This is a genomic window from Streptomyces sp. NPDC020597, from assembly GCF_044335095.1.
In the GTDB taxonomy this organism is placed as follows: domain Bacteria; phylum Actinomycetota; class Actinomycetes; order Streptomycetales; family Streptomycetaceae; genus Streptomyces.
Window position 1 is genome coordinate 446,894 of record NZ_JBIRUL010000004.1, and the last position, 45,788, is coordinate 492,681.

30 protein-coding genes, 6 tRNA genes and 1 riboswitch are annotated in these 45,788 nt (G+C 72.5%); of the genes, 19 read left to right on the plus strand and 17 right to left on the minus strand.

The window, feature by feature from the left end:
- Positions 1–439: 439 nt before the first annotated feature.
- From ACH4ZA_RS10680 to ACH4ZA_RS10710, 7 genes are all read right to left on the minus strand, one after another.
- Positions 440–670 carry a DUF6274 family protein gene (locus ACH4ZA_RS10680; protein ID WP_319281328.1) on the minus strand — a complete coding sequence of 77 codons (231 nt, stop codon included), beginning with the start codon at positions 668–670 and terminating at the stop codon, positions 440–442.
- Between the two features lie 210 nt (positions 671–880).
- Positions 881–955, minus strand: a tRNA-Asp gene (locus ACH4ZA_RS10685).
- 95 nt (positions 956–1,050) lie between these two features.
- Positions 1,051–5,061, minus strand: coding sequence for an ATP-dependent RNA helicase HrpA (gene hrpA, locus ACH4ZA_RS10690; RefSeq protein WP_398428858.1), 4,011 nt, complete (start codon positions 5,059–5,061; stop codon positions 1,051–1,053).
- 109 nt (positions 5,062–5,170) lie between these two features.
- Positions 5,171–5,247: transfer RNA gene (locus ACH4ZA_RS10695), tRNA-Phe, on the minus strand.
- A 23-nt stretch (positions 5,248–5,270) separates the two neighbouring features.
- Positions 5,271–5,345 (minus strand) — tRNA-Asp (locus ACH4ZA_RS10700).
- Positions 5,346–5,383: 38 nt separating this feature from the next.
- Positions 5,384–5,456, minus strand: a tRNA-Glu gene (locus ACH4ZA_RS10705).
- A gap of 80 nt (positions 5,457–5,536) precedes the next feature.
- Positions 5,537–7,144 carry a metallophosphoesterase gene (locus tag ACH4ZA_RS10710; protein ID WP_398428859.1) on the minus strand — a complete coding sequence of 536 codons (1,608 nt, stop codon included), beginning with the start codon at positions 7,142–7,144 and terminating at the stop codon, positions 5,537–5,539.
- An 83-nt stretch (positions 7,145–7,227) separates the two neighbouring features.
- On the opposite strand from ACH4ZA_RS10710, the gene ACH4ZA_RS10715 reads away from it, so the two are divergent.
- The 7 genes from ACH4ZA_RS10715 (at position 7,228) to ACH4ZA_RS10745 (ending at position 16,438) form a co-directional block, all read left to right on the plus strand.
- On the plus strand, positions 7,228–7,578 hold the full coding sequence (locus ACH4ZA_RS10715; RefSeq protein WP_180292518.1) for a metallopeptidase family protein: 351 nt from the start codon (positions 7,228–7,230) through the stop codon (positions 7,576–7,578).
- Positions 7,579–7,675: 97 nt separating this feature from the next.
- Positions 7,676–8,215, plus strand: coding sequence for a hypothetical protein (locus tag ACH4ZA_RS10720; protein ID WP_398428860.1), 540 nt, complete (start codon positions 7,676–7,678; stop codon positions 8,213–8,215).
- Positions 8,216–8,538: 323 nt separating this feature from the next.
- Entirely contained in the window at positions 8,539–10,797 is a 2,259-nt protein-coding gene (locus ACH4ZA_RS10725) for a DEAD/DEAH box helicase (protein ID WP_398428861.1), read from the plus strand.
- 233 nt (positions 10,798–11,030) lie between these two features.
- The gene (locus ACH4ZA_RS10730; RefSeq protein WP_398428862.1) at positions 11,031–14,117 is read left to right on the plus strand and encodes an FG-GAP repeat domain-containing protein; all 3,087 of its coding nucleotides are present in this window, start codon (positions 11,031–11,033) and stop codon (positions 14,115–14,117) included.
- Between the two features lie 48 nt (positions 14,118–14,165).
- Positions 14,166–15,719, plus strand: coding sequence for an amino acid permease (locus ACH4ZA_RS10735; protein WP_319281748.1), 1,554 nt, complete (start codon positions 14,166–14,168; stop codon positions 15,717–15,719).
- Positions 15,720–15,819: 100 nt separating this feature from the next.
- Positions 15,820–15,892: transfer RNA gene (locus ACH4ZA_RS10740), tRNA-Lys, on the plus strand.
- Between the two features lie 96 nt (positions 15,893–15,988).
- Positions 15,989–16,438, plus strand: a complete 450-nt coding sequence (locus ACH4ZA_RS10745) for an HIT family protein (protein WP_398428865.1) — start codon at positions 15,989–15,991, stop codon at positions 16,436–16,438.
- Between the two features lie 45 nt (positions 16,439–16,483).
- Here the strand turns inward: ACH4ZA_RS10745 and ACH4ZA_RS10750 are convergent, their stop codons facing one another.
- Complete coding sequence (locus tag ACH4ZA_RS10750) at positions 16,484–16,780, minus strand: GntR family transcriptional regulator (protein ID WP_398428866.1); 297 nt, start codon at positions 16,778–16,780, stop codon at positions 16,484–16,486.
- A 159-nt stretch (positions 16,781–16,939) separates the two neighbouring features.
- On the opposite strand from ACH4ZA_RS10750, the gene ACH4ZA_RS10755 reads away from it, so the two are divergent.
- On the plus strand, positions 16,940–17,287 hold the full coding sequence (locus ACH4ZA_RS10755) for a hypothetical protein (protein WP_398428867.1): 348 nt from the start codon (positions 16,940–16,942) through the stop codon (positions 17,285–17,287).
- Complete coding sequence (locus tag ACH4ZA_RS10760; protein ID WP_398428868.1) at positions 17,284–17,604, plus strand: hypothetical protein; 321 nt, start codon at positions 17,284–17,286, stop codon at positions 17,602–17,604. The genes ACH4ZA_RS10755 and ACH4ZA_RS10760 overlap by 4 nt, the downstream gene beginning before the upstream one ends.
- Here the strand turns inward: ACH4ZA_RS10760 and ribA are convergent.
- Positions 17,591–18,232: a GTP cyclohydrolase II gene (gene ribA / locus ACH4ZA_RS10765; protein WP_398428869.1), complete on the minus strand. Its 642-nt coding sequence runs from the start codon at positions 18,230–18,232 to the stop codon at positions 17,591–17,593. The two genes, ACH4ZA_RS10760 and ribA, sit on opposite strands and share 14 nt — an antisense overlap.
- A 133-nt stretch (positions 18,233–18,365) precedes the next feature.
- Positions 18,366–18,917 carry a MarR family winged helix-turn-helix transcriptional regulator gene (locus tag ACH4ZA_RS10770; protein WP_398428870.1) on the minus strand — a complete coding sequence of 184 codons (552 nt, stop codon included), beginning with the start codon at positions 18,915–18,917 and terminating at the stop codon, positions 18,366–18,368.
- A gap of 80 nt (positions 18,918–18,997) precedes the next feature.
- Between ACH4ZA_RS10770 and ACH4ZA_RS10775 the strand changes: the two genes are divergently transcribed.
- The 4 genes from ACH4ZA_RS10775 to ACH4ZA_RS10790 all read left to right on the plus strand — a co-directional run bounded on the left by ACH4ZA_RS10775 (position 18,998) and on the right by ACH4ZA_RS10790 (position 22,946).
- Positions 18,998–20,125: a dihydrofolate reductase family protein gene (locus tag ACH4ZA_RS10775; protein WP_398428871.1), complete on the plus strand. Its 1,128-nt coding sequence runs from the start codon at positions 18,998–19,000 to the stop codon at positions 20,123–20,125.
- 71 nt (positions 20,126–20,196) lie between these two features.
- Positions 20,197–20,270, plus strand: a tRNA-Met gene (locus ACH4ZA_RS10780).
- A gap of 346 nt (positions 20,271–20,616) precedes the next feature.
- A riboswitch (cyclic di-AMP (ydaO/yuaA leader) is annotated at positions 20,617–20,785 on the plus strand.
- Between the two features lie 7 nt (positions 20,786–20,792).
- Positions 20,793–21,839 (plus strand): M23 family metallopeptidase, encoded by a 1,047-nt coding sequence (locus ACH4ZA_RS10785; protein WP_319280912.1) that lies wholly within the window; start codon positions 20,793–20,795, stop codon positions 21,837–21,839.
- A gap of 162 nt (positions 21,840–22,001) precedes the next feature.
- Entirely contained in the window at positions 22,002–22,946 is a 945-nt protein-coding gene (locus ACH4ZA_RS10790) for an aldo/keto reductase (RefSeq protein WP_398428872.1), read from the plus strand.
- A 64-nt stretch (positions 22,947–23,010) separates the two neighbouring features.
- On the opposite strand, the gene ACH4ZA_RS10795 is transcribed toward ACH4ZA_RS10790, so the two are convergent.
- From ACH4ZA_RS10795 to ACH4ZA_RS10810, 4 genes are all read right to left on the minus strand, one after another.
- Positions 23,011–24,591, minus strand: coding sequence for a PrsW family intramembrane metalloprotease (locus ACH4ZA_RS10795; RefSeq protein WP_398428895.1), 1,581 nt, complete (start codon positions 24,589–24,591; stop codon positions 23,011–23,013).
- A gap of 55 nt (positions 24,592–24,646) precedes the next feature.
- The gene (trmB, locus tag ACH4ZA_RS10800) at positions 24,647–25,492 is read right to left on the minus strand and encodes a tRNA (guanosine(46)-N7)-methyltransferase TrmB (RefSeq protein ID WP_398428873.1); all 846 of its coding nucleotides are present in this window, start codon (positions 25,490–25,492) and stop codon (positions 24,647–24,649) included.
- A 182-nt stretch (positions 25,493–25,674) separates the two neighbouring features.
- The gene (lhgO, locus tag ACH4ZA_RS10805) at positions 25,675–26,892 is read right to left on the minus strand and encodes an L-2-hydroxyglutarate oxidase (RefSeq protein ID WP_398428896.1); all 1,218 of its coding nucleotides are present in this window, start codon (positions 26,890–26,892) and stop codon (positions 25,675–25,677) included.
- 356 nt (positions 26,893–27,248) lie between these two features.
- Entirely contained in the window at positions 27,249–28,673 is a 1,425-nt protein-coding gene (locus tag ACH4ZA_RS10810) for an MFS transporter (RefSeq protein ID WP_107443239.1), read from the minus strand.
- 704 nt (positions 28,674–29,377) lie between these two features.
- Here ACH4ZA_RS10810 and ACH4ZA_RS10815 point away from each other — a divergent pair.
- Positions 29,378–31,501, plus strand: coding sequence for an asparagine synthase-related protein (locus ACH4ZA_RS10815; protein WP_398428874.1), 2,124 nt, complete (start codon positions 29,378–29,380; stop codon positions 31,499–31,501).
- 237 nt (positions 31,502–31,738) lie between these two features.
- The gene (locus tag ACH4ZA_RS10820; RefSeq protein WP_398428875.1) at positions 31,739–35,596 is read left to right on the plus strand and encodes an AfsR/SARP family transcriptional regulator; all 3,858 of its coding nucleotides are present in this window, start codon (positions 31,739–31,741) and stop codon (positions 35,594–35,596) included.
- Here ACH4ZA_RS10820 and ACH4ZA_RS10825 read toward each other — a convergent pair.
- Positions 35,583–37,484: a sigma-70 family RNA polymerase sigma factor gene (locus ACH4ZA_RS10825; RefSeq protein ID WP_398428877.1), complete on the minus strand. Its 1,902-nt coding sequence runs from the start codon at positions 37,482–37,484 to the stop codon at positions 35,583–35,585. The two genes, ACH4ZA_RS10820 and ACH4ZA_RS10825, sit on opposite strands and share 14 nt — an antisense overlap.
- A gap of 273 nt (positions 37,485–37,757) precedes the next feature.
- On the minus strand, positions 37,758–38,531 hold the full coding sequence (locus ACH4ZA_RS10830; RefSeq protein ID WP_319282366.1) for a helix-turn-helix domain-containing protein: 774 nt from the start codon (positions 38,529–38,531) through the stop codon (positions 37,758–37,760).
- A gap of 380 nt (positions 38,532–38,911) precedes the next feature.
- Here ACH4ZA_RS10830 and ACH4ZA_RS10835 point away from each other — a divergent pair, with 380 nt between their 5' ends.
- From ACH4ZA_RS10835 to ACH4ZA_RS10845, 3 genes are all read left to right on the plus strand, one after another.
- Positions 38,912–40,291, plus strand: coding sequence for an NAD(P)/FAD-dependent oxidoreductase (locus ACH4ZA_RS10835; protein WP_319282369.1), 1,380 nt, complete (start codon positions 38,912–38,914; stop codon positions 40,289–40,291).
- Positions 40,292–40,659: 368 nt separating this feature from the next.
- On the plus strand, positions 40,660–42,309 hold the full coding sequence (locus ACH4ZA_RS10840) for a SpoIIE family protein phosphatase (protein ID WP_398428878.1): 1,650 nt from the start codon (positions 40,660–40,662) through the stop codon (positions 42,307–42,309).
- A 105-nt stretch (positions 42,310–42,414) separates the two neighbouring features.
- Positions 42,415–43,212, plus strand: coding sequence for a methyltransferase domain-containing protein (locus ACH4ZA_RS10845; protein ID WP_319282375.1), 798 nt, complete (start codon positions 42,415–42,417; stop codon positions 43,210–43,212).
- Positions 43,213–43,302: 90 nt separating this feature from the next.
- Here ACH4ZA_RS10845 and ACH4ZA_RS10850 read toward each other — a convergent pair whose 3' ends face one another.
- A complete protein-coding gene (locus tag ACH4ZA_RS10850; RefSeq protein WP_398428880.1) occupies positions 43,303–44,592 on the minus strand; it encodes an MFS transporter in 1,290 nt (429 codons plus the stop codon).
- A gap of 119 nt (positions 44,593–44,711) precedes the next feature.
- Here ACH4ZA_RS10850 and ACH4ZA_RS10855 point away from each other — a divergent pair, with 119 nt between their 5' ends.
- Entirely contained in the window at positions 44,712–45,278 is a 567-nt protein-coding gene (locus ACH4ZA_RS10855) for a MarR family winged helix-turn-helix transcriptional regulator (protein ID WP_398428881.1), read from the plus strand.
- Positions 45,279–45,788 lie beyond the last annotated feature (510 nt).

Below are 45,788 nucleotides of genomic sequence, written 5' to 3' on the forward strand. Positions count from 1 at the left end.
CGTCAGGTTCCCCCACCTGAGCGCACGCCCGAAACCTGGCATCAAGCGACGTGGGTCCTGCCCCAACAGGCCCCTCATCCCTAGGGAAACGTCGTCGATCGCGCCGGACTCCGCCGAGTCCGGCGCGATCTTTTTTGTGCGCTCGAGTGCACTGTGCCTCACTCCCGGGGTGGTATCAGGTGGCTCTGTGGGCGACCTTGTCGGAGTCTGGGGAGGCTCTGGGAGGGTTCCGGGGGGCATCCTCCGCAGTGGTGCAATTGCACATATTAAATTGACCAGTTGTATGAGACCGGTAAGAACCCGGGTTTTCAAAACTCATGCAGTGACACCCGTCACATACCAAAGGTCTTGTTACCGGTGAGTCACGTGCGCTAGTAGACGATTGAACTTCACTGTGCCACAGGAGCCCGGCTGTGGGTACGGTCCGCGGGTCATGGGGTCATGCCGGGCGGGAATCGGCGGCGCCGGTCGCGTCCGTGTCACGGGGAGCGGGGCTCTCGCCCTCGGCGGCCCGCTCGGGGCCCTGGGAGCCCCGGGACGGGCCGTCCATCGCCAGTTTCAGCAAGCGGTGGCAGATCGGGCAGTGGCGGGTCAGATGGCGGTAGGACGACGCGGCCGACAGATGCGCGCGGAGCAGGGCCCGCGTTTCGTGCCTGACCGGTGCCGCCATGCCCCACCTCCATGCGGGCGCCGCGGGAACGGGCCCTGAGTTCTGGGGTACCGGCCGAATGTGACGCCGTCAAGGGCGTCGTCGGGCGTGAGGCGGCGCGGCGGAGCGGCCGGCGGCCGGCGGGTGGCGGCGGGCGCACGGCGGCCGGTGCGGGTCGTCACACGAGAGAGGCCCGCCCCCTTGCGGGGAGCGGGCCTCTCTCGTTCACTGCGGTCCTGACGGGATTTGAACCCGCGGCCTCCACCTTGACAGGGTGGCGAGCACTCCAAACTGCTCCACAGGACCTTGCTTTTGCGGCACTTGATGCTGCGCTGTGCTGCGAGAAGGACTGTACAGGAGGGTGAGCCCGGTGGTCGAACTCACTCTCCGTACAGGGTCTGTCACGGCGCCGCCGCGTCGATCGCCTTCACGATCCGCTTGTCGGAGACCGGGTACGCCGTGCCCAGCGCGTGGGCGAAATAGCTGACCCGGAGCTCCTCGATCATCCAGCGGATGTCCAGGACCTGCTGGGGAACCGGCCGGCCCGCGGGCAGCTGCTCCAGCAGCCACGCGTACTCGTCCTGCATCTCGTGGACCTTCTCCATGCGTGCGGTGTCCCGCTGCACGCCGGTCGGCATCTGCTGCAGCCTGCGGTCCGCGGCCACCAGGTAGCGCATGAGGTCGGGCAGCCGGCGCAGCCCCGCCCAGGTCACGAAGCCGGGCTTCACGAGGGCGTCCAACTGCTTGCGCACGTCCGTCAGGTTCGCGAGCAGCACGGGGCTGCGCACGCCCTTGAGGCGCCGCTCGCAGGCCTGCCAGGCCGCGAGGACCTGCTGCACCTGGGCGACCGCCCGCACGGTCGTGTCGACGATCTCCGCGCGCACCTTCTCGTACAGCTTGCGGTACGACTCCTCGTCCCAGACCGGGCCGCCGAAGTCCGCGATGAGCCGGTCAGCCGCCGCCATCGCGCAGTCGTCGAACAGCGCCTGGACGGAACCGTGCGGATTCGCGGACAGCGCCAGCTTTTGAACGTTCGTCAACTTCTCGGATGCGAACTTTGCAGGGTTGACCGGGATGCTCCGAAGGATCAGCCGGCGGGTGCCCTGCCACATCGCCTCCGCCTGTTCCGCCTCCGTGTCGAAGAGGCGCACGGAGACGGTGTTCGCCGTCGGCCCGTCGTCGACGAGCGCCGGGTACGCCTTCACCGGCTGGCCGGCGCGGCGGGTCTCGAAGACGCGGGTGAGGTTGCCGATCGTCCAGTCCGTCAGGCCCGAGCGCTCCAGGGACTCGCCGCCCTGCCGTTCGGCGGTGGCCGCGGCCGCCTGGGAGATGGCCTGCCTGGCCTTCGGCTTCAGCCGGAGCTTCAGCGACTCCAGGTCCTTGTCCTCGGCCAGCTTGCGGCGCCGCTCGTCGACGATCCGGAACGTGATCTTCAGATGGTCGGGGAGCCGCGACCAGTCGAAGTCGTCGGCCTCGAAGGGGACGCCGACCATCCGTCTGAGCTCCCGGGCCATGGCGGTCGTCAGGGGCTCCTGCAGGGGCACCGCCTGGTCCAGGAAACGCCTGGCGAAGTTCGGCGCAGGCACGTAGTTGCGCCGGACGGGCTTGGGGAGGGAACGGATCAGCTCCGTGACGACCTCCTCCCGCAGCCCGGGGATCTGCCAGTCGAAGCCCTCGTCCGTGACCTGGTTGAGGACCTGGAGGGGGATGTGGACGGTCACGCCGTCCGCGTCCGCGCCCGGCTCGAACTGGTACGTGACGCGGAACTTCAGGGGGCCCTGCCGCCAGGAGTCCGGGTAGTCGGCCTTGGTGACCGCCTCCGCCGACTCCCGGATGAGCATCTCCCGCTCGAAGTCGAGAAGGTCGGGCTGCTGGTGCCGCTCGTGCTTCCACCAAGAGTCGAAGTGCGCCCCCGACACGACGTGTTCCGGCACCCGCTGGTCGTAGAAGTCGAACAGCGTCTCGTCGTCGACCACGATGTCCCGGCGCCGCGCGCGGTGCTCCAGCTCCTCGACCTCGCTGAGGAGCCGGCGGTTGTCCGAGAAGAACTTGTGGTGCGTGCGCCAGTCGCCCTCGACCAGCGCGTTGCGGATGAACAGGTCGCGGGAGGTCTCCGGGTCGATCCGGCCGTAGTTGACCTTGCGCTGGGCGATGATCGGGACGCCGTACAGCGTGACCTTCTCGTCGGCCATCACGGCCGCCTGGTCCTTCTCCCAGCGCGGCTCGCTGTACGTGCGCTTCAGGAGGTGCCCGGCGAGCGGCTCGACCCACTCCGGCTCGATCCTGGCGTTGACGCGGGCCCACAGCCGGCTCGTCTCCACCAGCTCGGCGGACATCACGAACCGGGGCTGCTTCTTGAACAGCGCCGAACCCGGGAAGATCGCGAACTTGGCGCTCCGCGCGCCCAGGTACTCGTTCTTGGCGGTGTTTCTCCCGCCCTCCCCGCCGGTGGTCTTCACGTCCTTCATGCCGATGTGCGACAGCAGCCCGGCGAGGAGGGAGACGTGGACGCTCTGCTCGGGCGCGTCCTCCTCGTTCAGGTGGATGCCCATCTGCTTGGCGACCGTGCGCAGCTGCGTGTAGATGTCCTGCCACTCACGGATGCGCAGGAAGTTCAGGTACTCCTGCTTGCACATGCGCCGGAAGGAGGACGAGCCCCGCTCCTTCTGCTGCTCGCGGACGTACCGCCACAGGTTGAGGTAGGCGAGGAAGTCGCTCGTCTCGTCCCGGAAGCGGGCGTGCTGCTGGTCGGCCTGCGTCTGCTTGTCGGCCGGCCGCTCGCGCGGGTCCTGGATCGACAGCGCGGCGGCTATCACCATGACCTCGCGCGCACAGCCGTTCCGGTCGGCCTCGAGGACCATGCGGGCCAGACGCGGGTCGACCGGCAGCTGGGCCAGTTTGCGGCCGGTCTGGGTGAGCCGCTTGCGGGGGTCCTTCTCGGCCGGGTCCAGTGCGTTCAGCTCCTGGAGCAGCTGGACGCCGTCGCGGATGTTGCGGTGGTCCGGCGGGTCGATGAACGGGAACTTCTCGATGTCGCCGAGGCCGGCCGCGGTCATCTGCAGGATGACGCTCGCCAGGTTGGTGCGCAGGATCTCCGCGTCCGTGAACTCGGGCCGGGCGAGGAAGTCGTCCTCGTCGTAGAGCCGGATGCAGATGCCGTCGCTGGTGCGGCCGCAGCGGCCCTTGCGCTGGTTGGCGCTGGCCTGCGAGATCGGCTCGATGGGCAGCCGCTGGACCTTGGTGCGGTGGCTGTAGCGGCTGATCCGGGCGAAGCCGGGGTCGATGACGTACTTGATGCCGGGGACGGTCAGGGACGTCTCGGCCACGTTCGTCGCCAGGACGATCCTGCGGCCCGTGTGCTGCTGGAAGACCCGGTGCTGCTCGGCGTGCGAGAGCCGGGCGTAGAGCGGCAGGACCTCGGTGAACCTGAACTTCTTCTTCTCCAGCGCGTCCGCCGTGTCGCGGATCTCCCGCTCGCCGGAGAGGAAGACGAGGATGTCGCCCTTCCCCTCGGCCTGGAGCTCCTCGACCGCGTCGCAGATGGCGGTGATCTGGTCGCGGTCGGCGTCCTCGGAGTCCTCTTCGAGGAGCGGCCGGTAGCGGACCTCCACCGGATACGTCCGCCCGCTGACCTCCACGATCGGGGCGTCGCCGAAGTGGCGCGAGAAGCGCTCCGGGTCGATCGTCGCGGAGGTGATGACGACCTTGAGGTCCGGCCGCCGCGGCAGCAGCTGGGCGAGGTAGCCCAGCAGGAAGTCGATGTTGAGGGACCGCTCGTGGGCCTCGTCGATGATGATCGTGTCGTAGGCGCGCAGCTCGCGGTCGGTCTGGATCTCCGCGAGCAGGATGCCGTCCGTCATCAGCTTCACGAAGGTGGCGTCCGGGTTCACCTGGTCGGTGAACCGCACCTTCCAGCCGACGGCCTCGCCGAGCGGGGTCCGCAGCTCCTCCGCGACACGCTCGGCCACGGTGCGGGCGGCGATACGTCGGGGCTGGGTGTGCCCGATCATGCCGCGGACGCCGCGCCCGAGCTCGAGACAGATTTTGGGGATCTGGGTGGTCTTGCCGGAGCCGGTCTCACCGGCGACGATGACCACCTGGTGATCACGGATGGCGGCCGCGATCTCGTCCTTCTTCTGGCTGACCGGAAGCTGTTCGGGGTAGGACACGGCCGGCACGTGGCCGCGCCGCAGGGCCGCCCGCTCCTCGAAGCGCGCGACCTCCGCCGCGATCTCGGCGAGGACGGCGGCACGGGCCTCCGGCTTGCGGATCCGGCGCGCGCCGTCGAGCCTGCGCCCGAGGCGGTGCGCGTCGCGCAGGGACAGCTCGGCCAGACGGGAGGCGAGGCCGCCGAAGCCGTCGGCGGCGGGAGTGCCCGGAGAGGAGGCGCCGGGGGCGGGGTGCGTAGACATACGCGGTCCAGGATCTCATCCCGGCCGAAGAAGGGGCGAGCGCTTTTGGGCGCGCCCGCCCGGCGCAGCACGACGAAACCCCCTCCGGGGCCCGGAGAGGGTTTCGTTCTGGTGGCTGGGGCCGGGGTCGAACCGGCGACCTATCGCTTTTCAGGCGATCGCTCGTACCAACTGAGCTACCCAGCCACGAGGTTTCAGGGAAACCTCAGCGGTCCTGACGGGATTTGAACCCGCGGCCTCCACCTTGACAGGGTGGCGAGCACTCCAAACTGCTCCACAGGACCAAGCTGTTGTGTACGACAGTGTCGCACACGGTGTTGCGTGCCCCCAACGGGATTCGAACCCGTGCTACCGCCTTGAAAGGGCGGCGTCCTAGGCCGCTAGACGATGAGGGCTATCGGCCCGCCTGGGCGCTTCTCAGCGCGTCGGGGACGTCATGAGCATATGGGATGCCGGGGGGTATCGCCAAAACGGTTTACGGGGTCTTTCGCGAGGCGGTCGCGGAGGGGGCGGCGGACGGGTTCGGAGAAGGGGCGGAGGGGCTCGGGGACGGGGTGGGGGAGGGGGCGGAGGGAGAGGTGGGGGACGGGGCGGAGCCCGGCTGGTTCTCCTTCGGGAGGTGGCGGCTGACCTCGGCCGTCGTCAGGCCCAGACCGCCGAGCTTGATCTCGTCCCAGGCCTGGAGGCGGCGGGTGCCGCGGTCGAAGTAGAGGATCGACGCCTCGATGGGGTCGGGGTACTTGCCCTCCACGGCGCGCAGGCCGCTGCCGCCGGTCGACCCCTCGACGCGCAGCCGGGTGCCTTTCTTCATGACCTCCATCCCCTCGTGGTGGAGGTGACCGGACAGGACGAGGGGCACCTCGCCGTCGGTGCCACGGGCGGCGGAGGGCTCGTGGACGACGGCCACGTCGACGGGGGCGCCGGCCGCCCGCTGCGTGCGCAGGGCCCCGGCCAGCCGCGCGCCCGCCGCCTCCTCCGACTGGGCGGCGCCCGGCGCGGCGGAGCGGTCGGGGGTGAACTGCGGGTCCCCGATGCCGGCGAAACGCAGGCCGGCGACGCTGACCGCGCGGCCGCCGTCGAGGACGTGCACGTTCTTCATGCGCTGCAGATAGCGCTGGGTGACGAGGGAGTCGTGGTTGCCCCTGACCCACACGTACGGCGCGCCGAGGGTGGCGATGGGGTCCAGGAAACCGTTCTCGGCCGCGCTGCCGTGGTCCATGGTGTCGCCGGAGTCGACGATGACGTCGACCTTGTACTGCTCCACCAGCGACGAGATGATCTTCCAGCTCGCGGGGTTGAGATGGATGTCGGAGACGTGCAGCACACGCACGGTGGTCGGGTCCGGCGAGTAGGCGGGCAGCGTCGAGGTCACGTCGTAGAGCTTGGTGACGTTGGTGACCAGGCGGGCGAGTTCCTGCTGGTAGACGTCGAACTCGGTGACGATGCTGCGCGCGTTGCCGACGAGCGACGGCGCGGAGGAGAGCAGACCCGAGAAGCGGGGCTCCAGCACCGACTTGGGGTTCCAGGTGGCGTAGGCGGTGGCGCCCGAGGCGGCCAGCAGGGCGAGGGCCAGGCCGCCGGCGGCGAGGGCGCGACGCGGCCGGCGGTAGACCGCGAGGCCGAGCGCGGCGGCGCCGGAGACGACGGCGACGCAGGAGCGCAGCGCCAGGTCCATGGTGCCGTGCTGGACGTCCCGGGCGACCTCGTCCTGGAGGCCGGAGAGGCGTTCGGGGTGGTCGACCAGGGCCTGGGAGCGGACGGGGTCGAGCTGGTCGACGTTCACGTCGAGGCGCACCGGCGCGAGGTGGCTGTCCAGGCTGAGCGCGCCCAGGGGCGAGACGTTGATCTTCGTCCCGCCGGTGAAGGAGGGGCGCAGGGTCATCGTGGTGTCCATGGGGCCGACGGGGACGCGGACGTTCCCGACGACCAGCAGCCCGAGCCAGGCGCCGACGAGGACGACGGCGGTCAGGCCGAAGGCGCGCAGCCAGGGCCGTGGGGCGGCGGCGAGTTCGGGGACGGTGTCCCTGCGCCGGGCGGGCTTGAGGCGCCGCAGGGCTGCGGCGGGGAGGCGGACGCGGACCATTGGTGGCGTATGCCCCGGTCCGGGCGCGGATATGCGGGCCGTTCGCACGCTCCCCCGGAGACGGTGTGCCCGACAATGGGCCTGTGCTGGAGATGACGCGCGAGGAGTTCGAGGAACTGGTGGCCGAGGCGCTGGACCGGATTCCGCCGGAACTGACGCGGCTGATGGACAACGTCGCGGTGTTCGTCGAGGACGAGCCGCCGGCGGACGATCCCGAGCTCCTCGGGCTGTACGAGGGGACGCCGCTGACCGATCGCGGCGAGTGGTACGCCGGGGTCCTGCCGGACCGGATCACGATCTACCGGGGTCCGACGCTGCGGATGTGCGAGTCCCGGGCGGACGTGGTCGCGGAGACCGAGGTGACGGTGGTGCACGAGATCGCCCACCACTTCGGCATCGACGACGCCCGGCTGCACGCCCTCGGGTACGGCTGAGCCGTCCGGCGCAGGGGCGCGCGGCCCGGGCGTGTCCTCTTGCGGGCGGCGGGAGTTGGACACCGTGACTTCTTACGCCTGCCCCGGAGGTGGCCCCGTGCGCCCCTTGTACCTTCCCGTCCGTCTGGCTGTGACGGTCATGGCCGTCGCCGCGGCCGCCGGCTGTATGAGCGTGGGGGAAGACGACGGCGGCCGGGCGAAGCCCTCGCACTCGGCCGGCCCGCGGGGCGGTGAGGCGGGCGGCGGCGACTCGCGGGGCGCGGGCGGCGGGTTCGGCGTGGGCGCGGCGGGCGGCGACGGCAGGCACGGGCACGGGAAGGGCGCCGGGGGGCGGGCGACCGCTCCGGCGTCCGCGGGAGCCTCGCCGTCGGCGGGCGGGAGCGCCGCGGCCCCGCCCGGGGCGGTCCGGCCCGGAGGCACCGCGGGGCCGGGGGCGGCGACGCCGAGCGGCGTGCAGCCGCCCGCGCCCACCCGGTCGCCGGACCCGGTGCCGCCCGTGCCGACGCCGGAGCCGCCGTCCCCCACGCCGGAGCCGACGGTCGCCGAGCCTTCGGCGTCGGCGCACGAGGACGGCGGCGGGACGGCGCCCCAGCTGCTGGACCGGGAGCCGGCGCCGGAGGCCGGTGCGCCGGTCTGACGCGGCGACCGGCACGGGCTCATCCGCTCGCGTGCTCCGTGTGCTTCGCGGGGCTCCCGGTCTCGGTCCGGGTGCGGCCCCGCTGATGTCGGTCCGGCTCGGCCGGGCGTCTGAGCTGCGACGATGACCTCGGTTTGCCTTCCGCAGCCGGGGTGCGTATGGTAGTAGATCGTTTGATCCCATTTGCCCGGCGCCACTGCAGAGCGCGCCGTGTGGCGCGTACTCTCCCTTGCCGTGGCTGACCGCATAGAGGCGGTCCTTGCAATGCGAACACGGAGTTGACGGGCGCGTGCCGAAGAGACTCCGGAAGGTTTCGCATTCGCATGTCCATTTCCAGTACTGATCACGCCGTCATGCCCGAGAACGACGGCGCGACGATCGACGAAGCGGCGATCGAGGTCACCGAGGCCGCCGAGGCCTCCGTCGAGACCCCCGAGATCACCTTCGCCGACCTCGGTCTCCCCGAGGGCGTCGTGCGCAAGCTCGCGCAGAACGGCGTGACCACCCCCTTCCCGATCCAGGCCGCGACCATCCCGGACGCCCTGGCCGGCAAGGACATCCTCGGCCGTGGCCGCACCGGCTCCGGCAAGACCCTCTCCTTCGGTCTGCCGCTGCTGGCGTCGCTGTCCGGCGGCCACACCGACAAGAAGAAGCCCCGCGGCATCATCCTCACGCCGACGCGTGAGCTCGCGATGCAGGTCGCGGACGCGCTTCAGCCGTACGGCGACGTGCTCGGCCTGAAGATGAAGGTCGTCTGCGGCGGTACGTCGATGAGCAACCAGATGTACGCCCTGGAGCGCGGTGTCGACGTCCTCGTCGCCACCCCGGGCCGTCTGCGTGACCTCATCAACCGCGGTGCCTGCTCGCTCGAGAACGTCCAGGTCGCCGTCCTCGACGAGGCCGACCAGATGTCCGACCTGGGCTTCCTGCCCGAGGTCACCGAGCTGCTCGACCAGATCCCCGGCGGCGGCCAGCGCATGCTGTTCTCGGCCACGATGGAGAACGAGATCTCCACGCTGGTCAAGCGCTACCTGAGCAACCCGGTCACGCACGAGGTCGACAGCGCCCAGGGCAACGTCACGACCATGTCGCACCACATCCTGATCGTGAAGCCCAAGGACAAGGCGCCGGTCACCTCCGCGATCGCCTCCCGCAAGGGCCGCACGATCATCTTCGTCCGCACCCAGCTCGGCGCCGACCGTATCGCCGAGCAGCTGCGCGACGCCGGTGTGAAGGCGGACGCGCTGCACGGCGGCATGACCCAGGGCGCGCGCACCCGCACGCTGGCCGACTTCAAGGACGGTTACGTCAACGCGCTCGTCGCGACCGACGTCGCCGCCCGCGGCATCCACGTCGACGGCATCGACCTGGTCCTGAACGTGGACCCGGCCGGCGACCACAAGGACTACCTGCACCGCGCGGGCCGCACGGCGCGCGCCGGCCGCACCGGCACGGTCGTCTCGCTCTCCCTGCCGCACCAGCGCCGTCAGATCTTCCGTCTGATGGAGGACGCGGGCGTCGACGCCGGGCGTCACATCATCCAGGGCGGCGCCGCCTTCGACCCGGCGGTCGCCGAGATCACCGGCGCCCGCTCGATGACGGAGGTCCAGGCCGAGTCCGCGGGCAACGCGGCGCAGCAGGCCGAGCGCGAGGTCTCCGAGCTCACCAAGGAGCTGGAGCGCGCGCAGCGCCGGGCGACCGAGCTGCGCGAGGAGGCCGACCGCCTGGTGGCCCGTGTCGCGCGTGAGCGTGGCGAGGACCCGGAGGCGGCCGTCGTGGCGGCGGCCGAGGCGGTCGTGGAGCAGGACGCCGCGGTGGAGACGCCGGCCGAGGCCGTGGTGGCCGCGGTCGCCGAGCAGCCCGCCGAGCGTCCCGCGTACGAGCAGCCGCGTCAGCGCCGTGACGAGCGCGGCAACTACGAGCGCCGTGACGACCGTCGGGACGACCGTGGCGGCCGTTCCTTCGAGCGTCGCGACCACGACCGCGGCGGCTTCAACCGCGGCGACCGCGGTGGCTTCAACCGCGACGACCGTGGCGGCCGTTCCTTCGAGCGCCGTGACGACCGTCGGGACGACCGCGGTGGCCGTTCCTTCGAGCGCCGTGACGACCGCGGCGGCTTCAACCGCGACCGTGACCGTGACAACTACCGCGGTGACCGCGGCGACCGTGGCGGCTTCAACCGTGACGACCGTGGCGGCCGTTCCTTCGAGCGCCGTGACGACCGTCCCTCGGGCGGTTTCCGTCGCGACGACCGTCGTGACGAGCGTCCCTCCGGCGGCTTCCGCCGTGACGACCGTCCCTCGGGCGGCTTCAACCGCGACCGTCGTGACGAGCGTCCCTCCGGCGGCTTCCGTCGCGACGACCGTCCCTCGGGCGGCGGCTTCAACCGCGACCGCCAGGGCGACCGTCCGTCCACGCACCGTGGCAGCGACCGTCCGTTCAACCGCGACCGCCAGGGCGACCGCCCGGGCTTCCGCTCCGGTGGCCACGAGCGTCCGTACGGCCGTCGTGACGACCACCGCGGCACCGCGCCCGGCGCCGGCCGCCGCGACGACAAGCCGCGCTGGAAGCGCAACGGCTGACGCACCCGCTGACGCCGGCCCACCCGCGTGAACGCCGTGGCCCCCACCGACCGACCGGTGGGGGCCACGGCGTTTTCGCATGTCCGCGTGACGGAAACCTCCGCACCCGACGTCGTGAACTGGTTATAGGATCAGCCGACTTGTGAGACGGATGTGAAGGCCGGGGGGCCGGGGACCGTGGACGCCGGAAGGCGTCCGGTCCCACCCGTCTCCGTTCCCGGGGAGGGACCCTCTTGCTTCGTCATGGCTCCGTACGCCTGCGTCTCGTCGCCGCCTCCGCGGTCCTGGCGGCAGGACTGACCCCGCTGCTCCCGTCGACGGCGGTCGCGGACACCCCGCAGGAGACGGTGGTGCCGGCGGCGCTGCGCGGCACGTACACCTCGGGCGCCGTCTACGGCGGTTCGTCCTACTCCGGGCGGGACGGGGCGGGCGCCAAGGGCGTGTTCCACAGTCTGGAGGGCTCCGGACTGGTCTGGACGAGCTACGCGGACGGCACGTCCGTCAAGGTGGTCCCTCCAGCGGGCTCCTCCTCCTACGCCACCACGGGCGGAGACGTCCTCGCCTACCACTTCGCCGACGGCCGGGTCGACCTGTGGAACGCGGCCGACGGCACCACCCGCACGATCCGGACGCCCGAGGGGCTGACACTGCTCACCGCCTACGCCGATCTCGCGGTCGCCTACCGGACGGTGAAGGACGAGAACGGGACGACGGTCCAGCGGGACATGCACCTGCTGATCCCGGAACCGGACGGCGGTACGCGCGACGTGCTGGTGACCGGAGCGCCCGACGGATACATCCTCGGACAGCCCAAGGGCGGGGACGGGGACGGGCTGTTCTTCCACGCCGGAAGGGCCGGCGGGCCGTACGTGACGGTCGCGGTCGACCGGCGGACGGGCCGGGTCCAGGGCTGGACCCCGCCGCGCTCCAAGGTCTACGGCCAAGCGCAGGTCACCGCCGGCCATGTGGTCCTCTTCGACCTCGGTGACCCCGTCGTCCAGGTGTTCTCACGCTCCGATCTGTCCGCGGCCCCCGTCGAGGTCACCCTCGACAGCGCCGCCAGGAATCCGGCGCAGGATCTCGCCGTGGTCGGTGACTGGCTCGTGACCCGGCCCGGCGCCTCGGTGGTCGCCCAGCCCATCGCGGGCGGCGCCCCGAAGACCCTGCTGCCCTCGTCGAACGCCCACATCTCCGCCGTGTCCGACGGCAGTGTCGTCGCCGTCGGCCGTACCGCGGCCGCCCAGGACGACTGGGGTGTCCAGCGTATCCAGCCAGGCCCCGACGGCAGCCCGGCCGTCACCCTGGTGAAGGCGCTCCCGAAGCCTCCGTACCGGATCCAGGGGCTCTCCTTGGACCAGGGCGAGCTCGTCGTCGCCGACCCCAGCCATGCCGGAGTCCGCGACACCTACGGGCGGACCGTCGCCGCGACCGGGACGCCGACGTTCGGCACGCGCTCGTCGTACGACGGCACGGACACGCTGCTGGACTCCTGCCCGGTGACGGACGTCGGCTGCTCCCGGCTGTTCGGCACGGCCGGCGGGCAGACCGCCTGGCTGGACCGGTACGCGGAGCAGTACGACCGCATCCGGCTCAACGGGCCGAAGGCGGGTGACTTCCGGGAAATCACCGTTCCCGCCGGCGGGCGGATCACCGACGCCTCCGGGGCTTACGTGCTCTACACGACGTCCGCACAGCAGTACGTCCACAGCGTTGAAGGCGGTAGCCCGGTCGTCACCCGTGCGCCGGGCCCCGCCGCTCTCTCCGGCGACATCCTGTGGACGGCCGGCGCCGCCCCCGGCACGCTCACCGCCTATGACCTGTCGGCGAGGAAGACCGTCGAGACGGTCACCACAGGCGCGGGCTGCGCGCCCGCGGAAATCCAGGCGCTGGGCCGGTGGTTGTACTGGAACTGCGGTGACAGGGCCGGGGTGTACGACCGGACCGCCGAGAAGTCGGTGGCCGTTCCGGCCGACGAGGCCGCGCTCGGTGACGGGTACGTCGTCACGCACGACAAGCAGGCCGGGAAGCTGGTGCTCACGGTGGTCGCCGACGGCACGGCCGTGAGCCGGGTGATCGGCGACCTGCCCGACACGGGCGTCTCGCAGCGGAACGTGCGCTGGACGGTCGACGAGTCCGGCGCGAACGCGGCCTATGTGGACGGCAAGGAGCAGGTGCACCTCGTGCCTTCGGGGGTGCAACAGCAGCCGCTGCGGTTGCTGGAGACCCAGCGGACCGCCGACGCGATCTCGGCGGACGCGAGCAACGGCGCACTGATCACGCTGAACGAAACCATGCTGTCGAAGCCCGTGGCGAGCTGGCAGTTCACGGTCCGGAGCAAGGCGAGCGGCAAGGTCGTCGTCAGTCGCGGCGGAGGGCCGGTGCGTGGCACGCTGCCCCGGGTGGAGTGGGACGGGACCACCGGCGGCACGTACGCCCCGAACGGGCTGTACGACTGGACGCTCTCGTTCACGCCGGCCGACGGTGTCGGACCTGTGCTCACGGTGAAGAACACGGTCCGGCTGGAGAACGGCGGCGCGATCCACCACGACTACCTGGGCAGCCGGAACCGGTCGCCTGACGGGGTCGGCGATCTGCTCAGCGTGGACTCCGAGGGCCGGCTGAACTTCCATCGGGGCACGGGCGGCGGCCCCTTCTCCGCAGGAGTCGGAGGCTGGGGCTGGGAGGGGACGGTCACTCCGGTTCCCATGGGCGACCTGAACGGGGACCGCTGCAACGACATGTGGCTGCGGAGGAGCAACGGGGACCTGTATGTGTTCAGGCTGCCCTGCGGTCTCACGTCCTCGGGGTTGACCTCGTACACGCGACTCGGGCCCGGCTGGAAGTCGTTCGACGTCCTGACCTCGCCCGGCGACGTGAGCGGGGACGGCCTTCCCGACCTGGTCGCGCGCAACGCCACGACCGGCGCGGTGTACCTCTACAAGGGAACCGCCGCGGGGCGGCTCGCGAGCGCCGTGAAGCTGTACGCGAACTGGAAGGCGTACAAGAAGGTCGTCGCGGCCGGTGACCTGAACGGGGACGGCGTCGGCGACCTGCTGACCCAGGACAGGGCGAACAACCTGTACCGGTTCTACGGGACCGGCCGGGGGACCTTCGGCTCGGGGGTGAAGGTGTTCGCGGGCTGGGGTTCCGCGTACAACGCGCTCGTCGGCGCCGGCGACATCACCGGCGACGGCAAGGCGGACCTGGTCGCGCGGGACACGGCCGGCGGGCTGTACCGGATTCCCGGCGACGGCAGGGGCTCCTTCACCACCCGCGTGAAGATCGGCACCGGCTGGCAGGGCTACAAGGGCATTTTCTAGCCAAGTTGTGACGTGTGTCACGCCGCCGGTGTGGGAATTGCTGGGGGCATGACAGATGAAGGCGCAGTGGGCGGCGGCTCCTCCGAGAACCTCTCGGACGAAGAGCGGCTGGCCCAGCTCGGCTACACCCAGGTTCTCGCCCGCCGCATGTCGGCGTTCTCCAACTACGCGGTCTCCTTCACGATCATCTCGGTCCTGTCGGGCTGCCTGACGCTGTACCTGTTCGGCATGAACACCGGCGGCCCGGCGGTGATCACCTGGGGCTGGGTGGCCGTCGGCCTCATGACGCTGTTCGTGGGCCTGTCCATGGCCGAGATCTGCTCGGCGTACCCGACGTCGGCCGGTCTCTACTTCTGGGCGCACCGGCTGGCGCCTCCGCGCTCGGCCGCGGCCTGGGCCTGGTTCACGGGCTGGTTCAACGTGCTCGGGCAGGTCGCGGTGACCGCCGGCATCGACTTCGGCGCCGCGTCCTTCCTCGGCGCCTACCTCAACCTCCAGTTCGACTTCGAGGTGACGCCCGGCCGGACGGTCCTGCTCTTCGCCGCGATCCTGTTGCTGCACGGCCTGCTGAACACCTTCGGGGTCCGCATCGTCGCCATCCTCAACAGCGTGAGCGTGTGGTGGCACGTGCTCGGCGTCGGCGTCATCGTGGGCGCGCTGGCCTTCGTCCCCGACAAGCACCAGTCGACGTCCTTCGTGTTCGGCGAGTTCGTCAACAACACGGGCTGGGGCAGCGGCGTGTACGTCGTCCTGCTCGGCCTGCTCATGGCCCAGTACACCTTCACCGGTTACGACGCCTCCGCCCACATGACGGAGGAGACGCACGACGCGTCGACGGCCGGACCCAAGGGCATCGTGCAGTCCATCTGGACCTCGTGGATCGCCGGCTTCGTCCTGCTGCTCGGCTTCACGTACGCCATCCAGTCCTACGACGCCGCCCTCGCCTCGCCGACCGGCGCACCGCCCGCGCAGATCCTCCTCGACGCGCTCGGCGCGACCGCCGGCAAGCTGCTGCTGCTCGTCGTCATCGGCGCCCAGCTGTTCTGCGGGATGGCGTCGGTGACCGCCAACAGCCGCATGATCTACGCCTTCTCGCGCGACGGGGCGCTGCCCTTCTCCCACGTCTGGCACACGGTCAGCCCGCGCACCCGCACGCCCGTCGCGGCGGTCTGGCTGGCGGCGGGCGGCGCGCTCGTGCTGGGCCTGCCCTACCTGATCAACGTGACCGCGTACGCGGCCGTGACCTCGATCGCCGTCATCGGCCTCTACATCGCGTACGTCATCCCGACGCTGCTGCGCGTCCGCAAGGGCGACGCCTTCGCGCGCGGCCCGTGGCACCTGGGCCGCTGGTCGAAGGCGATCGGCGTGGTGTCGGTGGCCTGGGTGGTCGTCATCACCGTGCTGTTCATGCTGCCCCAGGTCTCCCCGGTCACCTGGGAGACGTTCAACTACGCCCCGATCGCCGTCCTCGTCGTCCTGGGCTTCGCGGGCGGGTGGTGGCAGCTCTCGGCGCGCAACTGGTTCCTCAACCCCGAGCACGAGAAGACCCTCGCCAGAGAGGCGGCACGGGCGGGCACGCCCGGCAAACTGCCCAACCCGTGACGGATCCCTACCGCTCCCCGTCCTGCGACGCGGCCGTGTCCCCGATACCCGATCGGAGACACGGCCGCCTCCCGCTATGCTCGGGGAGGCAACATCACCGGGGCCCTTAGCTCAATTGGCAGAGCAGTGGACTTTTAATCCATTGGTTGTGGGTTCGAGTCCCACAGGGCCTACCGGTGCGGGGGAGGGGGCAATCCCCTCTGACCTGCCGAGCGGCGCCCGGATCGGCTTAGGCCGGCCCGGGCGCCGCTGTTCTACGATCTCGGTTCATGACGACTCCCGACTGCTTCACCTGCAGCAAGGAAGAGCAGTTCGACGACCTTCCGCCACGCGAGTGCGTCGTGCACGACCAGCACTGGCGGGTGGCCCACTCCTTCAACACGGCGGTTCCCGGCTGGCTGGTGCTGCTTCCCCGACGCCACGTCGCCGCAGTGCACGACCTCACCGACGCCGAGGCGTCCACCCTGGGGACGTGGCAGGTCAAGCTCTCCCGGGCCCTTCGGGAGGTGACGGGTTGCGCGAAGACCTACGTCGTCCAGTTCGCCGAGGCCGAAGGCTTCGCGCACGTGCACTTCCACATCGTGCCGCGCATGGCCGACCTGCGGCCGGAGCACCGGGGGCCAGGCGTCTTCGAGCTGCTCCGGCGGCCCGAGGCGCAGTGGGTGACGGCCGACCAGGCAGACCGGACGGCCCGTCTTCTCCGGGCCGCACTTCAGTGACGGCCGACCGCGTGTGCCGGCCAGACCCGGCAGCCGCCTCGGTCGTCAGGCGTCCGGGTCGCTCTCCCGTGGTGCGTCGCCGGACGGCTGCTCGACGACGAAGGACCCCTTGCCGCGCACGGTGACGATCAGCCCGCGCTCCCGGAGTTCCTGTGCGGACCGCCGTGCGGTGAGTCGCGCCACGCCGTACTCCTCGGCGAGGTGGTTCTCCGAGGGGATCGGCCTGTCCGGAGCCAGCTCGCCGGTGGCGATCTTCTTGGCGATGACGTCGGCCAGCTGTACGTAGAGAGGCCGCGCGCTCATCGGGTCCAGGGTGGCGTCCGACTCTTCTGTATCGCTCATTTGTCCAACGTAGAGCGGCAGTGATGTGCACGATCGTGTGGATCCCTCTGTACTTGTATGTAGAGGGATGCAGAGCGGTGTAGCTTCCAGGATGGAAAGACCCCGGCGAGGTGAGCAGACCTCCCGGGGCGTGGCCAACGCTTAAGTAGGAGCGTCGACATGCACGACCTTATCCGTCGCACCCTCGAGTGGGTGCGTCTTCTCCTCGCGCCCGGCACCGGGAAACGGCGTCGCACCCACCGTCAACGGCCCCGGCTCTGCCTGCACTTCACCGCCGTACGGCACGACCCCGTACCCGTGGAGCCGCGCCTCCCCCTCCACCGTTCCCCGTACGGGCTCGTCGGCTCACTCGACGGCGCGGAGTCCGTTCTCGTGCGCCCCTTCCTCGCCGCGCACGATCGGGAGGCCGCGCTCCGGCAGCGTCGTCGGCCTGCCCTCGTCCTGGCCGCCGACTTCGGGATCGACCTGGACGGGCACCTCATCGGCGCGCGGGAGGTGGCCGCGTGACGAAGCCGGCCTTCTCCTCGTCCCCCCGGCTCCTGCCCTGGCCGTCCCCCGAAGGGAAACCCTGCTACCTGGTGACCGACGACCAGGGCAGCCGTCTCTCTCGTCTCGCCGACGAGCTGGAGGCCCAGCAGCTCGCCCTGGCCGTCGACGTGCTCGGACTCGCCCGCCCGCTGCTGGACGATCCCGCGTCGCCGTACACCGAGGTGCGTTACGCGGGACTTCGGCTCGCCGAGTGCCTGAGGGACGCCCTGCGCGTCGCCGAGTCCCGGGGCATGCGCCTGCCCGCGCCGGACGCCGGAGGCGTCAGACCGCGCTGAGGCCGGTGAGGGAGGCCAGCGGCAGCGTGTGCTGGGTCTGCAGGACCTTCGCTCGCAGGTAGCGGACGTTGTGCGGGGTGGTGAAGACGCCGGTCGGCACACGGTCCTGGACGTCGATGCCCAGACCCCGCAACTGCTCTGCCTTGTCGGGGTTGTTGGACAGCAGATCCAGGGACGTGATGCCGAGGGCGCGCAGCATCTGGGCGGCCGCCGTGTAGTCCCGGTCGTCCTCGGGCAGGCCGAGCGCGGCGTTCGCCTCGTAGGTGTCGAGGCCCTGGTCCTGGAGGGCGTACGCGTCGAGCTTGTTGTAGAGGCCGATGCCGCGGCCCTCCTGGCGGAGGTAGAGCAGGACACCGCCCGTCGCCGCTATCCGCTCGACCGCCTCGCGCAGCTGGGGGCCGCAGTCGCAGCGGGCGGAGCCGAACGCGTCGCCGGTCAGGCACTCGGAGTGCAGCCGGACCAGCGGGACCGAGCCCGCGGCCGGCTCGCCGAGGACGATGGCGACGTGCTCCTGGCCGTCGACGAGGCCGTGGAAGGTGACCAGTTCGGCGTCCACGGAGTAGCCGTCGTGGAAGCGGAGCGGAACCCGGACGCGGGCGCGCTGGGTGGCGGCGGGGGTGTCGGGCATGAGGGGCTCCCGGGTCCGGAGGGCGTTGACAGGGTGACACTGGGCCGGGTGTTGCTTCAGATTTGAAGCAACACCGACGAAACGAGACCCTACCCCATGCTTTAAATTTGAAGCAACGGGTTTGTGGTGTGGCTCACGAGACCCCGGAGGCCCCCGGGGTCCCCGGCGTTCCGGAGCAGGGCGACGAACGCCGCCGCCACGGGAGCTCCTCGGGTCCGGCCTCGCCGCCCGCGTCCTCCTGGAAACCCCGGACGACCTGCGTGAAGATCCCCTCGAGCTGTCCCACCTGCTCGGGGGTGAGCCGGTCGAACAGGCCGGCGCGGACCGTCTCGACATGGCCGGGTGCGAGGTTCTGCAGGATCGCCATGCCCTCGTCCGTCAGGACCGCGACGGTGCCGCGCTTGTCCCAGCGGCACTCCTCGCGCCGCACCAGCCCGTCCTTCTCCAGCCGGGACACCGCATAGGTCAGCCTGCTACGGGTGATCTTCAGCTGCTCCGCGAGCTCGGTCATCCGCAGTCGGCGCTCCGGGATCTCCGAGAGGTTGGCGAGGATGGAGTAGTACAGGTGGGGCATGCCGGCCTCCTGCTGGAGCTGCCGGTCGATCGCGTCCTCCAGCAGGAGGTAGCCGGCAACGTAGGCGCGCCAGGCGCGCTGCTCCTCGGGGGTGAGCCAGCGAGTCGTCATGCACCCAGTGTAGGTTGTTTCAAACTTGAACCAAGACGTCCACGCAAGACCGCCGTCGGACCGAGCCCGGGAGCACGCCGATGCCGTACCCGTACGTCCTGCTGTCCGCCGCCGTCTCCCTCGACGGCTACCTGGACGACACCACGCCCGAACGCCTGCTGCTCTCCAGCCCCGCCGACTTCGACCGCGTCGACGCGGTACGGGCCTCCGTGGACGCCATCCTCATCGGCGCCGGCACCATCCGCGCCGACAACCCCCGGCTCCTGGTGAACTCCCCCGAGCGGCGCGCCGTCCGGGTCGCCGCCGGCCGGCCCGCCTATCCGCTCAAGGTCACCGTCAGCGGCTCCGGCGACCTCGACCCGGCGGCGAACTTCTGGCACACGGGCGGCGAGAAGGCCGTGTACACGACCGAGAAGGGCGCCGAACGGGCCCGCGCGCTCGGCATCGCCGCACACGTCGTCCCGCTCGGCCCCGAGCTGGACTGGCGCCGCCTCCTCACGCACCTCCACGACGAGCTCGGCGTCCGGCGCCTCATGGTCGAGGGCGGCGGAACCGTCCACACCCAGCTGCTCCAGCAGGGGCTCGCCGACGAACTCCAGCTCGTCCTCGCCCCGCTGTTCGTGGGCGACCCGGACGCGCCCCGCCTCTTCGGGCCGGGCGGCTACCAGGGCGGACGGCTGCGGCTGGTGGAGACGCGGCGCATCGAGGACGTCGTCCTGCACCGCTACGAGCCCACCGCCCCCGGCGCCGGACCGCTCGCCGCCGCGGCCGACCGCCACTGGCTGGCCCTCGCCTGCGAGCTGGCCGCCCAGTGCCCGCCCTCGGACACCGCGTTCAGCGTCGGGGCGGTGATCGTCGCCGCGGACGGCACGGAGCTCGCCCGCGGGCACTCCCGCGAGGCCGGCGACCCGGTCGTGCACGCCGAGGAGGCGGCGCTCGCCAAACTCGACCCGGCCGACCCCGGGCTGGCCGCCGCCACCGTCTACACGAGCCTGGAGCCGTGCGCCCGCCGCTCCTCCCGTCCCGCCCCGTGCGCCCGCCTCATCCTGGACGCCGGTGTGCGCCGGGTCGTCACGGCGTGGCGCGAGCCGGACACCTTCGTGGCGGCGGCGGACGGGACCGGCCTGCTGGCGGCCGCGGGCGTCGACGTCCTCGTGCTGCCGGAGCACGAGGAGCGGGCGAAGGCCCCGAACCGGCACCTGCTGTGAGGCCGGGGCCGGGCCGCGACAAACCCTGGTGCTCGGCGTCCGCCGGATGACGTACACTTGAGACACAACGACGCGGGGTGGAGCAGCTCGGTAGCTCGCTGGGCTCATAACCCAGAGGTCGCAGGTTCAAATCCTGTCCCCGCTACTGAAGGCCGAGGGCCGGAATCTGAAAGGGTTCCGGCCCTCGGTGCTTTTGCCCCGGACCACTCCGCGCCGCCCAGTGCCACCCAGCGCCACTCCGGGGGCGCATCGTGACCCTTCGTGACCGCCCGGCCGCCCTGTGCGCCGGGGCCGGGGCGCCGTCGCTACGCGTGTGACGGGTGATGCGCGGCGGACGAGGGGCAACTCGCCCGTTTTTCACCGCTGCTGGCCCGAAAGTCCAGGCCAGAAATGTTATTGATCAAGCAGAAGAGCTTGGAAACGCACCCCCGGGTCTATTAACGTTCGATAACGCAGCGCGGCCGTCCCAGCCGGCACCAGAGCCGGCTCCGCGCGCGCACGCGCCGAATCCCGTAAGGGAACCGGGGAACCACCACCTTGGGGTGAATCACGCGGAAGCCTCCGTGAACTCGCAGAGTCCACGGCCGGTATACGCGCGTAGGAGACCTTCCGACTCCGAACCCGTCAGCTAACCCGGTAGGCGACGGAAGGAAAGGAGTGCGCCCGCGTGGCGTCCAACCCGCCTGCCCCCGAGGCCCCGTACGCGCCGGCCCGACCCTCCACCGAGACCTTCGGCTACGGCGGCCACCGCACCGACGAGGGCCCCTGGGAGGAGTGGAACCCCACCGCGGAGTCCATTCGCCCGGTACGCGGCAAGCACCGCGTCGCCAAGCAGCGCGGCGGCGGATTCGCCCGCAGCTCCACCGTCCTCGGCGTCGGCGTCATAGCCGCCGTCAGCGCCGGCGGGATGGCCAGCGCCAACACCGGCAAGGCCCCGGTCTCCATCTCCATGCCGGACCTGCCCGGCGTGGGCTCGCTGATCTCCGAGGACGAGCCCGCCCCGGAAACCGCGTCCGCCCTGGCGAGCTTCGGCTCCGAGGCCGCCGTCGACAACGACACCGACGCTGACGCCGGCACCGCCCAGAGCGTCGCCGACGCCGGCGAGGCCCTGCGCAGCCGGATCATGGCCCAGGCCGAGTCGCAGAAGACCCAGGTCGAGGTCAAGGCAGCCGCCGCGGCCGCCAAGGCGAAGGCCGACGCCGTCGTCAAGGCCGAGAAGGAGGCGGAGGCCAAGGCCGCCGCCGCGAAGAAGAAGGCCGCCGAGGAGGCCGCCGCCAAGGTCGAGGCCGCGCGCCTGGCCGAGCTGGCCAAGCAGTACACGCTGCCCACCTCCTCGTACACCATCACCTCGACGTTCGGTCAGGCCGGCTCCCTGTGGTCCTCCGGGTACCACACCGGACTCGACTTCGCCGCGCCCACCGGCACGCTCATCAAGGCCGTCCACTCCGGCACCGTCACCGAGGCCGGATGGGCCGGCGCTTACGGCTACCGCACCATCCTCACCCTGGACGACGGCACCGAGATCTGGTTCTGCCACCAGTCGTCGATCAACGTCAGCGTCGGCCAGAAGGTCGCCACCGGTGACGTGATCGGCCGCGTGGGCGCCACCGGGAACGTCACCGGGGCGCACCTGCACCTCGAGGTCCACCCGAACGGCAACGCCGACGGCATCGACCCGGCGGCCTGGCTGCGCAGCAAGGGCCTCAACCCCTGAGCCCTCCCTCGAGGACGCCTGAGTCGTCTCTCGAGGAGCTTTCAGGACCATCGAGCAACGGCAGCCCTGACGGCCACCCCCGACGTCAGGGCTGCCGCTTGTTCACATGTTCTTCGTGCCCCGCGCGGAATGGCGTGCCCGCCGCGTCCGTTGAGACGAAGCATGACTTCTCTGCGCACCATCGGCTCCTCCGACCTCGAGGTCTTCCCGCTCGCCCTCGGCGGCAACGTCTTCGGCTGGACCGCGGACGAGGCGGCCTCCTTCGCCGTCCTCGACGCCTACTCGGCCGCGGGCGGCAACTTCGTCGACACCGCCGACTCCTACTCGGCGTGGGTCGACGGCAACAGCGGCGGTGAGTCCGAGACCATCGTCGGCAGGTGGCTGAAGGCCCGGGGCAACCGGGACGACGTCGTGATCGCCACCAAGGTCAGCCAGCACCCCGACTTCCCCGGTCTGTCCGCCGACAACATCAAGGCCGCCGCCGACGCCTCGCTCCGCCGCCTGGACACCGATCACATCGACCTCTACTACACGCACTTCGACAAGCCCGAAGTGCCCGTGGAGGAGATCGTCGGCGCCCTCGACGAGCTGGTGAAGGCGGGCAAGGTGCGGCACATCGCCGCCTCCAACATCTCGCCCGAACGCCTCCAGGAGTCCCTGGAGTTCTCCGACCGCGAGGGCCTCGCCCGGTACGTCGCACTGCAGCCGCACTACAACCTGGTCTCCCGCGACACCTACGAGGGGCAACTCCAGGATCTCGCCGCCCGTTTCGGCCTCGCCGCCGTCCCGTACTTCGCGCTGGCCGCTGGTTTCCTCACCGGCAAGTACCGGCCCGGCACGACCGTCGAGAGCGCCCGCGCCGGCGGCGCCGCCAAGCACCTCGACACGACGCGGGGCCGCAGCGTCCTCACCGCGCTGGACCAGATCGCCCGCGCCCACGACACCCAGGTCGCCACCGTCGCCCTGGCCTGGCTCGCCGCGCAGCCGACGGTGGCCGCGCCCATCGCCTCGGCCCGCACGGTCGAGCAGCTCCCGGCGCTGCTCGGGGTGGCGGACCTGGAGCTCACGGAAGCGGAGGTCGCCCGCCTGACGCAGGCGTCGGCGTGACCTGATCGACGCGCGGCTCCACGGCCCTACGGGTGGGGGACGGCCCTACGGGTGGGGGACGACTCTACGGGTGGGGGTCTGCCGCGGGGCGGGGGCCCGGGCCCGGAGGATACCCGTATCCGTGCCCTTGCTCTTGTCCGGTCCCGGTCCCGGTCCCGTACCCGTACCCGTACCCGTATGAGGGTGTGTGGCCGTTCCTGTGGTCGGTTCCGGAGGAGTGCGGCCGGCCGCCGTACGCCGGGCTCTGGCCGTACGCCGGCCCGTGCGCGTATGCCGGGCCCTGGCCGTATCCCTGCACCGGGCCGTACGCCTGACCCGGGGGGCCGTACGCCGGGCCCTGGCCGTACCCGTACGCCCCGTACACCCCGGGCGCCCCGTACGCCGGCCAGGGCGGCGGGGGCATCCGTACCGGAGGGGCCGTCATGCGGGCCGCGTAATCCATCGCGGGACGGGCGACGTCCTTGCGTCGCCACAGCTCGTTCAGCAACTCCCGTTCGCGGACCAGGAAATCGGCGCCGGCCCGTCCCTGCCGGCCGCGGTGGCGCAGGAACGCGAGGGACGTCGCGTACGCCTCGTACTGGGCCACCGCACGGGCCGCCGGCCTGCCGAGGTGACGCCCCGCGTACACCCGGGCCAGCCGCCGGGCCCGCATCGAGCCGAGCGCGAACGGTTCGGCCGGGGCGATCCAGCCGGCGGCCGCGTAGGCGGGCAGCTCCTCGCGCACCGTGCGCAGCTCGCGCTGGCGCGTCCACACCACCAGCCAGGTCAGCAGCCCGAACGCGGGCACCATGATCGCCGCGTACACCGCGAAGAATCCGAGCTCGCCGAACGACGAGGAGCCGTTCCACAGGGCGTGCATGCCCATCGCGAGGAGCAGCCCGGACAGCGGCAGCAGCACGCGCCGCGTGTGCTGACGCTCCCCGGAGAGCGCGGCGACGCCGAAGCCTATGCCGGTCAGGACGGTGAACAGAGGGTGCGCGAACGGGGACATGACGACGCGCACGAAGAAGGTCGCGGCGGTGACGGAGGCGATGCCGCTGTCGCCGGTGAGCTGGTCGGTGCCGAAGGCGGTGCCGAGGTAGAGGATGTTCTCGGTGAAGGCGAAGCCGGTGGCGGTGATCCCGGCTATCACCACGCCGTCGACGATCCCGGTGAAGTCCCGCCGGCGGAAGAGGAAGACGAGCAGGACGGCCGCGGCCTTGGCGGACTCCTCGACGACCGGCGCTATGACGGTCGCGCCCAGGGTGTCCGCGCCGGACGGGTCTGCGGTCGCGGTGGCTATCCATCTGGTCGCGAAACTGTTGGCGATGATGGCGATCAGCGCCGCCGCGCACGCCCCCCAGGCGAAGGCGAAGATCAGGTTCCGCCACGGGCCGGGCTCTACCCGGTCGAGCCACCGGAAGGCGGCGACGAGCAGCGGCACGGGCAGCACGGCGAGCCCGAGCCCCACGAGGAGGCCCTCGGTGCCGGTCTGTTCGCGGACCAGGGCGAGGATGACCAGCCCGGACAGGGCGAGCAGGGTGACCAGCGCCCCGTACCGGACCCACCTGTGCTGCCACCAGTGAGCGTGCCGGAGCACACCGCCCTCGGGCCCGCCGCCGGGGTGCGGCGGTTGCGGCGGAACGGGCGGAAACGGGGAACTGATGGCCACGGCATCGACCCTAACGAGGGAGGGGACTGTGGTGGACGGAATGGTTCGGTCAGTGATCCCCGGGCTGGACGCGATGCTGTACGCGCCGGAAGAGCAGATCGTTCACCACGTGACTCTTGTCCAGCCCCTGGCCCTCGAAACGGGTCAGCGGCCGGAAGTCGGGGCGGGGGGCGTACCCGCCGTCGGCCCGGGTGTTCTCGAAGTCGGGGTGCGCGGTCAGCACCTCGAGCATCTGCTCCGCGTACGGCTCCCAGTCGGTCGCGCAGTGCACGAGCGCGCCCGGCTTCAGCCGTGTCGCGGCCAGGTCGAGGAACTCCGGCTGGATCAGCCGCCGCTTGTGGTGGCGCTTCTTGGGCCAGGGGTCGGGGAAGTAGACGCGCAGCCCGGCGAGTGAGTCCGCCGGCAGCATCTCGCGCAACAGGATGATCGCGTCGCCGTTGGCGACCCGGACGTTGGTCAGCGCGTTGCGGTCGGCGAGGCCGAGCAGGTTGCCCTGGCCCGGCGTGTGCACGTCCACCGCGAGGATGCCGGTGCCGGGGTCCGCGGCGGCCATCTGCGCGGTCGCCTCGCCCATGCCGAAACCGATCTCCAGCACGACGGGCCGGTCTGCTGCGCCGAACAGCTCGGCGAGGTCCACCGGACGCCCGTCGATGTCCAGCCCCCACTTGGCCCACAGCCGCTGCAGCGCGTCCGCCTGCCCGGCCGTGACCCTGCTGCGGCGGGGCTGGAAGCTGCGGATCCGCCGCTCGAAGTGCGAACCGGCGGGATCGGCCCGCGGCCCGTCGGGGAACCGCGGCTCCCCCTTGGCCCGGGTATGCCGAACGGGCTCCCCCGGGTGGTGCTCACCACGCGGGGAGGACGGGGGGACATCGGGAACACTCACGGAATCAGACACAGTGGGGTCGATTTTACGGGGCCCGCGCGGGCGCACGGGGCCCGTGTGACCCACCCCGCTCCCCACGCACGTCCGCGCCGGTTCCCGACCGGACACGCCCGGCCGGTCGGGCGCCCAGGACGGCGGTGGCCCGACGGCCGGTGGGGCGCTCCGGCCGCGTTCCGCACGTCGTGCGGCTCCCCTCACGCGTCGGCCAGTGCGCCCAAGGCTCTGCGGGCCACCTCGCGGCCGATCGGCAGGGAGGCCGTCGCCGCCGGTGAGGGCGCGTTCAGGACGTGGACCGTACGGGGGCCCTCCCGGATCAGGAAGTCGTCCACCAGGCCGCCGTCCCGCAGGACCGCCTGCGCGCGGACGCCGGCCGCCGTCGGCACCAGGTCGCTCTCCTCCACCGCCGGGAGCATTCTGCGCACGGCGTCCACGAAGGCGCCCTTCGAGACCGACCGCCGCAGTTCGCCGAGGCCGTACCGCCAGTGCCGGCGGCCCATCCGCCACACGCCGGGCCACGCCGCCGTCGCCGCCGCCTCCCGGGGATTCACGACGCCCCAGCCATAGCCCTCCCGCGCCAGCGCCGGCACGGCGTTGGGACCGACGTGCACCCCTCCGTCGATGCCCCGGGTCAGATGGACGCCGAGGAACGGGAAGGCGGGATCGGGCACGGGGTAGACCAGCCCGCGCACCAGCTCCGGCCGCGCCAGCTCGTAGTACTCGCCGCGGAACGGGACGATCCGCACCTCCGGCTCGTCGCCGGTCAGCCGTGCGATCTCGTCGCAGTACAGCCCGGCGCAGTTCACCAGCACCCGCGCCCGTACGACGTCACCCCGGGCGGTGAGCACGGCCACACCGCGCTCCGGCCGCCGGTCGATCCGCACCACGCGCGCGCCGTACCGGATCTCCGCCCCGGACGCCTCGCCCAGCCGCTGGGCGACGGCGGTGTAGTCGCAGACGCCGGTCGTCCGCACGTGTATGGCGGCGAGCCCCTGCACCTCGGGCTCGTACTCCGCGATCTGGGCGGCGCCCAGCTCCCGCACCGTGATGCCGTTCTCCCGGCCGCGCTGGACGAGACCGTGCAGCCGGGGCAGCTCGGACCGCTCCGTGGCGACGATCAGCTTGCCGGTGACGGCGTGCGCGATTCCGTACTCCGCGCAGAACTTCGTCATCTCCGCGGCGCCGCGCACCGCGTACCGCGCCTTCAGGGTGCCCGGCCGGTAGTAGATCCCGCTGTGGATGACCCCGCTGTTGCGGCCGGTCTGGTGGCGGGCCACCCCCGGCTCCTTCTCCAGCACCGTGACCCGCGTGCCCGGCGCGGCCCGCGTGATCGCATACGCCGTGGCCAGACCCACGATGCCGCCGCCCACCACGAGCACGTCACAGTCGTAAGCGATCTTCGGCACGTGCACCACCTCCCGGCTTCGATAGTGCACTGCGCCACTGACAATCTCTTCAAACCCGACGCGGCACGGCACTCCTCGGCAGAGCGCGAACCGCGCGGCCGGCTCCGACGCGCCCCGTCTTCGCAAAATCGCAGAAAACGATGGAAAGGGTATGCGGAATTGGAATGGCGGCCAAGCCTCGCCGACCGGGCCTCGCCGACCAGGCCTCCACCGACCAAGTCCCACCGATCAAGCCCACCGGCCATGCCCCGCCGGTCGTGCCCCACCGATCAAGCCCACCGGTCGTGCCCCGCCGGTCATGCCCCGCCGGTCAAGCCCACCGGTCATGCCCCGCCGGCCACGGTCCCCCACTCGGCGCGGAGCGCTCACGCGGGGGTCATGAGTAACGGCCGCGCCCTCTCCCGCAGCTCCACCACCCGAGGCTCGTCGCCGTAAGGCTCGAGCCGGTGCAGCAGGTCCTTGACGTACTCCGTGGTGCGGGCGGACGAGATGCGGCCGGCCACCTCCACCGCCCGCACGCCCTGCTCGCAGGCCGCGTCGAGGTTGCCCGACTCCAGTTCGGCGACCGCCGAGACGACGAGCCGCAGTCCGTGCGAGCGCACGAACTCCTCCGTCGGCTGCGACAGCGCCTGCTCGGTGAACCGGCGCACCTGGCGCGGGGCCTTCAGGTCGCGGTAGCACTCGGCGGCGTCGGCGGCGAACCGGTCGTAGGAGTAGAAACCGAGCCAGGACGGATCGTGGTCGCCGTCGCGGGACCGCTCCAGCCAGCCCTCGGACGCCTTCAGCGCCGCGCCGGCGGCATGCGCGTCCCCCGCGCGAGCGTGCGCGCGTGCCTCCACGAGCCGGAAGAAGCTCATGGTGCGGGCCGTGGCCAGCCCCCGGTTGCGCTCCAGGGCCGCCTGCGCGAGGTCGACGCCCTCGTCGCCGAAACCGCGGTAGGTCGCCTGGAGGGACATGGACGCCAGGACGTAACCCCCGAGGGGCACGTCGGCCGCCGCGCGGGCCAGCCGCAGCGCCTGGATGTAGTACCGCTGCGCGGCCTCCTGCTGACCGGTGTCGAAGGCCATCCAGCCCGCCAGCCGGGTCAGTTCGGCGCTCGCGCCGAAGAGCGCCCTGCCGACCTCGTCGGAGTACGAGCCGAGCAGCAGCGGCGCCGCCTCCACCCGCAGGCACTCCGGGACCATCGACGAACGCCAGTCGCCGCCGCCGTACTTGGAGTCCCAGCGTCTGGCGTCCTCGGCGGCCTCCCGCAGCTTCTGCACGTCGCTGTGGCCGACTTTGAGCGGTGCGCCGGAACCTTCCAGCAGGTGGACGTCGCGGGCGACCGAACTGTCGGCCGGGGTTATCAGCCATCGTGAGGCGGGCGTTGCGTACGCGCTTACTGCGAACGATCCGGCCAGCGACTGCCAGATGCCTCCCGAGCCGGCCCGGCGCCCCGCGAGATCCAGGCGGTAGAGGTCGGTCGCCGAGCGCACGGCCTGGCCGACGTCCCTGGGAAAGGCGAGGCCCACCTCGGGAGCGGGATCCGCGTCCGCCAGGCCGATCTCGTGGAGCGGCACCGGACGGCCGAGCTTCTGCCCGATGGCGGCCGCGATGAGGTGCGGTGCGGCGCCCTGCGGCACCATGCCCTTCGACACCCAGCGCGCCACGGACGTCTTGTCGTAGCGAAGAGTCAACCCGCGTTGGGCGCCAAGGTCGTTGACGCGCCGTGCGAGTCCTGCGTTGCTGATTCCCGCGAGGGCGAGAACGGCGCCGAGTTTTTCGTTCGGCCCGCGTTGCTCCCTGGACATTGCGCCACCCCTCGACACAGACGGCTGCCGCGCTGGCATAACCATGCGGCATTCGTAAACCCAGCGTAGTTCGCCGCATCCCAAGCGTTAAGGGGCATTCTTCCGGTTGGCGGGATTGTGGTCCGTACGGAAGTGCGGGGGCAGGTACGGACCGTCGCGGCGTGCTCCCGCCCGTGTGGCCGTGCGCCCGGCCGTGCGCTCTTCTCCGGCCATCGGGGGAGCGGTTCCATGGGTCGTGCGTGGGTCGGCCCGCTGTACTGGATCCAGTGGGCTGGGGGACACCGCCGCCTTCATCCCCGCGGGCGGCGGAGCGGTCCGGGAGGCGTCTTCCGTCTCCCGGGCCGGCGCGGGTTTGCAAGGGCACGCGCGTGCACAGAGCGTTGCGGGAGCCTGCGCCGAACGGCTTCAACGCCGGGCGCACCCGCCGGATTTGGCCGAAAATCGACCCCGTGTTCCGTGCGGGGCAATGCCTCTCACCACGGAAATCGAGGGCGCGCAGGGCGTTCTGGGGGAGCGTACCGGGGGCGCATTCACGTCGCAGACACCGGGGTGCACACCACGGCACCCGTCGGCGCCGACGTCTTCACACTGGCGCATTCCGCGGATCGCGAGCGGCGTCGCCCCCGTCCGTGGCGCGTTCTTCGTGGCAGCATGTGAACCGTTCTTACGGTGCACTCGGTTGTCCACAGCCTGTGGAGGCGTCGATGCGGTGGTTGGTGGGATGGAGCAGCACCGCCGCGGGCGCGTCGGGCGGGCCGGTCGGCTACGACGGCCGGCACGACGCCAACTCGGCGGCCTACGGGGGTCAAGTCGGCTACGAGGGCGAGACGTTGCAACCGGTCGGCTCCCATCTCCTGTGGGGCGACCCCGATCCGCTGTGGGCGGTCGGCGACTGGCGCCCCGACGAGGTGCGGGTGGTGTCGGTCGACGCGCAGAACCGGATCGCCGTGCTCGGCACGTGCGGTGCGACCGACGAGCAGTTGCGCGTCGGGCTGTCCGCCGCGCGCGGAGGGGCACTTCGGCATCTGACGGCCTGGCCGGGCAGCTACACGGCGGTCGTGCGGGTCGGCCGGCGGCTCACCGTCTGCGGAGATCTGGCGGGCGCGCGCCCGGTGTTCCACACCCCCTGGGAAGGCGGCACCGCGTACGCCACCGCCGCGCTGCCGCTGGCCGACCTCGTCGAGGCCAACCTCGACTTCGGCCACCTCGCGGCCCTGCTCGCCGCTCCCGACGTGCCGGCGGCCCTGCACGACTCCACTCCGTACGACGGCGTGCGCCGCGTGCCGCCGGGGCACGCGCTGATCCTGCGCGCCGGGTCCCGCGAGATCGCCGGGTACGAGCCGGTGGCCTCGCTCGCCGTGGCGGCGCCGCCCGCCGACCCCGACAGCGCGGTCGACGCCGTGCGCGACGCGCTCGTCGAAGCGGTACGCGCGCGTCTGTCCGCGCCCCGGCACGTTCCCGACATCGACCCCGGCCCGGTGCCCGGCATGGGCCCCGCCGAACGGCGTGCCGCGCGCGGAATGCCGATGCCCGGCATCGGCGCCGACCTCTCCGGCGGACCGGCCTCCGCCACGCTGGCGCTCCTCGCGGCAGGTCTGCCCGGCATGCCGGGCACGCTGCTCGGTCACGGCACGGGCGCGGGCGAGCGACTGCTGGCCGTCACCTTCAACGACCTGGCCGTCGGCGGAGGCGAGGACGAACTGCAGCGGGCCGGCGCCCTCGCGGCCGGCCCCCGCCTGCACCACGTCGTGGCGGCGGGCGCCGAGGAGACCCTGCCGTACGCCGACATGGACGGCCCGCTGACCGACGAGCCCGGTCCGAGCCTGGTCACGGTCGCCCGGCACCGCGCACGGCTCGCGGCCGGCAGCGCGGACCACTTCACGGGCTACGGCGCCCGCCAGGTCCTGGACGCCCACCCGGCCCGCCTGGCGGACCTGCTGATGGACCGCAAACGTCGGCACCTCGTGCGGCCCGTGGCAGCGCTCACCAAGGCCGACGGGTCCGTGCTCGTCCCCGCGCGCGTGTACGGCGCGGCCCGCCGGCTGGCCCGTACGCCGTACCGCGCGGGCGTCGAGGCGCTCGCCGAACGGCTGCTGCACCGCAGGTTCGGATCCGACGGCTCCGGAGGCGCCCTGGGAGCGTCCCTGGCCGCGCTGACGTGGGGCGGAGCAGGTCCCGCCGCGCGCTGGCTGACCGGCGAGGCGCTCGCTGAAGTATCGGTTCGCCTGCAGAGTGCCGCGCACCGCACCGGCGTGGGACCGGGCCAGCGTCCGGGCGACTACCGCGCGCGTGCCGCCCTCACCCGGCACGCCATGGACCTGCGGGTCCTGGAACAGGCCGCGGAGATCCGCTCCCAGCGACTGCACGCGCCGTTCCTCGACAACCAGGTCGTACGGGCCTGCCGGGCGCTCCCCGAGACCCTGCGCGTGCAGCCGGGGGCGCGGGCTGCGATCCTGCGCTCCGTCCTGAAGGGCGCGGGCGTCACCGACCTGCCGCCCGGCTGGGGCGCGCCCTCGCAGGCCTCCGCCTCCGCCGCCGCCCGGGCGGGCCTGCGCATGGCCATCGACCCTCTCCTCAGCCTCTTCGAGGCCCCGCTCCTCGCGGAAGCGGGGCTGATCGAGGCGCGGGTCGTCCGCAGGGCCCTGCGCGCGGCGGCGGCGGGTGAGCCCCTTCCCCTGGACGGCCTCGCCGACCTGATCTCCCTGGAGATATGGCTCCGCCGCCTGCTCTCCCGCCGGGGCACCTGCTGGACCGGCACACCGGCACGCGCGCGTGCGGTCCCCGCGGGCATCGCACCCCAGAGACGGGCGGTCTCCTCCGGAGGGTGACGGTCGGCGAGCACGGGGGCGACGGGCGGTCTCCCCGAAGGATGCGCGGTCTACTCCGGGGGCGACGGGCGCGTTCTGCCGGCAAAACGATTCTGCCGGGGACGACGCTCGCCGTCGGCACCCGATCGCCGTCGGCGTCCCCTTCGCCGGGCCCGAAGCCGTGAGGTGCGGGCCGGTCGTCGTCCTCGCGTCGTGAAATCGCGTGCCGCACGCCTCGCCCCGGACGACAATGACCCGGTGCGGTACAGAATCCTGGGCGTCACCCAGACCGAGGACGACCAGGGCGTCGCCGTACCCGTGCCCGGGGCCCGCCTCCGCGCCCTCCTCACCGCCCTGGCCCTCCGCCCCGGCCGGCTCACCGCCCCGGAGACCCTCATCGACGAGGTCTGGCCCGAGGCGCCGCCCCAGGACGCGCCCGCCGCCCTCCAGGCCCTGATCGGCCGACTGCGCCGCGCCGTCGGCAGGGACGCCGTGGCCTCCGCTCCGGGCGGATACCGGCTCGCCGCGACCGAGGACGACGTCGACCTCTTCGTCTTCGAGCGACTGGTCCAGCGGGGCGTCGAAGCCCTGCGGCAGGGCGACGCCTCCTTCGCCGCCCGCTCGCTCGACGACGCCCTCGCCCTGTGGCGCGGGCGCGCGCTCGCCGACCTGCCCGACCGCACGCCCGCCGCCCGTCCGGAAGCACTCCACCTGGAGGCGTCCCGCGCCCGCCTCGAAGCGGACCTGCTCCTCGGCCGCGCCCCCGAGGCCGTGCCCCGCCTGACGGAACTGACCGCCGCGCACCCCTACGACGAACCGCTGCACGCGCTCCTCATCCGGGCCCTGCGCGACTCCGGCCGCGCCGCCGACGCCCTCGCCGCCTACGAGACCGCCCGCCGCACTCTCGCCGACGGTCTGGGCGCCGACCCCGGGCCCCGACTGCGCGGCCTGCACGCCGAACTCCTGAACCTCGACGGCCCGGAGCGCGCCCACGGCCCGAAGCCGAGCGGCGGAGCGGAGCCCGGTCGCCATCCGGAGCCCGGTCGCCATCCGGAGCGGGATCGAGGTCCGGAGCCGAGCCATGGGCTGCAGCCTGTTCCCGTCCCGGAGCACGCCGCGTCCGCCCAGTACGCCGCACCTTCGGCGCACGCCGTCTCTTTGGAGCGCGCTCTCCGCCCGGAGCCGGCCTCCCGTCCAGGACCGGCGTCGTCCCCCCGGCCCGCTCGGTCACACCTTCCCGGGCGTCCCGAGGGTGCCCCCGCACCCGGCGCCGGGCGAGGCCGGTCGCATGCGCCCCCTTCCCCGCTCCCGCCCGGACTTCCCGAACGCACCGGCAACCTCCGTCCGCGACTCACCTCCTTCGTGGGCCGGGAACCCGAGATCGCCGCCATCCGTTCCGACGTGCACAGGGCCCGTCTCGTGACGCTCACCGGACCGGGCGGCTCTGGAAAGACCCGTCTCGCCGAAGAGGCCGCCGCCGGGCTTCCGCAGGCGTGGCTGGCCGAGCTGGCGCCGCTCGACCGGCCGGAGGCGGTGCCCGGCGCGGTGGTCAGCGCCCTCGGCCTGCGCGAGACCGTGCTGATGACCACCGAGCTTGCGCCCGCGCAGGACGACCCCGTCGCCCTGCTCGTCGAGTACTGCGCCCCGCGCAGCCAGCTCCTGATCCTCGACAACTGCGAGCACGTCATCGGCGCGGCCGCCGACCTCGCCGAGACCCTCCTCACCCGCTGCCCCGGCCTCACGATCCTCGCCACCAGCCGCGAACCCCTGGGAGTGCCCGGCGAGTCGGTCCGCCCGGTCGAGCCCCTGCTCCCCGACCACGCGCACCGCCTCTTCACCGAGCGCGCGGCCGCCGTGCGTCCGGACGCGGCGACCGCCCTGCGGAACGAGGAGGCGATCGCGGAGATCTGCCGACGGCTGGACGGCCTGCCGCTCGCCATCGAACTGGCCGCCGCCCGCCTGCGGCTGCTCACCCCGCGACAGATCGCCGACCGCCTCGACGACCGCTTCCGGCTGCTGACCTCCGGCAGCCGCACGGTCCTGCCCCGCCAGCAGACCCTGAGGGCGGTCGTCGACTGGTCCTGGGACCTGCTCGACGAACCCGAGCGCGCCCTGCTGCGCGAACTGTCCGTGTTCGCGGGCGGCTGGGACCTGGAGGCCGCCGAGGCCGTGTGCACCGGCCCGGTCGCGGAGCTCGTCGGAGCGCTCGTCGACAAGTCCCTGGTCGTGGCCGCCCCGCACGCCGTGGAGGCCGGCGACGGCATGCGCTACCGGATGCTGGAGACGATCCACGAGTACGCCCTGGAACGCGCGGCCGAGCAGCCGCGCTCCCGCGCCGCGACGGAGCGCCGACACCGCGCGTGGGTGCGGGCGCTGGTCGAGCGTGCCGACCCGTTGCTCCGTTCCGCCGAACAGCTCTTCTGGATCGCCCGTCTGGAGACCGAGCTCGACAACATCCGCGTGGGTCTCGAGCGTTCGCTCACGGCGGGCGACGAGGAGGAGGCCGCCGCGGTCTGCCTGGCCGCGGGCTGGTTCTGGTGGCTGCGCAACTACCGCCACGAGGGCGCGCAGTGGACCGACCGCACCCTGCGCCTCGGCGCCGTCCTGGACTCCCTCCGGCCGCCGCCCCGGGCGGAGGCCCCGGCCGCTCAGGAGGCCCCGGCCGTCGCCCCGGTGCTCCCCGCCGACCTTGCGGCCCGGATGGCCGCCGTCGACCCCGTCGGCATCTTCCTCGCCGAGCCCGAGCCCGAGCCCGAGCCCGAGCCCGAGCCCGGGACTGGACCCCACGCCGAGCCCGGGACCGAGGCCGAGCCCGAGCCCGAGACCGGGAGCGGGAGCGGCGCGGGCACCGGCGCCCAGCCGCGGCCCGCGCAGCGGACGAACCTGCGGATGCTGCACCTGTTCCTGCTGTCCGAATCCGAGCCGACCGACACCTCGAAGGACCCGCGCTACCCGGAGTACCTGGCCCGTCTGCGCGCCCGCTACGAGCCGGGCGGCCCGCAGGCGGCGCGGATGCCCGGCCTCATCTGGCCCGTCACGGCCTTCCAGATGCGGGACACGGTGGACGTCCGCGGAATCCTCGACCGGGCGGTCGACAACTGCCGTCGGCACGGCGGCGACTGGGAGCTCGGCTGCGCCCTGATGTTCCGCACGCACATGGTCGTCGACTCCCCCGGCGGGCTGCACGGCGTCGACGACGACCTGGCGGAGCTGCGCGTGCTGAGCCTGCGCGTCGGCGACCGCTGGATGCGGGCCCAGGTGTGCGGCGCGGCCGCCGAGGCGGAGATGGCGCGCAGCCGTTTTCCGGAGGCGGAGCAGGAGTACCGCGAGGCGCTGCGGCTCGCCTACGAGGTGGGGGCGTACGCCGAGACCCCGTTCCTCATCGCGCGGCTCGCGGAGATCGCCTACCGGTCGGGGGACGCGGACGGCGCCCTGGCCACCCTGGACGAGGCGAACAGCGCGGCCGACCGCTACGGCGTGCCGGACGTCCGTGCGTTCGTCCTGCTGCTGCGCGCCCACATCGCGCTGTACGTGGAGGACGACGCGGCCCACGCGCGCGTGCTCTTGGCCGAGGGGCGGGCGGCGGCAGGCGCGGGCACGCCGCCGCCCCAGTTCGCGGCGGCGCTGAACATGCTCGTCGCGGAGCTCGCGGCCGTCGAGTCCGGGCCTCGGCACGCCCTGCCGATGCTCGCCGACACGCTGCGGCAGGCGATGGCCGACCAGTGCGCCGAGACGGTCACGGCGTCGATCGTGGACGATGCGGCGGTCCTGCTGGCCCGGCTCGGCGACTTCCCGCGCGCGGCGCGGCTCCTCGCGGTCGCCGACCGTCTGCGCGCCCCTCACCCCCGGCCCATGCCGCAGGACGCCCGCGTCGAGCGCGCCGAGGCCGCGATCCGTGAGGCCCTGGGCGCCGAGCGCCGTGCGGCCGAGCGCGCCCGTGCGTCTCACATGACGTCCGACGACGCCCTGCGCGAGATCACCGCGGCCGTCCACGACCACCCGGTCCCACCCGCCGCCCAGCCGGACGAGCCGTCCGCCGACGTGCCCGGCACCCTGCCCGACGACCCGGAGGATGCCGGTGACAGCACCCGGGCCCCGGGGCCTACGAGCAGGTGAAGCGGGACTCCGCCCAGTCCGCGAGGGCCACCGAGCCCAGGGCGTCACGCGGTTCGACGACCAGTCGCACGGTCGTCCGGCCGGTGAGGTCCACATGGACGGGGACGGCCGGGTCTCCGCCCCTGACCAGGCCGGAGGACCAGAGCCGGGTCCCGTCGCCGTAGACGGAGAAGGCGACCCCGCCGAGTCCGAGCGTCAGGTCGTCGAGGCCGGCCAGCGCGTCGTACGCGGTGCACGCGCGGTGGAGGTCGACGGTGACGGAGGAGCCGCCGTGCACGGTCGCCCCGCCCGCGTACCGCCGGTCCGCGACGGACAGTGCGGACCGCTGCCACACCCAACTGCTCCCGCGGAGCCTGATCTCGGGCCCGGTCCCGTCGCCGACGACGTCGTACGGCAGCTCGCCCAGCGGATAGACGGCCGGGGCGGGCGGAGGAGCGGGCGTGGGCGCCCGAGTGGGCGTCGGAGCAGGCGGCGGGGTGGGCGTCGGGGCGGTCGGGGGAACGGGGCTGGGCGTGGGTGAGGGGGCCCGGGAGGCCGGGGCCTCGGAGGCGGACGTCGGCGTCGGGACGGCCGCGGGCACGATCACCGGCGGTCGAGGCCCGGGCCGCCGCACGCGCGTCGGCACGGGCGTCGGCTGCTCGGGCTGCGCGACCGGCGCGGGTGCGGAGGCGGGAGGGCGTGCCTCGGGCTGCCGGGCGGGGGCGTCATGGCCGACGAGGGCGAGGGCCACCGCGGCGGCCGCCACCGCGACCACGCCGGCCGCGACACCGGCCTTCACGGGCGCGCCCAGCCCCTCCGAGGCCAACGCACCGCCACCGGTGCTCCCGGCGCCCGCTCCGCCCGAGGAGCCGCCCGCGGCGGCCGCGCCGGCGGCGCCCGCCGCCCCCGCCCCGGCGCCGCCGAGGAGCGCGAGGGCCTTGGCGTAGCCGGCCGCGCCGAACCAGCCGATGACCGCGACCGGCACCACGGCGGGGATGCTGCCGGCCACTTCCTCGATCTGCAGCGCCGCCAGCCGGCACCGGGAGCACTCCTCCAGGTGCTTGCGCAGTCCCCGTTCGGCGCGGGTGCGCAGCCGCCGACGGGCGTAGGTGCCGAGCTGGTCGGCGTAGGCGGCGCACTCCTCGTCGCTGGTGAGCGTGGCGCTGACGTGGGCCTGGAGGTAGGCCTGCTTGAGGCCCTCCCGGGCACGGCTGGCGAGGACCCGGGTGCCGTTGGCGTCGAGGCCGAAGAGCATGGCGACCTCGCTCGGCGACTCGTCCTCGACCTCGGTGTGCCACAGCACGGCCTGCCAGCGCTCGGGGAGGGAGCGGAAGGCCTGCATGGCCATGGACTGCTCGGCCTCGTGCATCGCGCGGACGTCGGCGCCCGGGTCGAGCGCGTCGTCGTCGGACATCTCCGCGGCGCGGGCGGACCGCGCCGCGAACACCGCGAAGTCGTCCACGAGTTGTTCCCGCTTCGCCGACCGCGTCCAGTGCGCGGCCACCCGCCGTACGGAGGTGAGGAGGTAGGCGCGGACGGCGTACTCGGGCCCGGAGCCGCCGCGCACCGCCTGGAGCATGCGGGCGAACACCTCGGCGGTGAGGTCGTCGGCGGTGTGCGCGTCCCGGCAGCAGGTGCGGGCGTAGCGGCGCACCGCGTCGGCGTGGCGCCGGTAGAGCTCCTCGTAGGCCGTGTCGTCGCCCGAGCGCATCCGGCCGATCAGGTCGGTGTCGGCGGGCGGCAGATCCCGCGGCGGCGGCAGGACGCCGCCGTCGGCCCGCCACTCCCGCTGGGCCGGGACCGTGCCCTCGAAAGCGCGGCCGGGCGGGGGCGCCGCGGGCTCGCCCGCCCGGCCGCTCGCGCGTCCGCCCTGGCTCGGCACCTGTTCGTCCCGACCGTCAACGCTCATCGCGGAAGACTCCCGCCGCCTGCCCCACCCGTCCCGACCACCGGGTCAGAGTGCCATATCGGCTTTCGGTCAGGACCCCGTCGGACGGTGCTTCCACCCGTCCGTGGGGATCTGCCGCAGTCCGTCACCGGACCGCACTCCTTTCGGAGGGCGACGCAACGTCCGTGCCGTGCGCGGGAGTTCGGGTGCACGCCCGCTGTGCCGGGGCCGCCGGCCGTGGTGGACGGGGTGCGGGGGCCGCTCGGGACCCCCGCCCACCGTCACCCGCACGAGTCAGGAAGGCCGCGAGCGCAGACCCTCGAGCAGGATGTCCAGCAGTCGCGCCGAGGCCGCCGCCTGATGCGCCGGATCCGGCAGCGAGGGCGCCGCCGTCGCGATGACCAGCAGCACGTCCGACACGGACACGTCGGCGCGCAGCTCGCCCGCCTCCCGCGCCCGCTCCACGAGCCGGCCCACGACCTCCAGCAGCGCCGTCGCCCCGCTGTCGTCGGCAGGCGCCGTCGTGCCGTCCTCCGGGACGAGCCGCAGCTCACCGGAGCCCGGCTGGGTCCGCTGCTGCGGCACCCGCGCCGCCTCGACCGGCACGCCCTCCGCCTCGTCCTCCGCGACGCCCACCCGCAGCACCCGCGGCGGCAGCAGCCGCCCGGCGCCGGACGCCACGGACGTCCGCAGGAAGCGCGACAGCGCCGACCACGGTTCGTCCTCCTGCCCGAGCGCCGCACGCGCCTGGTCCGTCAGCCGGGAGGTCTCCTCCTCGGCTATCCGCCGGACCAGCACGTCCTTGCTGGGGAAGCGCCGGTACACCGTGCCGACGCCGACCCGCGCGCGCCGCGCGACGTCCTCCATCGGCGCGCCGTAGCCCAGCTCGCCGAACACCTCACGTGCCGCGCGCAGTACGTGTTCCAGGTTGCGCTGTGCATCCACGCGCAGCGGCGCTGTCCGCGCGCCCTCTCCGCGTCCGCCGCCCAGTGCCGTCCCGACCGCGCCGCCGGGCGCGAGGGCCGACGTGGACGCCGTCGACGACCAATGCGAACTCTGCATGTGCATGAATAATCCCCCGGTAATGACGTCTCCCCCCGGAGACTTTCCCCGCCATCGAAAGCCGGGGCGTGGAACACAGGGGACGGCCGCCCCGGGCCCGCCCGTCGCAGACCCGCAGAGCGCTTCCCCCTGACACCCCGTCGTCACACGAACATAGTTGAGAGAGAGTCAATTCAGAAGGGGCACGTTCCGCACGGAGCGACCCCCGATCGGAGTACGAGCGGCATTCGTCCCGATTGCGCCCCCTCCCGCGCCTTGGTACATACCAGCTGACCTGCGCATACGCCCCGTGCTCGGGTGTTTCGGCCAACCCCTCGGCCACCCGACTCGCGGTCACACAATTTGTCGAGGCTGTGGACAAACGCAAGCGCCGGGTGCGTCATGGGATGGTGAAGGAACGTGCGCGCATTCTCGTTGTCGGCGGCGGCTACGTCGGGATGTACACGGCCCTGCGGCTCCAGCGGAGGCTGAAACAGGAACTGGGCCGCGGCGAGGCCGAGATCACGGTCGTCACCCCCGACCCGTACATGACCTACCAGCCCTTCCTCCCCGAGGCGGCCGCGGGATCCATCTCCCCCCGGCACGTCGTCGTGCCGCTGCGTCGCGTCCTGCCCCACTGCCGGATCGTGGTCGGCGAGGTCACCGCCGTCGACCACGCCAAACGCACCGCCACCCTCACCACCCTCGCCACCGAGGAAGAGGGCGCCGGCCCCCAGCAGCTGACGTACGACGAACTCGTCCTCGCGCCCGGCTCCGTCTCCCGCACCCTGCCCATCCCCGGGCTCGCCGACTACGCCATCGGCTTCAAGACCGTCGAAGAGGCCATCGGGCTGCGCAACCACGTGATCGAACAGATGGACATCGCCTCCTCCACCCGCGACCCCGCCATCCGTGACGCCGCCCTCACCTTCGTCTTCGTCGGCGGCGGCTACGCGGGCGTGGAGGCGCTCGGCGAGCTGGAGGACATGGCCCGCTACACCACGCGCTACTACCACAACGTCCAGCCCGAGGACATGAAGTGGATCCTCGTCGAGGCCTCCGACCGCATCCTGCCCGAGGTCGGCGCCGACCTCGGCCGCTACACGGTCAGTGAGCTGCGCCGCCGCAACATCGACGTACGCCTGAACACCCGACTGGACTCCTGCGCCGACCGCGTCGCCGTCCTCAGCGACGGCGCCCGCTTCCCCACCCGCACGGTCGTGTGGACCGCCGGCGTCAAACCCCACCCGCTCCTCGCCGCCACCGACCTCCCGCTCAGCGAACGCGGCCGGCTGAAGTGCACCCCCGAGCTGACCGTCGACGGCGTCACGCACGCGTGGGCGGCCGGGGACACCGCGGCCGTCCCCGACGTCACCGTCGACGAGCCCGGCAAAGAGACCGCGCCCAACGCCCAGCACGCCGTCCGACAGGCCAAGGTCCTCGCCGACAACATCGTGCGCTCCCTGCGCGGCGAACCCCTCCAGACGTACGCGCACAAATACGTCGGCTCGGTCGCCTCACTGGGGCTCCACAAGGGCGTCGCCCACGTCTACGGACGCAAGCTCAAGGGGTACCCGGCCTGGTTCATGCACCGCGCCTACCACCTCAGCCGCGTTCCCACCGTCAACCGCAAGATGCGCGTCCTCGCCGAATGGACCCTCTCCGGACTCTTCAAACGGGAGATCGTCTCGCTCGGATCACTCGAACATCCTCGCGCGGAGTTCGAACTCGCTGCCGGTGGAAAGCCTTCTGACGAGTCTTCCGGCAACCCGAAGGGGTCGTCCTGACCGGAACAGGAACTCCACCGGCCGCCCCCACGTCTGACGAATGTCGGTCCGGACGGCGGCCGCACTGCCAGACTGCTCCCTGCTCATAGCCCGACGCCGAGCGCCCGAGCCCTCCCGGGCCGCTCCCGAACCGCCCCGACCCCCTTCCGCACCCCTCCGTACCCCTCCGCCTTCCGTATCCCCTCCGAGTACCTTCCACAGCCCCTTCCAGAGCCCCGGCGGGCCGGCGCACGCTCCCGCCGACGCACCAGACCGTCCCCACCAGCGCCACACCCCGGGTGCTGCGACAATGTGCGGCCACCGCCGTGCGCCCCCGGAGCAGGCCGGGCCCGGAGCCGGCCGACGACGACTACACGAGGCAAGGATTCGTGAACTTCACGCGCTGGAGCGCCCGGCTCCCCGGAACACAGCGCCGCGCCGCCGCGCGGGCCGAGCACCCGGTCACCACCACGGACCGACGCAGCGAGGGCTCGGTGCCCGCGGCCCGCGCCGAACAGCTCACCGACGCGCCCCCCGTGCCCGCGGTCGACGAACTCCCGGTGCGTGAGGTCCTCGACCGCGTCCCGGCCCTCGTGGCCCTCGTCCACGGCCCCAGCCACCGCCTCGCCTACGTCAACGACGCCTACACGGCCGCCTTCGGCGCACGCCCCTGCGGCGAACCGGCCGCCGAGGCCCTGCCCGAGCTGCGCGACCTCGGCCTGATGCCCCTGCTGGACCAGGCCCTGCGCAGCGGCAAGCCCCGCACCCTGAAGTCGCGCAAGGCCCCCGACGGCCGCCACTACACCTTCACCTGCACCCCCGCCGCCGAGGACAACGGCGAAGGAGCGGTCCTGATCTTCGCCACCGACGTCACCGACCACGCGGAGGCCGCCGAGCGCCTCAGGACCAGCGAACGCCGCCAGCGCGAGACCGCCGTCACCCTCCAGCGCTCCCTCCTGCCCCAGGAACTCGAAGAGCCCGACGACCTGCGCATCGCCGCCACCTACCAGCCCGGCGGCACCGAGGCCGCGGTCGGCGGCGACTGGTACGACGTCATCACCCTCGGCGGCGGCCGCACCGCCCTCGTCATCGGCGACGTCATGGGCCGCGGCGTCCGCGCGGCCGCCGTCATGGGCCAACTGCGGACGGCCGTCCGGGCGTACGCCCGCCTCGACCTGCCCCCGCACGAGGTGCTCCAGCTCCTCGACGGCCTCGCCATGGAGATCGACGCCAACCAGATCGCCACCTGCGTCTACGCCATCCACGACCCCAACGAGGGCCGGCTGGTATACGCCTCGGCGGGCCACCTGCCCATCCTCGTCCGCGACGACACCGGCACCGTGCTGCGCGCCGACGAGCCCACCGGCCCGCCCCTCGGCACCGGCGGCTGGATGCACGCCTCCGGCTCGATCCCGCTCGGCCCCGGCTCCACGGCCGTCCTCTACACCGACGGACTGGTGGAGCGCCGCAACGAAGACCTGGACGAAGGCATCGCCGCCCTGGAGCGCGCCCTGGCCGGCGCCACCGGCACGCCCCAGGTCGTCTGCGACCGCCTCGTCCGCTCGGCCGGCGTCACCGCCGACCACGACGACGACGTCGCCGTCCTCGTCCTCCAGCACCCCGCCCGCACCGGCCCGGACGGAGAACTGTTCCGCAACGCGGCCCTGGAGCTGCTCGGCGGAGTCGAAGCGGCACCACGCGCGCGTGCCTTCGCCTCCGGCGTCCTCACCAGCTGGCGCTTCCCCGCCGACCTGCACGACCTGGGCGTCCTCGCCACCAGCGAACTGGTCGCCAACTCGCTCCAGCACGGCATCCCGCCCATGCGGCTACGGCTGCGCCGCACCGACCGCCGCCTGATCATCGAGGTCACCGACGGCGACGACCACCTGCCGCGCCGCCGCCGCGCGGAACCGGGAGACGAGTCCGGCCGGGGCATCGCCATCGTCGCCACCATCGCCTCCCACTGGGGCAGCAGACGCACCCCCGGCGGAGGCAAAGCGGTCTGGTGCGAGTTCGTCCTGCCGAGACCGGCGGAATGACCACGCGCGGATGCCGCCGATGACGGCGCGCGGGAACAAGCCGAACATGGATCCCCCCGCGCGCGGCACCTAGGCGAGCACGCCCCCCGGTGCTACTAGCTCTGCATGGCAGACGTAACGGGCTTTCATCTCAAGGGAAGCGCCCCCGAGCGCTACGAACACTACGTCGCGCCCCTCATGGCGCCCTTCGTCACCGCACTGGTGGACGCCGCGGACCTCTTCCCCGGCGCCTCCGTCCTCGACCTCGCATGCGGCACCGGCTTCGCGGCCCGCGCCGCCGCAGCACAGGCCGGACCCACCGGCCGGGTCGCCGGCGCGGACCTCAACGAGGCCATGCTCAAGATCGCCCAGGCGTGCCACCCGCGCCTCTACCCGGACATCGAGTTCACCGCCGCCCCCGCCGACGACCTCCCCTACCCCGACGCGGCCTTCGACGCCGTCCTCTGTCAGCAGGGAGCCCAGTTCTTCCCCGACCTCGACGCCGCCCTGACGGAGTCAGCCCGGGTCACCCGCCCCGGAGGCCGCTTCGCCGCCACACTATGGGCCCGGCTTGACGACTCCCCGTACTTCGTGGCCCAGTACCGGACGCTCGAGCAGTACGACGGCCCCGAAGCCGCCGCGGGCTTCCGGGCCGCCTTCGACGCCGCGGACCGCGTGACCGCCGCCCTCGACCGCGCCGGATTCCGCTCCACGGCCCGCCGCGACCTCACCTTCGCCATCGACCTGCCCCCACTGGACGACTACATCGCCGGCCACCTCTCCTCGATCCCCTGGGGCCAGACCCTCGTCGACACCGCGGGCGACGAGGCCCTCACCCGGGCCGCCGAGACCATCCGAGCCCAGCTCCCCGCATCCACGACCACGTTCCCCTTCACGGCGACCCTGGTGACCGCGGTCCGCTGAACACACGGGACGGAGAGAAGGCGGAGGGGCCGTCGTCCCGAGAACGACGGCCCCTCTCCCGTGCGGTGCGCGCGATCCGCCCGCAGCGCCTCAGGCCTCCGCGGCCACGGGCTGCACGGCGGCCCCACCCCGGGCCACCACCCGCTTGCGCACCAGCCACGGCTGGTCCTGGACGGCGGTCAGCTGCCGCCCCAACCGCAGCGCGAGGTAGGTGATCCCCAGCGAGAACAGCAGGAACGTCACGATGTACGGCGCGTGCAGCGAAGCCCCCATCGGGCCGCCGACCGCCGGCCCCACGGCCAGCGCGAGCTGCTTCACCAGGGCGAACGCGGAGTTGTACTGCCCGGCCATCCCGGCCGGAGCCAGATCGGCCACCAGCGGCGCGAGCGTCGGCGACAGCATCGCCTCGCCCAGCCCGAACAGCGCGTACGTCGACACGAACGCGGCCGTCGCCATCTCCCGGCTCCCGTGACCGAGCCCGGCGTATCCCGCCACGACCCACGCCACGGCCCAGAGCAGCCCCACCGCCGCGATCACCCGCGACCGCTTCTGCCGCTCCACGAACTTCAGCACCGCGAACTGCGCCACCACGATCATCGCCGTGTTGGCGGCCAGAGCCGTCCCGAGCGCCGACGTCGAGATGCCCGCGGCCTCGACCCCGTACGCGCTCAGCCCGGACTCGAACTGTCCGTAGCAGGCGAAGAACAGCACGAAGCCCAGCACACACAGCTGCACCATGGCCCGGTTGCCGAGCAGCTGCTTCCAGCTGCCCCGCGCGGACTGCGGAGCGCCCTCCACGCGAGGGGCCCGAGGCAGCCGCACCGTCGACATCACCACGGCCAGCAGCAGGAACATCGCCGCCTCGATGCCGAACAGCAGGGTGAAGGACGAGACCCGCGTCGTGTCGACGAGATGCCCGCCGATCAGGCCGCCCACGCCGAGCCCGAGGTTCTGCAGGAAGAACTGCGTCGCGAACGCCCGCGAACGCGTCTCCGCGGTCGAGCAGTCCACGATCATCGTCGCCAGAGCGGGCTGCATCACGGCCTGCCCGGCCCCGAGCGCGGCAGCGGCGGCGAGTACGGCGGAGGAGGTGCCGGCCAGCCCGAGGCCCAGCGCACCGAGCGCGGCGGTCAGCAGGGCGGCGAGCAGGACCGGCAGTGGACCGCGCCGCACGATCGCCCGACCGGCGAACGGCAGCACGATCAGCGCGGCGACGGCGAAGACGGCGAGCACCAGCCCCGCCGTCATGGCCCCCAGCCCCCGCACCTGCGCCACATAGACGTACAGGTAGGGGACGGTGAAGCCGAGCCCGAACGCGCTGAGTGCATTGCCCACGTGGATCCGGCGCATCGCTGCGCCCATCGCCCTGGTCACGTTCACCTCAATCAGGTAGGAGTCGTCAGTACTTAGTACCGAAGACTTAGAAGCTAAAGTTCGAAGCTAAACTGTACACATCGAAGGACTTCAACACGAACGCGCCCCGTGCGATACTTGTTCCCATGGGCGACACCCCCGGCACGGCCGGCACAGGCCTCGGCAGCGAGCCGACCCTCGAAGAGCAGATCGCCGCCTATCAGCGCGAGTTCCAGGACCTCGATCCGCAGGTCGAGAAGATCGTCTCGGCGCTCTCCCGCCTGAACCGCCGGATGAACGTCGCCTACGGCCGCCAGACCGCCGACCTCGGCATCAGCAACGCCGAGTGGGAGGTCCTCAAGGCCCTCGTCCTCTCCGGTGCTCCCTATCGCCTGGGGCCGAGCGACCTTGCGAAGCGGCTCGGCCTGACGCCGGCCGCGATGACCCACCGGATCGACCGCATGGTCACCGAAGGCCTGGTGACCCGTGAGCGGGACGAGTCCAACCGGGTCCGGGTGATCGTGGAGCTGACGCCCGAGGGCCGGGAGAAGTGGCTGAGGGCCATGCGCATGGCGACGGTCTTCGAGGAAGACCTCCTCCAGGACCTCTCCGCAGCGGAGCGCACCACCCTCGGCGACGTCCTGACCAGGCTCCTGCGCCGGGTGGAGCACGCCCAGCCGGACGCGGGCGGCCGGCTCAGCGACCTCGACTGAACGGACCGCGCCCGTTCGGCCTAAAAGATCTTGACAGGGGTGGTTGACAGCCCCACCCAGGATCCGTAGAGTTCTTCGGGTTGCCGCGGAGCCGTAACGGTTCTCCGGCAGCACCTCCGCCGCAGTAGCGGCACACAAACCACCAGCACGATCTCCCTCGGGGTTGAATTCGGCGTGCCCGAATTGAATTCGATCGGGGGCCGGCAGCTCGATTAGCAACTGCCGAACGGATCCGCTAAGGTTTGAGACGTCGGAACGGCCCAACAGCCGCGAAGACGAATCCCGCTGACTGGGAATCAGGGCCGAAAGAGTCTGGTAGAGTCGGAACCGCCGGAAAGGGAAACCGCGAGATAAGCGGGGAACCTGGAAAGCACCGAGGAAATCGGATCGGGAAACGGTCTGATAGAGTCGGAATCGCAAGACCGAAGGGAAACTGCCCGGAGGAAAGCCCGAGAGGGTGAGTACGAAGGAAGCGTCCGTTCCTTGAGAACTCAACAGCGTGCCAAAAAT

Coding starts and splice junctions, on each gene's coding strand:
- ACH4ZA_RS10680 (WP_319281328.1), bottom strand. CDS start 670: ATGGCGGCACCGGTCAGGCACGAAACGCGGGCCCTGCTCCGCGCGCAT.
- hrpA (WP_398428858.1), bottom strand. CDS start 5,061: ATGTCTACGCACCCCGCCCCCGGCGCCTCCTCTCCGGGCACTCCCGCC.
- ACH4ZA_RS10710 (WP_398428859.1), bottom strand. CDS start 7,144: ATGGTCCGCGTCCGCCTCCCCGCCGCAGCCCTGCGGCGCCTCAAGCCC.
- ACH4ZA_RS10725 (WP_398428861.1), top strand. CDS start 8,539: ATGTCCATTTCCAGTACTGATCACGCCGTCATGCCCGAGAACGACGGC.
- ACH4ZA_RS10735 (WP_319281748.1), top strand. CDS start 14,166: ATGACAGATGAAGGCGCAGTGGGCGGCGGCTCCTCCGAGAACCTCTCG.
- ACH4ZA_RS10745 (WP_398428865.1), top strand. CDS start 15,989: ATGACGACTCCCGACTGCTTCACCTGCAGCAAGGAAGAGCAGTTCGAC.
- ACH4ZA_RS10750 (WP_398428866.1), bottom strand. CDS start 16,780: ATGAGCGATACAGAAGAGTCGGACGCCACCCTGGACCCGATGAGCGCG.
- ACH4ZA_RS10755 (WP_398428867.1), top strand. CDS start 16,940: ATGCACGACCTTATCCGTCGCACCCTCGAGTGGGTGCGTCTTCTCCTC.
- ribA (WP_398428869.1), bottom strand. CDS start 18,232: ATGCCCGACACCCCCGCCGCCACCCAGCGCGCCCGCGTCCGGGTTCCG.
- ACH4ZA_RS10770 (WP_398428870.1), bottom strand. CDS start 18,917: ATGACGACTCGCTGGCTCACCCCCGAGGAGCAGCGCGCCTGGCGCGCC.
- ACH4ZA_RS10775 (WP_398428871.1), top strand. CDS start 18,998: ATGCCGTACCCGTACGTCCTGCTGTCCGCCGCCGTCTCCCTCGACGGC.
- ACH4ZA_RS10790 (WP_398428872.1), top strand. CDS start 22,002: ATGACTTCTCTGCGCACCATCGGCTCCTCCGACCTCGAGGTCTTCCCG.
- ACH4ZA_RS10810 (WP_107443239.1), bottom strand. CDS start 28,673: ATGTCCAGGGAGCAACGCGGGCCGAACGAAAAACTCGGCGCCGTTCTC.
- ACH4ZA_RS10815 (WP_398428874.1), top strand. CDS start 29,378: ATGCGGTGGTTGGTGGGATGGAGCAGCACCGCCGCGGGCGCGTCGGGC.
- ACH4ZA_RS10825 (WP_398428877.1), bottom strand. CDS start 37,484: ATGAGCGTTGACGGTCGGGACGAACAGGTGCCGAGCCAGGGCGGACGC.
- ACH4ZA_RS10830 (WP_319282366.1), bottom strand. CDS start 38,531: ATGCACATGCAGAGTTCGCATTGGTCGTCGACGGCGTCCACGTCGGCC.
- ACH4ZA_RS10835 (WP_319282369.1), top strand. CDS start 38,912: ATGGTGAAGGAACGTGCGCGCATTCTCGTTGTCGGCGGCGGCTACGTC.
- ACH4ZA_RS10845 (WP_319282375.1), top strand. CDS start 42,415: ATGGCAGACGTAACGGGCTTTCATCTCAAGGGAAGCGCCCCCGAGCGC.
- ACH4ZA_RS10855 (WP_398428881.1), top strand. CDS start 44,712: ATGGGCGACACCCCCGGCACGGCCGGCACAGGCCTCGGCAGCGAGCCG.